Raw genomic sequence first — 41,871 nt, forward strand, 5'->3', positions numbered from 1 at the left:
CGGGGTCCCGCCGTCCAGCGAGACCAGGAACGCCTGGCTGGTACCGCCCTCGCGGTTGCCCAGCACGGCCAGCTGGTCGCTGGAGCGCCAGGTGATATCGGTGACCTCGTCCAGCTCGCGGCCGAGCGTGAGGAACGAACCGACCGACACCCGGCCGTCGCTGTCCGAGACCACCCGGCCCACCTGGAGCGAGGTCTCACCGTCGACCTCCGTCACCACGGCGGCACGGGTGCCGTCGCGCGAGATCTGGAAGTCCAGCAGCGACCGGTCCCGCAGGTCCGAGATGTCCACGCCCACCACCTCGTCGCCGCCGCGCAGCAGCCACAGGTCGGTCGACCCCGGCTCCGGCGCGGGGCCGGAGTCGGCCGGCTCGTCCTCGGCGGGCTCGTCCTCGGCGGCGGACTCCTCCTCCGGGTCCTCCTCGGGCTCACTCGTCTGCTCGGTCACCCACAGGTCGCCGTTGACGTCCCAGGACACCGACGTGAAGGCCCCGTCCGAGAGGACCTCCGTCACCTCGGCTCCAGGGCTGGCCAGGGACGTGACGACATCGTCGCCGCCCACGGGGATGCCCGCGATCGTGGTCTCGTCCACCGAGACGGCGAACCGCTCCAACTGCACGTCGCCCGCGCCCAGCGGGCCCGGCACGCGCTCGGCGTCGCCGATCGTGTCGGCCCCCCAGTCGGCCGCCGACCACAGCTGGCCCTCGTGCGTGAAGTACGCGCGGATCCCGGCGGAGATCGCGCTGGGACTCACGCCCGACCAGAAGTCGCTGGCCGGACGCGGCCGGTCGTTGCTGTCGCTGTCGGCGTTGGGGAAGGGCACCTCGTCGCCGTTGACGACCAGCGTGAACGCCTCGATCTCCGGCAGTTGGCGCAGCGTCCAGGCGATCTGCGCGCCCATCTCGAACTCGTCGACCTGGCCGACTCCGTCAATCCTGACGATCGCCGTCTCGTCGTCGATCTCCACGTCGGCCGCGACCCCCTCGGGGAAGGCCGAGTCGACCGCCGGCGCCAGCCAGTCCGTGGGGCCCTCGACGAGCTTGTCAAGCAGCCGCTCGGCCAGCGCGTCGTTGCTCACGGGCAGGTACACCGGGTCCGGGACCAGGGCGGTGCCCTCCGGGTTGAAGTAGTAGAGGCTGAACGGCCGGTGGGTGCGCTCCACGTCGAGCTTGCTGAGGACCAGTTCATCCGGCATGTCCTGGATGCGCCACTCGCCCTCGGGGTCGCCCTCCTCGCGGGCGAGTTCGAAGGGCACTTCGAGCAGGTGGCCGGGGTCGCTCTGGATGTACTTACCGGTGTCGTCGATGGTGGCCGCCAGTGTGCTGCGCATGTGCACCGTGGCGGTGAGGCCGTCGGCGCTGACCTCCGTGTCGAGGCCGACCGCGTCGAGATCGGCGAAGACCCGCACCGAGCCGTCGGGGGACCACTCGTCTCTCAGCCCCGGGAACATGTAGCTCCGGGCGGCCTTGTGGTCCTCCTCGAAACTGCCCATGTCCTTGAGGAAGCCGTTGACCAGGCCCTCCGGCCCGACGCCTTCCTGCGGTCCGGCCGGCAGCAGGCGCACATACCCGCCGTAGGGGTCACTGGGGGTGTCGCCGCCGTCGCCCGGAACGACCGGCCCGGTCATCGGCACGGTCGCGCAGGCCGCCATCGCGACACAGGCCACAGAGGCGGCGGCGAGGGCGCGCAGGGCGCGGGCCGCCCGGGACGTGCCGACCCCGCGGAACGCGCGGGCGGTGCGGGCGGTGCGGGCCAGAGGTGCGCTCACGCGTCCTCCTCCTGTCGCTCGGCGGTTCCGTTCCCGTTCCTCGCCGCCGGTCCCCCGTTGACGGCCTGCTCGCCCCTGTCGGGCCGCTCGGACTTGTCGGTCTTGTCAGTCTTGTCGCCGAAGGCGTAGTTGCGCCCCAGGGCGATCTCGGGAGGGACCAGCGGCAGCGGGGACCCCCGCAGCTCGGCCCCGGCCCTGCGCGGCAGCGACAGCCGGAACTGCGATCCCTGGCCGGGCTGCCCCCACGCCTGGAGCCAGCCGCCGTGCAGCTGCGCGTCCTCCTTGGCGATGGACAGACCCAGGCCCGTGCCGCCGGTGGTGCGCACGCGCGCGGGGTCGGCCCGCCAGAAGCGGTCGAAGCACAGGTGCTCCTCCCCCTCCTTCAGCCCCACACCGTAGTCGCGCACGGCCACCGCGACCGAGTCCCGGTCGCCCGCGGCCGCCACCACGACGTCGCGGCCCTCGCTGTGCTCGATGGCGTTGACGACCAGGTTGCGCAGGATCCGGTTGATCCGGCGCGCGTCGAACTCGGCCACGCACGGCTCCGTGGGGAGCCGGAGGACGACCTTGATGCCCCGGCGCTCGGCGATCTGCTCGGCGTCGCCCACCGCCTTCATGACGGAGTCGCGCACGTCCACCGAGTCGATGCCCAGGGTCGCCGCTCCCGCGTCGTGGCGGCTGATCTCCAGCAGGTCGGTGAGCAGTTCCTCGAACCGTTCCACCTGGCTCTGCAGCAGCTCCACGGGACGGCGCTGGGTCGGGTCGAGGTCGTCGCGGTCGTCGTAGAGGACGTCGCTGGCCATCTTGATGGTGGTCAGCGGGGTCCGCAGCTCGTGGGAGACGTCGGAGACGAACTGGCGCTGGAGCTTGGACAGCTCCTCCAGCTCCTGGATCTTCTCCTGGAGGTTGCCCGCCATGTCGTTGAACGAGACCGCCAGCCGGGCGAGGTCGTCCTCGCCCTGCACGGTCATGCGCTCGGTGAGGTCGCCCTTGGCGAGCCGCTCGGCGGAGCGCGCGGCCGAGCGGACCGGGCTCACCACCTGCCGGGTGATGACGAACGCGATCAGGCCCAGCAGGATGACCAGCAGCACCCCGACGAGTCCGACCGTGCGCTGCACGAGGTCGAGGATCTCCTGCTCGTGCTGGAGCGGGAAGATGTAGTAGAGCTCGTAGGCGTGCGTGAGCTCGGCGCCCACCACCAGCGCGGGCTCGGCCGAGCCGTCCGCCTCGATCCGGGTGTAGGTGTGGTACTGCTGCTCCGGCTCCTCGGACTGGCGGATCTGATCGATGAGGCGTTCGGGGATGCTCTCCTCGACGCTCTCGGCGTCGACGGTCGCCCAGCCCCGCTCGTCGCTCCCCCACGGCAGGATGACCACGCCGTACAGGCCCGTCTCACCGCTGCGGCTGGTCAGCTCGCTCGCGATGTTGTTCAGGAGCCGGTCGCGGTCCCCGGTCTCGTTCTCCTGTAGCTCGGCCAGGGCGTAGTTGAGCCCGGCCCGGTGGTCGTTGACCGCCGAGTCGATCTTGGCGTCGAGCAGCCCGCCCCGCACCTGGGAGACGAGCACGTAGCCCAGACCGGCGATGACCAGTATGGACAGCACCAGGGTGGTGGAGATGACCCTCAGGTGCAGTGACCGGCGCCAGTTGGTCTGGACGCCGCGGACCAGGGCCCGGGCGGCGCGCTGCGCGAAGAGGTAGGCCCTGGTCAGACCGGAACCGGAGTCGTCGCGGTCCTTTCCGGAGCCGAGCGTGCCTGAGGGCGGGTCGGTCCGCTCCCCTTCGGAGTCGGCCCCCCGGTGCTCCTCGGGTGCGGCTGCTGTCATCGACCTGAACCGTGGGTCAGGCGGTCCCGGCCTTGTAGCCGACACCGCGGACTGTCACGACGACCTCGGGGTGTTCCGGGTCCTTCTCGATCTTGGCGCGCAACCGCTGCACGTGGACGTTGACCAGGCGGGTGTCGGCGGCGTGCCGGTAGCCCCAGACCTGCTCCAGCAGGACCTCGCGGGTGAAGACCTGGCGCGGCTTGCGGGCCAGTGCGACGAGGAGGTCGAACTCCAGCGGGGTGAGGCTGATCTGCTCGCCGTCGCGGCGCACGGCGTGCCCCGCGACGTCGATGGTGATGTCGCCGATCTGCAGGACCTCGGGAGCGGGCTCCTCGGTCCGGCGCAGGCGCACGCGGACGCGCGCCACGAGCTCCTTGGGCTTGAACGGCTTGACGATGTAGTCGTCGGCGCCGGACTCCAGGCCGAGGACGACATCGATGGTGTCGGTCTTGGCGGTCAGCATGACGACGGGCACGCCGGACTCGGCGCGGATCTGTCGGCACACGTCGATACCGTCGGCACCGGGCAGCATCAGGTCCAGGAGTACCAGATCGGGCTTGGTCTCGCGGAAGGCTTCCAGGGCCTTGTCGCCGTCATGCACGAACGAGGGCTCGAACCCCTCGCCCCGCAGAACGATGCCCAGCATCTCGGCGAGGGCGAGGTCATCGTCGACAACCAGTACACGTCCCTTCATCGGCGTATCCGGCACGCAGCGCGACCGCTTCGTGGGCGGGTCCCGCGGTGCCTACTCCTCTCTCCTGGAACTGTCGAGCGTCTTGGTCATCCGGATCCTGCTCCCCGAGGCAGGGAAACCGAACGCGTTCCCCCAACCTTGCCACCTTTGGGCACCGTTGGGAGAGTGGTCGAAGGTGTTCGGCCCCCGTGGAGGCCGATGTCGGCCAACCGCGACGTCGGCGCTGGCCGCACGCGGTTCCGACACGTTCATGGATTCAGCCTGTTGGTAACAGAAAGCATACAAAAGGAATGAAGTGCGTCGGTTGTACCGGTGTGAGCCGCGAACCCGCCAATAACCGAGGGAACCGGCCGGTAGGTTGGATTCCAGCACGCCGAGAATCGCGCGAAGACGCTCGCGCAGCGTAACCGAACCTCACGGAGGGCGGGGCCACATGACCCAGGAGGACGGCCGTCGGGACGAGCCCGGGGCGGCCACCGAGCGCTCGGACGGGGAACGGACGGACGCACCTGGGGCCGCGGACTCCGAGGCCGGCCCCGCGCCGGAACCGTCCTCCCCCGGGGAGGGGGGCACCGGGACGCCCCGTTTCGAGGCGCCCGAGGGCGCGGGACACGGCTTCGCCGCTCCGGGCGCGGGTATGTCCGAGAGCTCGCAGCACGGCTCCGCCACTCCCGGTGCGGGGACTCCGGAGGGCGCTGGGCACGGCTTCGCCGCCCCCGGCGGGCACCCCGCCGAGGGTTCTCAGCAAGGCTTCGCGGCATCTGGCGGATACCCGTCCCAGGGTTCACAGCACGGCTTCGCCGCTCCCGGCTCGGGCACGCCCGAGGGTTCGCAGCACGGCTTCGCGCCCCCCGGCGGAGGCGCGCCGGGATCCGAGCACCACGGCTTCGCCCCGCCCGGCGGCGGACAGCACGCCGCGGCCGGACCCGCGCCCCAGGGCCAGTGGGGCGTCCCCGGGCACGCGGCCCCCGGCGGCTACGGTCCTCCCGGCCAGGGCCTGCCCCCGGGCGCCGGCCACGGCGGCGTGCCGGGCCGGCCTCCCCAGGCGCCCAGGCCCGGCGTCGTCCCGCTGCGGCCGATGACCGTCGGCGACCTGCTCAACGGCGCCTTCAGCCTCATCCGGCACAACCCGAAGACCTTCGTCGGGGTCTCCATCATCGTCATGGCGATCGCCAGCATCGTCAGCTCGATCGGCTTCGGCGGATACATGTCCGACTACGGCCGTGTCGTCGACCAGCTCATGGCCGATCCGAGCGCGGTCGACACCGACGACCCCTTCCCCTTCTCGACGTGGTCGATCGTCGCCCTCTACGGGGGCTCCCTGATCAGCTACGCCGGCACGATCGTGCTCACCGGTCTTCTGACCTGCGCGATCGGCCTCGCCGTCCTGGGCCGCAAGCTCAGCCCGTCGCAGGCGTGGGCCGCCGCCAAGCCCCGTCTGGGCGCGGTCGCCGGACTGGCGCTGCTCCAGCTGGCGATCTTCTTCGGACTGTCGGTCATCGTGATCGGCCTCATCGCGCTCGGCTTCGTCCTCGGCTTCGCGCTCCTGTCCTCGGGGGCGGACGCGGCCGGAGCGGTGGTCATGGTCGTGACCGTGCTGATCGGCCTGCTCGGCGGACTCGTCCTGGCCGCCTGGATCTCCGTGCGCATCTACTTCGCCATGCCGATCGTCGTCCTGGAGCGGCTGAGCCCGACCAGCGCGCTGGCGCGGTCGTGGCGCCTGACGCGGGGCAGCTGGTGGCGCGTGCTCGGGATCCTCCTCCTGACCATGCTGCTGGTCGGCGTGGTCAGTCAGCTTCTGACCACACCGTTCACCCTGCTGTCGGTCGTGCCCGCCTTCGTCTTCCCCGGTGAGGCCTGGGTCCCCGTCGCGGCGGGCGCCGTCATCTACGTCGGCACCGTCCTGATCTCCTCGTTCACCACGCCCTTCACCGTCGGTGTGAGCACGCTGCTCTACATCGACCTGCGGATGCGCCGCGAGGGCCTGGACCTGAAGCTGCACACCGCCTCGCAGGCGGGCCACGAGGTGGGCGCGGAGATCTACCTCCCGGAGAGGCAGGCGTGACACCACACCTCGCAGCCGGCCTGGAGGTCACCCGCGACGAGGGCCGCAGGCGCGCGCTCGACGAGCTCTCCGACCCGGTGTACGGGTCCCAGGAGCCCACGCTCATCGAACGCCTCCGCGCCTGGTTCATGGAGCTGCTGGAGAGCCTGGCCGACCTGGGCGGCGGCGTGCTGTCGGGCCAGTGGTACCTGGTCGCCCTGCTGGTGCTCGTCGCGGTCCTGGTGGTCTGGCTGATCGTCTACCTGCGCCCCTCGCGCAGCCGCGCGCGCGGCGTCCCCGTGCACGAGGGCCGTCCGCTGTCGGCGGCCGACCACCGCTCCGCCGCGGACGCGCACGAGGCCGCGGGCGCGTACGCGGAGGCGGTCGCCGAACGCCTCCGCGCGATCAGCGTGGACCTGGAGGACCGGGCCGTCGTCACGCCCCGCGCGGGCCGCACCGCCACCGAGCTGGCCGCGGAGGCCGCGGTGGTCCTGCCGGACGAGGCGACGGCGCTGCGCGACGGCGCCGCGGTCTTCAACGACGTGGCCTACGGCGACCGCGAGGCCACGGCGGACTCCACGCGCGTGATGCGCGAACTGGACGAGCGGCTGCGGGCCGCCCGGCCCGCACCGGCCGAGGAGGCGCACCCGTGACCGCGACCGTCCCCCCGCCCGCCGCGCCCACCGTGCCCGCCCCTCCCACCGGAGGAGGGGGCCGCCCGCCGTCGGCGATCGCGCGCCTGTGGCGCTCCGTCCGCGTACCGTTCGTGCTGGTCACGGCGCTCGTCGTGGCGGCGGTCCTGTTGTCGCTGGGCAACGAGCAGTTCCCCGAGGGCTACCTGGAGCCGGGGAGCGTCTCCCCGGACGGAGCGCGCGCGCTGGTCCGGATCCTCGAAGAGGACCGCGACGTCGAGGTGGTGCGCTCCTCGGCCGACGCCGAGGAGGCACTGGCCGACGCCGGCGGGGACGTCGTCCTGGTCGTGTTCCTCGACCACCGGCTCCTGCCCGAGGAACTGGACTCCCTGGCGGCGCTGGAGGCCGACACGGTCCTGGTCCAGCCCACGCTGCGGTCCCTGGAGGCCTTCGCGCCGGGCGTCGACGTCACCGGGCGCGCCGATCCGGACGAGGTCCTGGCCCCGCTGTGCACGATGACCGAGGCCGTGGCCGCGGGCGACGCCGAGGTCGGCGGCGAGCTCTACGGCGCCCCCGAGGGCTCCGGTGCCGTGGGCTGCTACCCGGCGGGTTCGGGCGACGCGCTGATCCGCGTCGACGACGGCGCGTCCACGACCACGGTGCTGGGCACGGGGGCGCCGCTCACCAACACCGAGCTCGACGACGAGGGCAACGCCGCGCTGGCGCTGAACCTCATGGCGGCCGAGGACGTGGTGTGGCTGCGCCCCGACCCGCCGCGGCAGGAGGGTTCGGCGACACTGGTCGAGCTCCTCCCGCTCGGGCTGCGCTGGTCGCTGGTCCCGCTCGTGGCCGCGCTGGTCCTTCTCGCGCTGTGGCGGGGACGCCGGATGGGCCCGCTGGTCCCGGAGTCGCTGCCGGTCGCGGTGCAGGCCGCGGAGACCACGCGGGGCCGTGCCGCGCTGTACCGCTCGCGCAAGGCGCGGGACCGCGCCGCGCTGGCGATGCGCACGGGCTTCCTGGACCGAGCGGTCCCCAAGCTCGGCCTGGCCTCCGACGTCGGCGACGAGGCCGTCGTCTCGGCGCTGGCCGCCCGTACCGGCGACGACCCCGCGGTGCTGTCGGCGCTGCTCCACCCCGCCGATCCCGACCCGTTCACGGCCGACGACGGCGCGCTGGTGCGCCTGGCCGACGAGCTGGACGCCCGGACCCGGCGGCTGCGGTGACCCGGGCCCCGCACGCAATCCGTTCCATGAGAGAGGTAGACCCCACGTGAGCGCCTTCACACCCGAGGCACTGCCATCCGCCGAGGCGGCGCGGTCGGCGTTGACCGACCTGCGCCGCGAGGTGGCCAAGGCGGTCGTGGGTCAGGACGAGACGGTGACCGGCCTGGTCGTGGCGCTGCTGTGCCGCGGCCACGTGCTGCTGGAGGGCGTGCCCGGTGTCGCCAAGACACTGCTGGTGCGCACGGTCGCCGCGGCCCTGTCCCTCGACAACAAGCGGGTGCAGTTCACCCCGGACCTGATGCCGGGCGACGTGACGGGCTCGCTCGTCTACGACCAGAACACGGCGAAGTTCGAGTTCCTCAAGGGACCCGTCTTCACCAACCTGCTGCTGGCCGACGAGATCAACCGGACCCCGCCCAAGACGCAGGCGTCGCTGCTGGAGGCCATGGAGGAGCACCAGGTGACGGTGGAGGGGAGCCCGGTGGCGCTGCCCGAGCCGTTCATGGTCGCCGCCACGCAGAACCCGGTCGAGTACGAGGGCACGTACCCGCTGCCGGAGGCGCAGCTGGACCGGTTCCTGCTCAAGGTGACCATCCCGCTGCCCGGGCGCGCCGCCGAGGTGGACATGCTCGGCCGCCACGCCGAGGGGTTCGACCCGGGCGACCTGGCCAGTGCCGGTGTGCGCGCCGTGGCCGGGGCCGCCGAGCTGCAGGCGGCCCGCATGGCGGTCGAGCGGGTGCGGGTGGCCCCCGAGGTGCTCGGATACATCGTCGACCTGTGCCGGGCGACCCGGATGTCGCCGTCGCTGCAGCTGGGCGCCTCGCCCCGCGGTGCCACGGCGCTGCTGCGCACGAGCCGGGCGTGGGCGTGGCTGACCGGGCGTGACTACGTGACGCCGGACGACGTCAAGGCGCTGGCCAAGGGCACGCTGCGGCACCGGATCGCGCTGCGTCCCGAGGCCGAGCTGGAGGGCGCGACCAGCGACGGAATCCTGGACGGTGTGCTCGCCTCCGTCCCGGTGCCCCGCTGATGGTGGTCACCGGCCGCGCCGTGCTCCTGGCCCTCGTGGCGGTGGCGGCCGTGGCGATCTCGGGTGACCTGGGGGCGGTCGTCACGGCGGTGGCGCTGGGCCTGCTGGTGGCGCTGGTCGTGCTGGACGTACTCCTGGCCGCGAGCCCCCGGGCGCTGCGCCTGGCCCGGGAGGGCGACACCTCGCTGCGGCTGGGCGACTCCGCGACCGTGTCCGTGACGCTGGCCAACCCGTCCCGGCGGCGGCTGCGGGGGTCGGTGCGCGACGCCTGGCCTCCGAGCGCGCACGCCGTGCCGCGCTCGCGGGCCCTGGTCGTGGGCGCGGGCGAGCGGCGCCGGGTGACCACGGCGCTGACGCCCACGCGCCGGGGCGACGCCCGCGCCGCGGGGCTGACCGTGCGCAGTGTGGGCCCGCTGGGGCTGGCGGGGCGCCAGAGGACGCTCTCGGCCCCGTGGACGGTGCGGACTCTACCGCCGTTCCACAGTCGCCGGCACCTGCCGGGCAAGCTGTCGCGGCTGAGGGAGCTGGAGGGCCAGCACACGGCGATGGTGCGCGGGCAGGGCAGCGAGTTCGACTCCCTGCGCGACTACGTGCCCGGGGACGACGTCCGGTCCATCGACTGGCGCGCGACCGCCCGGGGCGACGGGGTCGTGGTGCGCACCTGGCGGCCCGAGCGCGACCGGCGCATCCTCATCGTGCTGGACACGGGGCGCACGTCGGCGGGACGCGTGGGCGACACCCCGCGCCTGGACCACGCCATGGACGCCGCTCTGCTGCTCGCCGCGCTGGCGGGCAAGGCGGGCGACCGGGTGGACTTCCTGGCCTACGACCGGCGCACCCGGGCGCAGGTGCGCTCGTCGGGCAAGGGCAGCCAGGTCGGCCGGATCGTGGAGGCGATGGCGCCGCTGGAGGCGGAGCTGGTCGAGTCCGATCCGGCGGGGCTGGTGGGCACGGTCCTGGGCACCCAGGGCCGGACCCGCAAGCTGGTGGTGCTGCTGACCGACCTCAACGCCGCGGCGCTGGAGGAGGGGCTGCTGCCCCGGTTGCCCGCGCTGACCTCCCGTCACCTGCTCATGGTCGCGGCGGTCCGCGACCCGGCGGTGGACGCGATGGCCGAGGAGCGGGGCAGCGCCGACGCGGTGTACCGGGCGGCGTCGGCCGAGCGCACGCTCGACGAGCGCCGCCGGGTGACCGCCGAGCTGCGGCGGCTGGGTGTGGAGGTCGTCGACGCCGACCCCGAGCACATCGCGCCCGCCCTGGCCGACGCCTACATCAACCTCAAGGCCCAGGGACGGCTGTAGGGACGGCTGTAGGGACGGACGGCCCGCCGGGATCACGGTCCCACCGGCGGGCCCGTCAGCTCACAGGGGGCCGAGAACGAGACGGCAGGCATGATCCACCTCGTCCAGTGCGTGGGGTTCGAGTCGCCCTGCGAAGTCCCCCAGGCGGATCTGGCGGTCGACAGAGCGCATCTGGTCGACGAGCACTACGCCACACACGCGCGCGCCGAGCAGGGCAGTATGGGGGCATGGCATCTCCCCCCGACGCTCACGACAACGCCGTCCACGGTGCCGTGTCCGGCCAGCTGGTGCAGGCCAGGGACATCCACGGCGGCGTGACGATCAACGTCCCGTCTCCGCCCCCGGCTCCGGTTCCGCTCTCGGACGTGTCCCTGGACCTGCCCCGCCTTGCGACCGCCGTGCGCGGCCGGGACGAGCTCCTGGACACGCTCGGAGCGGCCATGGCGGTGGGCGCGCCCGTTCCCCACATCCTCACCGGCCCGGGCGGGTTCGGCAAGACGACCGTGGCCGCCGCGCTGGCAGAGCGAGCGCGCGCCGACGGGTGGACGGTGTTCTGGGTGCGGCCGGGGAACGTCGCGGCGAGCATGCTGGAGGCCGCCGTCGAGGCGGGCGGCTCCCGGGCGGAGGCCGAACAAGTCAGGCCCACCCGTCGCCAGGCGGCCCGCTGGGTGTGGCGGCACCTGGACCAGGCGCCCCGGCCATGGCTGCTGGTCATCGACAACGCGGACCGACCGGAGGAGCTGGACCCGGAGAACCGGCCAGGAGACCAGCTGGGCTGGATGCGAGCGAGTCCCGGCGGGTTCGTACTGGTCACCAGCCGTGTGGACGATCCCGCCCAGTGGGCGCCCGCGCACGTCCATCGGATCGGCGAGCTTGGCCGCGAGGCCGCGACCACCGCACTCACCGACCACGCGGGGGCGGTCGACCTCCCCGGAGCGGACGAACTCGCCGACCGCCTGGGCGGAGTCCCATTAGCGGTGTTCCTGGCCGGGCGCATCCTGGCGACGCACCAGGTGCTGTTCCCCGACGCACGGGCGCTCCTGGCCAGACTCGATCAGGACGTGTCAGCACTGGACGCACTGGCCGCGCCCCTCGTCACCGGAGGCGACACCGAGCGCAGGCTCCTGTCCGGTGTCTGGGAACTGTCCCTGCGACTGGTCACCGAACACGATGTGAACGCCGCGCCGCTCCTGCGCCTCCTCTCCGTCCTCGGGTCGGAGGGATCTCCTGTTCCCCTGCGCCGGTTGCCGGTCTCGGATCTGGCCGACAACCCGTTCGACGCACTGGACGAGGTGGCGATGGCCCATGCGCTCAACGCACTGGTCGTCCATGGGCTGGTCACCTTGACGACGAGCCTCGAAGAGCGGGCGTTGCGTCTGCACCCACTCGTGTCAGAGAGCGTGCGCGCCGGCATGACCGACGACGACCTGCCGCTCCTCGATGTGGCCGAGCGGTTGCTCTCCCGTGAGTTCGGCAACGACCCGGCCCTCGAACGCGCCGGGTACACGGTTCTGCACGACCTCAACACTCGCCTGCGGCCTCATCACCCTCAGGCGGCCCTCGACACACTCGTGTCGGTCGCCCACGCCCAGATCCGCCTGGGTCAACGTAACGCGGCGCGGGCGATCCTGCGGACCGCCCTGGAAGGTGCCCGAGACCGCCTGGGAGCCGACCACCCGACCACGTTCCGCGCGCGTCACCTCCTCGCCGAGTCGCGGCTCTACCAGGGTCACATCGATGAGGCCGAGCGGGCTCTGCGCGCTCTCGTCGCCGACAAGGAAGCGGCCCTCGGCTCCGATGCCCCGTCTACGCTGGACACTCGGTATCTCGTCACCCTCGCTGTGGGCCGCCGAGAGGACTGGAATGCCGTGGTCGACGAGTCACGGCGGCTTCTGGCCGATCGCGTGCGCGTGAGTGGCGACGAGCATCCGCAGACACTCTTCGTGAAGGAAGGGCTCGCCTACGCTCTCTTCCGGACCGGGGACGCCGACACCGCTCTACGGGAGATGAGGGCCGTGCGGGCGGCCCGTGTCCGCACGGTGGGAGAGCACCACGAGCGCACACGCCAGGTCGACCTCTACCTGGCCGTCATCGCTCGGGACATGGGGGACCACGCCGCCGCCCGACGCCTCTGCGAGCGCCTGCTCGACCACTGGCTGCCGAAACTCGGACCGGAACACCAGGACACCGTGTTCGTCCGGGAGATCCTCGACGGCCTCCCCTGACGGAGGCGGCTGACGGCCTGGCTCTCAGGCGCGGATCTCACCCACGCACAGCGCGAACGAACGCCCGCCACTCCGCTGTCGCGACGCCCAGCACGAGGCCCGACCGGGCCTGGGAGTCCCTGAGCCGCACGCGGGCCGCCGCGGGTGCGTAGCGGATCTCCACACAGCTGTTCCCCGAGACATGGCTCGCACTGCTCTTCGACCAACTGTCGGGCCGGAGTCCCGCGAAGGCGACCTCCAAGCAATCGCTGATATGGCTGCTATGGCTGCTCTTGAACCAGCGGGGGGCGGGGTCGTCCATGGGGGCGATGATGGCACGGGCGGCCCCTTCCCGTCCGAGATTCAGCCCACCGGGACCGCGGCGGGGGCGTCCCTGATGTCGCCCGTCTCGCCCTCCTGGTGGGCCCTGCGGCCGACCGTGAACACGTAGGCGAGGAACAGCGCCTCGGCGACCACGCCGATGCCGATGCGCAGCCACGTGGTGTGCACCCAGCCCGTGACGAAGCCCTCGATGAGCCCCGAGATGAACAGCACCACCACGAGCCCCAGCACCACCGCGATGGCCGCCCGGGCCTCCTCCCCCAGGGCCCGCATGCGGGTGCGGTCACCCGGCGCGATGATCGTCCAGCCCAGCTTCAGTCCGACACCGCCCGCCACGAACACCGCCGTCAACTCCAGCAGTCCGTGCGGCAGGATCAGCCCGAAGAACTGCTCCCCCCGGCCGTGGCCGATCATCATCCCCGCCGCGAACCCGAGGTTGACCCCGTTCATCGCCAGCACGTACAGGGTCGGCAGCCCGAAGGCCACACCGAAGATGATCGCCTGCGCCGACACCCACGCGTTGTTGGTCCACACCTGGGCGGCGAAGGATCCGGCCGGGTTCTCCACGTAGTAGTTGGCGAAGTCGTGCTCGACGTAGCGGGCCATCTCCTCGGGCGTGCCCACCGCGTACATGACGTCCGGGTTGGTGACCATCCACACGGCCACGGCCGTCGAGAGCAGCACCGTGCCCGCGGACACACCGATCCACCACCAGCGCAACCGGTAGAGCACCGCGGGGAACACGCGTGTGAAGAATCCCGCCGCGTCGCGCCAGGCGGGCGCGTGCGCACCCGTCACCGCGGACCGGGCCCGGGCCACCTGTGTCGACAGCCGGCCCACCAGGGCCGGGTCCTGGCCGGAGGAGCGCACGACCGACAGGTGCGTGGACACCCGCTGGTAGAGGTCGACGAGTTCGTCGATCTCGGCACCCCGCAGCGACCGGCGCCTGCGCACCAGGTCGTCCAGCCGTTCCCACTCCCGTGCGTGCGCCGCGGCGAAGACGTCGATATCCACGCATTGGACCCTACTGGATCGACCCCGGCCCGTGACCGCCGGTGCGAACGGGCCTGATGAGTGCCGGGTAATGTCGGGTGGACGGTTGAAGTCGGCCCTCAAGGGAGCGTGTGCTGGTGTCCTACCCCGGAGGCGGTGAGACCGGGGGCGACGTCTACGGCGTCACCCCTCTGGTCACGGGTGACGCGGTGGTCCTCGATCTGAGGCCCGCCGGCTTCGCCACGCGGGCCGCGGCCATCGCCATCGACGTCCTCGTCCAGTTGATCGCCCTCGCCGTGCTGGGCGTGCTGGTGGCCTGGATGAGTTTCGGCGTGGACGTGGCCGCGACCAGCGCGGTCTCCCTCGCCGGCGTGGTCCTGATCCTCGTGGGGTACCCGACGGCGTTCGAGACCATCTCCCGCGGCCGATCCCTCGGCAAGATGGCCATGGGGCTGCGCGTGGTCGGCACCGACGGCTCGCCGGAACGGTTCCGCCAGGCGCTCGGACGGGCCCTGGCCGGGTTCGTGGAGATCTGGCTGGTCACGGGCGTGATCGCGCTGATCACGTCGATGATCAACCGCGACGGGCGCCGTGTGGGCGACTTCGTGGCCGGGACCATGGTCGTGGAGGAGCGCACCGGGCGCCGCAGGGACGAGCACATCCCGATGCCGCCGCAGCTGGCGGGCTGGGCGGCCGGAGCCGAACTGTCCGGACTGGCCGACGAGACCGCCGCGGCCGCCCGCCAGTACGTGCTGCGCTACCAGGAGCTGGCCGAGCACACCCGGCACGAGATGGGCGCCCGCCTGGCCGACCGGGTCGCGGCCCAGATCAGCCCGCCACCGCCGCCCGGCACCACGCCCCCCTACTTCCTGGCCGCCGTCCTGGCCGAGCGACGGCGCCGCCACACGGACACCGCGCAGCGGCCCCGGTACTGACCCCGGGCCCCGCGGGACCGGGCCGGACCTGACCGAACCCCGGCCGTACCGGACCTGGACCCGGGCTCAGCGCGGCACAGGCACCGGCACTCGCATCGCCGTGCGTCCGCGCTCCCGGTACCGGCGCGGGTCCCGTCCGCGCGGACGGTCCTCAGGGCCGCCAGGAGCTGAGGTAGGCCTCCTGGCCCGCCGTGAGGGCGTCGATGCTCACGCCCAGCTCGGCCAGTTCGAGCCGGGCCACCTCGGTGTCCGTCTCCGCCGGAACGTCCACCACGCCCGGGGCCAGGTCGGCGTGCGAGCGCGCCAGCCACTCCGTGGTCAGGGCCTGCACCGCGAAGGACAGATCCATCACCGCGGCCGGGTGGCCCTCGGCGGCGCCCAGGTTGACCAGGCGTCCCTCCGACAGCAGCAGGACCCGGCGGCCGTCGGCGAACACGTACTCGTCGGCCTGTTCGCGCACGCCCCGGTTCACCGTCACGGCGAGGCCGTCCAGCGCGTCCAGGTCGATCTCCAGGTCGAAGTGCCCGGAGTTGGCCAGGATCGCGCCGTCCTTCATCCGCTTGAGGTGCTCGGCTCCGACCACGTCCCGGTTGCCGGTGACGGTGACGAACACGTCCCCGACCGGGGCCGCCTCCGCCATCGTCGTGACGGTGTAGCCCTGCATCACCGCGTCCAGGGCCTTGACCGGGTCGACCTCGGTGACGACCACCCGCGCGCCCATGCCGCGGGCGCGCTCGGCCAGCCCTCGACCGCAGTACCCGAAGCCCGCGACCACGACGGTGCGGCCCGCCAGCATCGCGTTGGTGGCCCGCAGGATGCCGTCGATGGTCGACTGCCCGGTGCCGTACCGGTTGTCGAACATGCGCTTGGTCGCGGTGTCGTTCACGGCGACCATCGGCAGCCGCAGTTCCCCCTCCGCGCTCATCCGGCGCAGCCGGATGACACCCGTCGTGGTCTGCTCACAGCCGCCGAGGATGCCCTCCAGCAGGTCGGGGCGGTCCGAGTGGACCGTGTTGACCAGGTCGCACCCGTCGTCGAGCAGCAGGTGCGGACGCGTCTCCAGCACGGTGACGAGGTTGCGGTCGTAGGCGACGGGGTCCATCCCGGCCCACGCGTGGACCGACACCCCGTACTCGGACACCAGCGCGGCCGCGGTGTCGTCCTGGGTCGACACCGGGTTCGACGCGGCCAGGGCGAGCTCCGCGCCCCCCGCGCGCAGGGCGCGCAGCAGGTTGGCGGTCTCGGCGGTCACGTGCAGGCACGCGGCGATCCGCAGGCCCTCCAACGGACGTTCGAGGGCGAAGCGCTCGCGCACGCTGCGCAGCACGGGCATGGAGCGCTCGGCCCAGTCCACCCGGCGGACCCCGGCCTCGGCGAGGCCGAGGTCCGCCACCTCGTGTGAGGGCTCAGTCATGTCCACCCGAAGGCTAGTAGCGGTAGTGGTCGGCCTTGTACGGGCCCGCGACGTCCACGCCGATGTAGTCGGCCTGCTCCTTGGTGAGCGTGGTCAGCTTGACGCCCAGGGCGTCCAGGTGCAGCCGCGCGACCTTCTCGTCGAGGATCTTGGGCAGCGTGTACACGGCCACCGGGTACTCGTCGGGCTTGGTGAACAGCTCGATCTGTGCGATGACCTGGTTGGTGAAGCTGTTGGACATCACGAAGCTGGGGTGGCCGGTGGCGTTGCCCAGGTTGAGCAGGCGGCCCTCGGAGAGCACCAGGACGGACGTGCCGTTCTCGAAGGTCCACTCGTGGACCTGCGGCTTGATCTCCTTCTTCTTGACGCCGGGCACCTTCGCCAGGCCGGCCATGTCGATCTCGTTGTCGAAGTGGCCGACGTTGCCGACGATCGCCTGGTGCTTCATCCGGGTGATCTGGTCGGCCATGATGACGTTGAAGTTGCCGGTGGTGGTGATGAAGATGTCACCGGTGTCGATCACGTCCTCCAGGGTGGTGACCTGGAAGCCGTCCATCGCCGCCTGGAGGGCGTTGATCGGGTCGATCTCGGTGACGATCACGCGGGCGCCCTGGCCGCGCAGCGCCTCGGCCGCGCCCTTGCCGACGTCGCCGTAACCGCAGACCACGGCGACCTTGCCGCCGATGAGGACGTCGGTGGCGCGCATGATGCCGTCGGGCAGCGAGTGGCGGATGCCGTACTTGTTGTCGAACTTGCTCTTGGTGACCGAGTCGTTGACGTTGATCGCCGGGAACGGCAGGGTGCCCTCGCGCTGCATCTCGTAGAGGCGGAGCACGCCGGTGGTGGTCTCCTCGGTGACGCCGCGGATGCCGGAGGCGATGCGGGTCCACTTGCCGGAGTCGGCCGCCAGGCTCTTCTGGAGCAGGCCGAGGACGACCGCGAACTCCTCGCTGTCGGCCGTGGAGGGGTCCGGCACGGCGCCGGCCTTCTCGTAGGCGGCACCCTTGACGACGAGCATCGTGGCGTCGCCGCCGTCGTCCAGGATCATGTTGGGGCCCTCGGCGCCGGGCCAGGTGAGCGCCTGCTCGGTGCACCACCAGTACTCCTCCAGCGTCTCCCCCTTCCAGGCGAAGACGGGGACGCCCCTGGGGTCCTCGGGGGTGCCGTCGGGGCCCACCACGACGGCGGCCGCGGCGTGGTCCTGGGTGGAGAAGATGTTGCAGCTGACCCAGCGCACCTCGGCACCCAGGGCGACCAGGGTCTCGATGAGGACGGCGGTCTGAACGGTCATGTGCAGCGAGCCCATGATGCGCGCGCCGCTGAGCGGCTTGCTGTCCCCGTACTCGGCGCGGGTGGCCATGAGCCCGGGCATCTCGTGCTCGGCGAGCCGGATCTCGTCGCGGCCGAACTCGGCCAGGGACAGATCGGCGACCTTGAAGTCGAAAGCCATGCGTTCCTCACTCGTCATCGTGGTTGCGCCATGATTCTAGAGCCGCACGCAGCGCCACGGCACAAAGCTGACAATCAAGTGTCAGCTTTGCCCACCTTGGTCTCCGGTTTCGATTAGTGTCGCCTTCATGGCCGCCCGCGACGACGCCCCGCGCACACCCGACCGCTCCGCCTGGACGGCCGGGCCCGTCCCGATCTCGACGGCCGCCGAGCAGGTCGGGACCAGTGCCCGCATGCTGCGCTACCGCGAGGGACTCGGGCTGCTGCCCCGCACGCAGGAGCAGCCGACGGGCCGCGGCCACCGGCACCGCAGGTTCACCGAGGAGGACCTCCGCACGATCGCCACCGGACTGGAGCTGGAACGCGAGTTCGACATCCCCCCGGCCGCGCTGGCGTTCGCGCTGCGCGTGCTCGCCGAACCCGACGTGCTGGCGCGCGTGCGCGACCACGGCGAGCGCCTGGGACGCCTGGCGGCAGCACCCACCCGCGCCCTGGACTTCGACAAGCAGAAGGCGATGCGGCTCCTCCAGGACCGGCGCCGCTGAGCCGACTCCTGGCGAACCGGATCCCGCTGAGCCGAATCCCGCCGAACCCGCGCGACCGAACTGGCGCGGCCGGGTCGAGAGCTGTCGCACCGGAGCTGGCGACCCGTCACCGCTGAGCCGAGAACGACCGAACCGGATCCCGCTGAGCCGAGTCCTACCAACCGGTGCCCTGCCCGGGCCGACACCACACATCCGACACCACCGGAACCTCCAGCCCCATCGGCCCCACCAGCACGGGTTCCGGGACCCCGACGCCGGAGACGACGCGGGGTTCACACCCGTGCGCGTCCGGTCACGGCCACAGATGGGTCCCCGTGACAGGTTTTGGCGGGGAGCGCACGGGCTACGGAGTCTGACGTGGATACCCTTAGCGGCAGCGCGGCCCCGGACCGTCTCCCGGAACGCGTGCGCGATGACCTCATGGACGTAGACCGGCTCCGGGCGATCTGGGCCCAGCACCGCCAGGGCCAGTCCCGTGACGCGCGCGGAGCCGCGCGGCGGGCGTCCGTGCACCGCCGCGTCCGGCAGATGGGCGGCGGTGACGCCCTGGAGTCGCTGCTGGAGTCCGCCTCCGGCGACCGGATGTCCGGGCGCCCGGTGACCGCCGAGGTCGTCGAGGAGCTCAACCGCGATGCCGCCACCCTGCCCGACGGATGCGCCTCCCGCTCCCCTCGACGCGAGCTGGGACCCGACCAGGCCCGGCGCCTGGCCGAGGCCGCCGCGCTCCCGGCGCACCCGGTGGTGCGGGCCGCCCACACCTACGCCGAGTGCGTGGCCGTGCTGACCGAGCTGGACGAGCCGCGCACGCCCCGCGACCGGTCCCCGTGGGTGCTGCCGTGGGTCCTGGCGTCCCTGGTCCTGCGCCGCGCGGACTTCCCGCCGCTGCTGCCGGATCCCGCCTCGGAACCGGCCCGGCCGGACGACGCCTTCGCCACCCTGGTGAGCCGGTTCGCCCGCCTGGTGACCGGCGCCCTGCGCGACGAGCTGAGCTGGACCCCCGAAGCCGTGCCCCAACCCCGGTCCGCGATTCCGCCGCTGGCCGCGGTGCTGCGCAGACGCCTCCAGGACTACCTCCACACGCGCGCCGAGTCGGTCGCCCTGATCCTGCGCTCCATGGACCCCGGCGCCCGCGCCTCGGTGCGCTCGGGGGGCGCGGACGCCCCGTCCGCGGACGCCGCCGGCGCGGCCGCGGCGGCACCCACCGTGCTCACCCCGGGGGCCGCGCACTGGTGGACGGTGCTGGAACTGGCGGTCGGCGACGCCTCGCTGACCCTGGCCGTGGTGGTCCAGGAGATCGGCCACCCGCGTACCGGTGTGCTCGCGGTGACCGCCAACGCGCGTCTGACCACCGCCGAGGGCGTGCACGACGCCCTGGACATGACCGGCGACGACAGTGTCACCGTGATCCCCACCGACTGCGCGGACGACCGGTGGCCGCAGGTGCGCGATCTCGTGGACGAGGCCCTCTCCCGCTCCATGCAGGCGCTCACCCGCGTCTGAGACGGCCGCGCGGCGGCGCGGCCGCGGACACCTTCGCGGACGTGCCCGCCGTGCGCCGACGCGCCGGGCCCGGACCGAATCCCGGAACAGGGCCGGAGTCGCCCGGGAGCGGGCGGCGGGTGCATCGCCCCGGCTCGATCGGTCAGCCGGTCAGCCGTCGCTGTCGGCGTCGTACCAGCCCGGACGCCGTGCCGCCCCGTCCTCGGGCGCACGGGTGTCGGCGGCGGCCACGCGGCCGTCCAGGAGCAGGCGCGTGGCGCGCCGCACGCGTTCGAGCGCGCGGCCGTCGTCCGGGCGCACGAGGAGCTGGTAGTAGGCCACCGCCGCCATGAGTTCGGCGAGGATCTCCACGTCCGTGCCCGCGGGCAGGCCGCCCCGGTCGACCTCGGCCCGCAGGCGGTCGAGCAGCGGGCGGCGGCGCGGCCGGATGTAGCGCTCCCAGTAGACCCGGCGCAGTTCGGGATCGCTCAGGGTCTGGGTGAGGCGGACGCGGATCAGCCGGTGGGTGCGCGGGTCGTCGCCGACGGACTCGGGGCCGAGCCACGGTTCGAGGTCGGCCGACAGGTCGCCGGTGTCCGGGATGCGCGGCACCTCGCGCACGCTGTCCAGGGCCTCGGCGATGAGTTCCTCGCGCGACTCCCACCGCCGGTAGAGGGTCGCGCGGGCGACCCCGGCCCGTTCGGTGATCGCGGCGACCGTCACCCGTCCCGGGTCCTCGTGTTCGAGCAGGAGTTCCACCGTCGCGTCCAGGAGCGCGCGCCGGGCGGCCTCCTCGCGCGGCCGTCCCGGTCCGCGTGCGGTCTGCGTGGGCATGGGGGTCCTCAGGGGTCTCGTCGTCCCGCCCCGGTGGCGGGACGGGCGCGGAGGGGTCTCGGGTCGTTCGGCCCGGGGCGCGGTGCGCGGCCCCGGGCCGAACCGCAGGACCCTACCGTGCGCGGGTGAGCGTCAGGCGTCCTGGACCAGACGGGCGCGTAGCCGCAGGACGACGTCCTCGGCCAGTCCGGCCGCGCGGAGTCCGCCCAGGGGGCCGCCGTGCCGTTCGGCCATGATCCGCCAGAAGGCGTGCATCGTCTCGGCCCGGGCGCCCATGATCGGCCCCCGCGCGACCGCCGCCTCCGCGAACGCGCCGCCGCTCGCGCCGCCGACGAGGTGGGCGATCCTGCGGGCGATTCCCGGTATGACCGCCTCGGTGCGGGCGTAGTCCCGCACGACGGCTCCCTCCTGCGCCCCGACCGCGCCGAGCAGCAGCGCGGCCAGCACGCCGGTCCGGTCCTTGCCCGCCGCGCAGTGGAAGACCGCGGGTCGGTCGGTGGCCGCCAGCAGGCTCAGGACGAGGGTGAGGGAGGCGGCGGAGGAGTCCGCCATGTCGGCGTAGAGGGCGGCGACCCCCTCCGTGGTGTCCGGCAGTCGGCCGGTTCCGCCCGCCACGAGTTCCTCGCCGAGCGGGACGTGGTGGTAGCTCACGGCGTGCCGGGTCACCGAGCGGTCGGCGAAGGGTCCCCGGCCGACGGCGGCGGCCTCCGCGGTGGAACGCAGGTCGATGACGTGGCCGATGCGGTGCCGCTCGCACGCCGAGCGGACGAAGTCCTCGGTGGCGGTGGCCAGGTCGTCGCTGCGGAAGACCAGGCCGTCGCGGACCCGGCCGCCCGCGGTCGGGATTCCGCCCAGGTCGCGGAAGTTGACCGGGGTGCTCGGTGTGACCGGGCTCGTGGGAAGGGGCAGGACGGGTGGGGTGGGGTCGGTGGTGCTCATGCTGCTCCCGGTGGTGGTGGGGGCTGTGGTGGAAGGCCCGGGCTCTCGGGGCCCGGGCCCTCCCGTCGTCGGGTGTCAGGCGGTCAGGCGGGCGCGGATGAGCGCGCTGAGCCGGTCGATGGCGGTCACGAGCGCGATGATCCCGATGACGATGGCGCACAGGTGGCCGAAGTCGTACAGCCGCAGGGCCGTGGTGAGCTCCAGACCGATCCCGCCCGCTCCGACCAGGCCGAGGATCGTGGCACCGCGCACGTTGCCCTCGAACAGCAGCAGCGTGTACGAGGTGAGCAGAGGGGCGGCCTGGGGCAGCATCGCGAACGTGATGACCTGGCCGGACGAGGCCCCCGCCGCCCGCAGCGCGTTGACCGGACCGGGATCGACCGCCTCGATGGCCTCGGCGTAGACCTTGGCGATGGTGCCGACCGAGCCGAGGATGAGGGCGAGGATCCCGGCGAAGGGCCCCAGCCCGACCGCTGAGACGAACAGCAGCGCGAAGATCAGTTCCGGGATGGAGCGCAGGACGTTGAGCACGAACCTGGCGGCCAGGTAGACCGGACGCGGGGCGATGTTCTCGGCCGCGGCGAAGCTCAGCGCGAGCGAGAGCAGCGCGCCGAACAGCGTGCCCAGCAGCGCCATCTGGAGGGTCTCCACGAGCAGCGCGGCGATGGTGGCGGCCTTGCCGAAGTCCGGCGGCCACAGCCGGGACAGGAAGTCGGCCATGGCGGGAACGCCGTCGAGCAGGGCCGCGGGGCTGAACCCCGACCCGGCGGCCGACCAGGCGATGGCGGCCGCGACGACCACCACGGTCAGCGTGCCCCCGGCTCCCGGCGGCTGCCAGGGCGAGGCCAGGCGGCGCAGTCGGTCCGGGAGCACCGGGGGTCCGGTCGGGGCGGTCATGAGTCCTCCAGAGGGCGCGCGGGGGCGGGTCCGGTGCCGAACTCGGTGTCGGCGCCGTAGATCTCCCGCACGGCCGCCGGGCCCAGGTCGGCCGAGGCCAGGTCGGCCACGACGCGGCCGTCGCGCAGGCCCACCGCGCGATCGGAGTACCGCTGGGCCAGGGCGACCACGTGCAGGCTGACCAGCACGGGGACACCGCGCTCGCGGGCCAGGTCCGAGAGCAGCCCCAGCACCGACCCGGCCAGGCGGGGGTCCAGGGAGGCCACGGGTTCGTCGGCGAGGATCAGCTTCGGGTCCTGCATCAGGGCGCGGGCGATCGCCACCCGCTGCTGCTGTCCGCCGGAGAGCGTGCGTGCCTGCTGGCGGGCCTGGTCGGCGAGCCCGACCCGGTCCAGCAGGGCGAGGGCGCGCACACGCTGCTCCCGTGAGAACACGCCCGCCACGGACGCGGGACCGGCCTGGTGGAGGCCGCCGGAGAGCACGTTGGCCAGGGCGGACAGGCGCGGCACCAGGTGGAAGTGCTGGAAGACGTGGCCGACGTCGGCGCGCAGGGACCGCAGGGCCCGTCCGCGCAGACCGGTGACCTCGCGCCCGGTGACGAGGGCGCCGCCGCGCACCACGGGGGCCATGCCCGTGAGCGCCTTCATGAGCGTGGACTTGCCGGAGCCGCTGTGGCCGAGGAGGGCGACCACCTCGCCGGAGGCCACGTCGAGGTCGACCCCCTCCAGGACGGCGGCGGTGTCGTAGACGACGGTGAGGTCGTGCGCGCTCACCACGGGGGCGGGACCGGCCGCGTCGGGCACGCGGGCGGGTGCGGGCGGGGTTTCGCCGAGTGCGGTGGCCGTGCCGTCGGCGGTCATCGGATGTCCTCCAGGTCGAGGCCGACGGAGGAGGCGACGTCGAGCAGCGGCTCGAAGACCTCCTCGTCCGGGTCGGCGATGGCGGTCTCGCCGCCCATCAGCTCGGCCAGGGACTCGTCGCCGGCCAGCAGTTCGGGCAGCCCCTCGACGATGCCGGCGCGCACCGCGGGGTCGACGTCCTCGGAGAAGACGATGGTCAGGCCGACGGGGATGGGGTCGCTCTCGGCCAGGACGACGACCTCGTCGGGGTCGACCAGCCCGGCCTCGGTGAAGGTCTCCATCAGCATCGCCGCGGTGGCCGCCACGTCGACACCGCCCTGGTCCAGGGCCAGGAGCGCGGAGTCGTGGCCTCCGGCGAAGGTCATCTCGTAGTCGGTCTCGGCCTCCAGACCGGCTTCGTTCAGGAGGGCGCGCGGCATGAAGTGGCCCGTGGTGGATCCGGGGTCGACGAAGGCGACCTGGCGGCCCTCCACGTCCGCGAGCGTCTCGATGCCGCTGTCGGCGCGGGCGAGCAGGACCGAGGCCGGTTCGTCACCGGCCTCCCAGACCAGTCCCACGTCCAGGCCGCCGGCCTCCTGGCCGATGGCCGTGGCGAAGGGGCTGAGCAGGGCCACGTCGACGTGGCCCTGGCGCAGTGCCTCGACCACGCCCATGTAGTCGGCCGGGGACTCGGTGGTGACCTCGCGGCCGGCCGCCTCGGCGATGTGGTCGGCGACGGGTTGGATCTGCGAGAGCTGCTCGGGGTCGTCGGCGCCCGGGGGGAAGGCGAAGACGAGCGCCTCGTCGGAGGACTCGCCCGCGCCGGACGCGCAGGCGGTCGCTCCGAGCAGGGACAGTGCGGCGAGCACGGTGAGGGATCGGGGGAAGCGGTGCATGCCTTCGCTCCTAGTGCGGAGTCAGGAATGTGACGCTTCCCAAGCAATCGTGATTTCGTGAACCGCCGGTATCGATACCACCGGTGCACTAATTGCGGCCAGATGAACGCCGGTCTCCGCGACCCGGCCGCGGAGGGCTCCCCAGTCGCCGCGAAGAGGGCGCGGAGCCCCCCGGTGGACCCGCGGAACGGCCACAGTGGACCCGCGGAACGACCGCGGAGGGATCCCGTCCCAGGCGATTCCTAGGCGATGGAGAGGATGATGATCACGAGGATCAGGATCACGATGGTGATCAGGACCGCCGGGATGACCCAGCTCTGCTGGAGGACGGAGTTCTGCTCGACGGGGCGCGGCACGGGCTGCTGCATCCCCGGGCGGGCGAAGGTCTGGTTGGGGTTCATCCCGGTCGCGAGCGGATTGCCCGCGTGCGGTGCCACGTGCGGCGCGGGCCGCTGCTGGGGGTAGCCCGCGGGGCCTCCGGGTCCGGGAACTCCGGGCATGCCGGGGGTTCCGGGGCGGGGGTTGGAGACCCCCGGGTGGCCGCCGAACCCGTGGCGGGGGTCGGAGCTGACGGGGTGGCCCATCTGGCCGGGCCGCGGGTTCGACATCCCCGGGTGCTGACCCATGCGGGGGTCCGAGGTCATCGGGGGGTGCCCGCCGGTGGCGTGCTGCTGGGGGTGGGGCGGCTGCGGCTGCGGGGGCCCCTGGGGCCGCATCGGCGGCATCTGGCCGCCGGTGATCAGCCCCGTCTGGGCGATCTGCTCACCCTGCTTGAGGGCGTCGTCGGCGGTGGAGTCGTCCGCCGGGCCGTCGTGGCCCAGCAGGCGCATGAGCAGGGTCTGCGCGTTGGGGCGGTTGTCGGGGTTCTTGTCCAGGCAGGCCTCGACGATCGGGCGCAGTGCCTCGTCCATGCCGTCCAGCTCCGGCGGCGCGCTGACGACCCGGTGCACCACCGCGGGCACGGTGTCGGCGCCGAAGGGGGCCTTGCCGGTGGAGGCGAACGCGATGACGCAGCCCCAGGCGAAGATGTCGCACTTGTCGGTGATCCCGCGCCCCTCGATCTGCTCGGGCGCCATGTAGGAGGGCGTGCCGACGATCGAGTTGGTCATGGTGGCCGTGCCGTCGTCGACCCGGGCGATGCCGAAGTCGATCACGCGCGGACCGTCCGGCCCCAGCAGGACGTTGCCCGGCTTGAAGTCGCGGTGGACGATCCCGGCCTTGTGGATGGCCACGAGCGCGGTCGCGGTGGAGACCGCCAGGCGCTGCAGGCGCGAGCCCTTCTGGGTGGCGCCCTTGGCGATGGTCTCCTGCAGGTCCTTGCCCGGCACGAACTCGCTGACCACGTAGGGCGGGTCGCTGTCGAGCTGGGCGTCGATGATCGCGGCGGTGCAGAAGGACGCGACCTTCTGCGCGGCGCGGACCTCCTTCTCGAACCGCTTGCGCAGGTCGGTGTCCTGGGACCACTGGTCGTTGAGGACCTTGACCGCGACCTCCTCGCCGTCGGGGTCCTCGGCGAGGTAGACGATGCCCTGGCCACCCTTGCCGAGGCGACCGGTCACGCTGTATTCACCGAACGATACGGGGTCGCTCGGCTTTAGCGATTCGGGACCGGGCATCTCTGTCCTCCAGGGAGGTCGTCTTGGCGGGGCGCAGCACCAGGGTACGGGTTGTGGGGAATACCGCGACGCGGTCCCTCACGCCCGAAAGGGGCACCTCGCCCCCTGTCGCTCCCGATATGACTGCCGAAACGTCCGTAACGTTCCCTTCGACCTCAACCGATTTTTCGGGCCTCGTCGACCAGCAGGACCGGAATGCCGTCCCGGATGGGGTAGGCGAGGCCGCTCTCGTCACAGACCAGTTCGTCGGTCTCGGGGTCGTGGCGCAGCGGCGCCTGGCTCTGCGGGCAGGCCAGGATCTCCAGCAGCCAGTCGTCGATCTTCGTGCTCATCGTTCTCGTTCCTCGTGTGGTGCCCGGGCCGTCGGGGCCGGGCCGTGGTGCCGGCGGAGCCGGACGGGCGCGGAACCGTCGGTCCGCGCCCATCCCTCCATGATGCCCGGTCAGGCGCGGACGATGGACAGGACCTCGTCGCGCAGCGCGTCCACCCCGGCGTCGTCGGCCGCCTCGACGTTGAGCCGCAGCAGCGGCTCGGTGTTGGAGGCGCGCAGGTTGAACCAGGCCCCGCCGGGCAGGGAGACCGTCAGGCCGTCGAGCTCGTCGATCGTGACGCCCTCGCGGCCCTCGAAGGCCGCGCGCACCGCGGCCATGCGGCCGGGGGCGTCGTCGACCCGGGAGTTGACCTCGCCGGAGGCCGCGTAGCGCGAGTACTCGCGGGTGATCTCGGAGAGCGGGCGGTCGTCCGTCCCCAGGACCCGCAGGACGTGCATCGCGGCGAGCATACCGGTGTCGGCCTTCCAGAAGTCCCGGAAGTAGTAGTGCGCGGAGTGCTCACCGCCGAAGATCGCGCCCGTCTCGGCCATCGTCGCCTTGATGAAGGAGTGGCCGACGCGGGTGCGCACGGGCACACCGCCGCGCTCGCGCACGATGTCGGCGACCGCGGCCGAGGTGATGAGGTTGTGGATGATGGTCGCCCCGGGCTCGCGCTCCAGCTCCTGGGCGGCCACGAGGGCGGTGATGGCCGAGGGCGGCACGGCCTCGCCCCGCTCGTCGATGACGAAGCAGCGGTCGGCGTCGCCGTCGAAGGCCAGGCCGATGTCGGCGCCGGACTCGCGCACCTTGGCCTGGAGGTCGACCAGGTTGTCGGGGTCCAGGGGGTTGGCCGGGTGGTTGGGGAAGGTGCCGTCCAGCTCGAAGTACAGGGGCAGGATCTCCAGCGGCAGGCTGCCGTCCTGCAGGACCGCCGGGACGGTGTGGCCGCCCATGCCGTTGCCCGCGTCCACGGCGACCGTGAGCGGGCGGACCCCGGACAGGTCCACCAGGTCGCGCAGGTAGGCGGCGTAGCCGGGCAGCAGGTCCTTCTCCGTGACCGAGCCCTCGGGGCCGTCGTGCGGCGGGACCCCCTTCTCGGCCAGGCGCCGGATCTCGTCCAGCCCGGTGTCGGCGCTGATGGGCGCCGCGCCGGCCCGGCACATCTTGATGCCGTTGTACTCGGCGGGGTTGTGGCTGGCGGTGAACATGGCGCCGGGCAGGTCCAGCTGCCCCGAGCCGTAGTACAGCAGGTCGGTGGAGCCGAGGCCGGTGAAGACCACGTCCACGCCCTGGGAGGTGACGCCCTCCCCGAAGGCGGTGGCCAGCTCCGGCGATGAGGGGCGCATGTCGTGTGCGACGACGACCGCGGGGCCGCCGACCACGTGCGCGAAGGCCGCTCCGATGGCGCGGGCGATTCCCGCGTCGAAGGTGTCCGGGATCACCCCGCGCACGTCGTACGCCTTGAAGATGCTTCCGAGATCAGCCACGTCTGCTCCGGCCCAGTCGGTTCTGCTCCAGATTCGGTCCCGCGCGCGAAGCGGGTCCACGCGCGCTACAAAACTAGCAAGCGGTCGCCGCGGCCCCTCAGGGGCACCACCGACGGCGACGGCACGGGTCCGGTCAGTCGCGGGGTCCGCGGGGCGCGCCGGACTCGCCGCGGCCGGGGTCGGAGCGGACCACCCGCAGGTGCCCGCGGCGCAGGGTCTCGGAGCCCTCGCCCACGGCGTCGGGCTCCCGGCGGGCCGGCGGGCGAGCGGCCTCGCGCACGGCGTCGGCGAGAGCCTCCAGGTCGTCGCTCCCGGGGCCGCCGCCCGAGGTCTCCACCGGCAGGCGTACGACCTCCCACCCGCGCGGGGCGGTCAACCGCTCCGCGTGCATGGCGCACAGGTCGTAGCAGTGCGGCTCCACGTAGGCGGCGAGCGGGCCGAGGACGGCCGTCGAGTCCGCGTAGACGTACGTGAGCGTGAATACGGCTGGTTGTCTGCACGCGGTACGGGAGCAGCGTCGAACTGGGCTCACAGCCACTGACTGTATGCCCTTACCGAGGGACACGCCAGCTTCGTGCCATGAACTGGGCCGTTTCGGGTCATGTCCACACCATGGCCACGGCCCCGGCCCCGCACCGCGTCGGCCACCCCGCGCCGCCGCCTCCGGCACGCGTCCACGTTCGGCACGCGTGGGACTACGCGCGGGGCCCGGGATGGCTTAGTCTCGGAGTGTGCGACGAGTGCGCCTTTCCAGTGGCCAACCAGACCGAGTGCGGCGCCGGGACCGCCGCGGCCGAGGCATCCGCGGTCCTCTCGTGCCGTCTGACCTGCCGGTATTCCGTAGCCGAGCGCAGGCCTTCGACGACCTTGTCCTGGACGCGGTCGAACGCCTGGAGCGCCTGTGGGCTCGGGAGCTGGCCAACGTGGACTTCCTCGTCGAGGACGTCCCCCCGATCCCGCTGGGCGACCGGCCCCCCGAGGCGATCCCCTTCTCACGGCTGGACACCGACCCCGCGGGCCGCGCCCGCATCGTGGTCTACCGGCGCCCGGTGGAGATCCGCACCAAGGATCCCGAGGAGATGGCCCTCCTGGTCCACGAGACCGTGGTCGAGGAGGTCGCCAACCTCCTGGGGGTGGAGCCGGAGTCCGTCGACCCCGAGAGCTGATCCGCCCCGCCCCGGCACGTTGAGCCGTCGCCCATCCCGGTGAGGGCCTACGGAACCGCTGGGGCTCGATCCGGGCCGAAGCGGGGAGTGAGGGCGCGCACCGGAGGTGCCGGAGGCCCCGTCTGCCAGGCACCCCAGGCCGAACGGTCCCGCTCACCGTGACGACAGGGGGTTGGTCGGGCCGAAGCGGGATGAACCGCGCCGAAGGCGTCCGTTGAGGGTGGTGACGGGCGACGGTGTGGGCACGAGCGGCGGCCCGAAGAAGGCACGGCGAGGGCGCCGACGGGGGTTCCCGAGGAACGACGGCGTGCACCACAAGGGCAGAAGGTTCCCGTTCTCAAGGCGCCCGAGCGCCCGAGCGCCTAGGGCACGATCCCCACCATGCTGTCCCGGACGACCGGCAGTTCCACCCGCACCGGCGCCGGGTGCACCGGCACGACGCTGAGCGCCTCCCCGGAGCGCAGCACGCGGGCGGCGTACACCGGTCCCGCGGACTCCTCCAGCAGCTCCAGGCGGACCGCGTAGGCGTCCTCCGGGTCGGTCCCCGGCGGACGCTCCCAGGCGTCGTCCTCCGAGCCGAACGCGCGCGTGGTGCCCGCGCCGACCGTGATCTTCACCGCGTCGCCCTGGGTCCCGTGGGCTCCGATCGGTGTGGCGATCATCGACACGTCCGCGTCCACCGCGCCCAGGACCAGCTGTGTCTCGACGTCCTCGGGGACGTTGGCCAGGACGGCGGTCGTGTCGTGGGGGAAGGCCAGCGGTTCGACCGCGGCGGAGTAGGCCGTCTCGACGACGTCGCCGTCGGAGTCCTCGATCTCGGCGAGGACCCCCGCGACCACGGGTCGGTCCGACTCCACGACCACGGTCCCGGGCTCGCCGCCCAGTGCCGTCTCCAGCGTGAGCCACGCCGACGCGGACGGGGCCACGTCGATCACGAGCGGGTCCTCCACCGTGCCGGTGGCCTGCTCCGGTTCGCCCTCGTCCTCGCCCTCGTCCGCTTCGGCGTCCTCGTCGGCGGAGCCCTCGGGACCGACCACGTGGACCCGCACCTCGGCGGGCTCGTCACCCGGCGCGGCCACGTACAGCCGACGGGTGCCCTCGCCGCCGAGCGCTCCGGGGATGACGTGCTCCACACCCGGGTCCGTGGTGGGCGGGACCCAGTCGGTGGCGCCGGAGGAGTGCTCGGCCAACAGGGCGGCTCCCACCCGGCCGGTGCTCGTGCGCACGTGGACGCCGATGGCGGCGGTGTTCCGCACGAGTTCGGTCAGGTCGAGTTCGGTGGACTCCCCCGCGGCCAGGGCGATGCCGCGGCTCTCGGAGGAGTAGGAGGGGCCCTCCAGGGTGAACACGTCCACGCTCACCGTGGCGCGCGAGTCCTCGGGGTTGGCGAGGTGGGCGGTGAGGGAGTCCACCGCCACGTCCTCGGGGTCGTTGCCGCCGGGCAGCGCGAACCAGGTGCCGATGGAGGCCTCAAGGCAGCGGACCTCGGTGACCTCGTCGTCGGACACGGTGACCTGCGCGGCGTCGAGTCCGGCGGCCAGGGCGCCCTCGGCGTGGAGGGCGACGGGGTCGGTCTGCGTCCCCGTGTCGGTGTTCCACAGCAGGCCCGGTTCGGTGAGTTCGTCGCCGAGGGTCCGGCCGTCGTCGCCCGCGCCGTCCGGGCCGCCCGCGCCGCCCGCGCCGTCCGGGCCACCCGCGCCGTCGGCCGCCGACTCGTCGGCGTCCTCGTTCCCGTCCTCGTCCGCGCCGTCCTCGGAATCCCCGCCGTCCTCGGAGCCCTCGGTGTCCCCGTCGTCCCCGGCATCCTCCGCGTCCTCGGAGCCCTCGTCGTCCCGCGCGTCCTCGTCGGTGCCGTCCAGGACCGGCGCGGCCCACAGCGAGCCCACGTCGTCGCGGTCCACCCGGGGCGCGAACGCCCGGATCGAGCTCTCCGCGTCATCGGCGTCCTCGTGCGGGGCCGGGCACACTCGGACGGAGTGGTCCGGGCGGATCGTGCCCGGCTCGCTCTCGCCCAGGACCGCGTTGACCGGCCGGATCACGTACGCGATGCCCAGCATCGTCACCATCGCCAACGCGACCAGCCCGAACAGGGCGAAGCGGTTCTCCACGATCAGTCGCACGGGCTACTCCTCCCCCTCGGTGGTGCCGGGACCGCCGCCGGACCGGCCGCGCCCGTCGTCGCGGCGACGGCCCCGCCGCCGGGTGCCCCGGGTCCCGCGCCGCCGCCCGCCCCCGCGGGTGACGGGCAGCGCGCCGGTCGACACTCCCTCGTCCGGGCCGTCCACGCCGTCCACGCCGTCCAGGACCGTCCGTTCGGACGCCCCGGTCTCGGCACGGGCCGCGCCGGACCGGTCCGACCGGTCCGAGCGCCCCGCCCTGTCCGACCTGGCGCGGCCCGCCCGGGGCCGGCCCGTCCGGGTCCGGCGGCGCGACCGCCGCAGCCCTTCGGGGCGGCGGGGCCTGGGGGCGGGCGTGGACTCGATGAGCCGCGCGTCCTCCTCCGTCCGCACCCCAGGCGCGGCCAGGACCGCCACCACCACGACCAGGACGGCCTGGGTGACCAGCCACGCTGTGTGGACGTGGTCGGTGTGCCACACGCGGACCTGGCCGCCGTCCACGGACAGCTCCCAGGCCTGGTTGCCGTGTTCGGTGGCCACCGGGGCCAGTTCGGTGCCGTCGAGGGTGGCGCGCCATCCGCCGTCGGCGGGCTCGCCCAGCGAGAGCAGCCGCCCGGCGCCGCCGGGAGCGGTCTCGGCGGTGAGGTCGCCCGCCTCGCCCCGCACGGTCAGTGCCTCGGCCCCGGCGCCGTCCTCGGACACGACCCGCAGCGCGCCGCCGGGATCGCTCAGCCGCCACAGCGCGTACCGGTCGGACAGGGACTGGCGTTCCAGTCCGGGAGTCCCGTCGAGGGTGTCGACCATGGTGGTGTCGGAGGGCCCCGCGATGTCGGGGCGCGGGTAGAGCACGTACTGGACGCCGTAGTCGGCCAGGGTGAAGAGCTGGTCGCCGCCCTGCCCCACGGCCAGCTCGGCGACGGCCCGGTCCACGGCCGCGCGGGCCTCCGGGGCGGGCGTGACACGCTCCTCGCCCAACCGCGGTTCCCGCCCGCGCACGATCGTGTAGTCCACGCCGCCGTCCCCGTCCGGGGTCACCACCAGGGTGCGCGGCCGGGTGCCGTCCTCGCTGAGCGTCTCCAGGGCGCCCGGGACGACGGGGACGAAGTCCGCGGTGACCGGTCCGTCCACGCCCTCCCACATCCACAGCGCGGCCGCGGTGACCGGGGTGGCCAGGGCCAGCGCGGCGACACCGAGGGCGAACACGCGTCGGCCGCCCCGCCCGAACCAGCGCCGGAGGAGGCCCGCGTCCGCGCCCTCGCCCCTGGCCATGTCGCCGAACGCGCGGGCGGCGCTGGCCGAGGCCAGCAGGACCGCGGTGGCGGCGAACGCCAGGGCCACGCCCGGCCAGACCGCCGCCGGGGGCCCGCCGAAGTGCGGTTCGACCACGATCCGGCTGGTGAGCACGGCGATGAGGATCCCGAACAGGGCCAGGGTCCATCCGGCGGCGACGAGCATCCGGTTGCGGAGCAGCAGCAGGGAGCACAGGGCGGCCGCCAGGAATCCGGCGGTCACCCAGAACGGCGGGGTGCCGGGGCCGCCCGGGGAGAGCATGAGCGGCTCGTACGGGGCCGCCCCCGGGTCCGAGAGCTCGGGCCGGTGCAGACCCGCCTCCAGCAGCCACAGCGAGGGGTGCAGCAGCAGTTCCAGCGACCACGGCATCAGCAGGACGACCGGCAGAGCCAGGCTGAGCAGGATGCTGACGTGGATGCGGCGCCCCAGGTGGGCGAAGGCGACCGCGACGAGCACACCGGTGGCCGCGCACAGCAGCCACACCATCGGGACGAAGGCGGTGGCCACGGCCAGGGTCAGGCCCAATCCCCAGGCGGCCCGCCGGGAGTGCCGCGGCGGCATCGAGACCACCCGCACCAGCAGGAGGCCGAGCACCGGCAGCAGCGCGTGCACGAGCGCGGTGCCCAGTCGGCCCTGGGCGACCGCACCGGTCGCCATGGGCAGCAGGGCGTAGGCTCCGGCCATCCACAGGCGGGCCGGGCGGTAGCGCAGCACCTCGCGGGCCAGGAGGTAGGCGGTCAGTCCGGCCAGCGGCACGCAGCCGAGAAGGACGACGGTCACCGCCAGCCACGGCTTGCCCAGGGTCAGCGTGGACAGCAGGGCGAGCAGCCCGACGTAGGGCGGGACCGGCGCGTCCGAGCCGAGTCCGCTGTCGGGGTACCCGGACAGGTACAGCGACCACAGGTCGCCCGCCGAGCCCACGACCGGCGGCAGGGCCCCGCCCGCGAGGAGGTCGCCGAACAGCAGGGAGCGCCCGGCGACGAGGGTGACGGCCACCAGGCCCGCGACCAGGAGCGGTCCGGGCCGCAGCAGGACGCGGCGGACGAACCCGTTGCGGTCGTCGGGGGTGTCGTCGTCGCCGCCGGGACCGGGCTCGGCGGTCACGGCCTGGTGCCGGCCGGGGGTGTTGCCCACCGGGTCCCCGGACAGGACGCCGGTGACGGCGTCGTGGAACTGGCGGATCGCCACGCCGCGCGCGAGGAACGGCCGGATGGCGCTGTAGGTGCGGCGGCGGTCGCGGCGGCGCCGGAAGCGCGCGCGGGCCAGGCGGAAGGGCCGCAGGTACACCAGGGTGATCGCCGCGGCCTCGTCCAGCGCGTTGGCGGGCTGCTTGATGAGCAGGTACATCAGCACGCGCAGCAGCGAGCCGAAGGAGTTGCGCAGCAGGGCCGCGACCATTCCGCCGAAGGGCAGGTTCGCCAGGAGCACGAACACGGCGTGGCGCCGGTCGACCCTGCGCGGGTGGTTGCGGGTGGCGGTGATGGGCCGGCGCCGGCGCGCCGAGGCCTCGGCGTGGTAGGCGACCGCGTCGGTGACCAGGATCGCACGCAGGCCGGCGCCGCCCACGCGCCAGCAGAAGTCGATGTCGTCGCGGAAGAGCGGCAGGGCCGGGTCGAAGCCGCCGAGCCGGTCCCACACGTCGCGGCGGACGAGCATCCCGGCGCTGGAGACGGCGAGGACCTGCCGGGTGCCGTCGTGCTGTCCGTGGTCGAACTCGCGCTGTTCCAGACCGGTCTCGCGTCGGCCCGCGCCGTCGATGGTGACGCCGGCCTCGATCAGGAGGCGGCGGTCGAACCAGTCGCGGAGCTTGGGCCCCAGGACGGCGGCGCGCGGGTCCTGGTCCGCGGCGGCCAGCAGGTGGTCGAGGGCGTCCGTCTCCGGGGTGAGGTCGTCGTGGACGAGCCAGATCCATTCGGTGGCGTCGTCGTCGAAGCCGCGCACGGGCGTGGTGGAGCGGGGCAGTTCCAGGGCGGCCCGCACGGCGTCGCCGAAGCCGGTGTCGGCGGGCAGGTCGAGGACGGCGTCGGCGGGCAGGTACTCGGCGAGCGTGGCGGGGCTGCCGTCGGTGCTGCCGGTGTCCGCCGCCACGACGCGTTGGACGGGCCGGGTCTGCGCGCGGACCGCCGCCAAGGTCTCCGGAAGCCAGCGGGCGCCGTCGTGGTTGACGACGACCACGGTGACGACGTGTCGGGCGGAATCCTGGTCAAGCACGGCTGTGGTGGGTTCTCTCCGGGAGGCGGGGTGGGCACCGGTGTCCGGGCCCGTGCGGGTGCCGGCCGCGGAGGCCGGCGGTCGGTGGGCGCGTGAGCGCGCCGGAGGCGGCCCGCGGGGGCGAGCCGGGACCTCACGATACGCCACCCCGCACCATTCGGGACCTATTCGGCGCAGCCGCCCCCGCCCCGGCCATATCGGGCTATTTCCCGCGAGTGGTGCGTTCGACGCAATACGAACGTTCTCCGCGAACACCCCGAACATGAAGAACGCGCGCCCGGACTCACAGCCCGAACGCGCGTCTTCGCGTCAGCTCCTACAGCATGTCCGCCAGGAAATCGAAATCCCCTCCGGCGGCTTTCTTCAGCCTTCGGCGCTCACGCTCGGAGAGTCCCCCCCAGATACCGAAGCGCTCATCGTGCTCCAGTGCGTATTCCAGGCACTCCGCACGTACCTCGCACGACTGGCAGACCTTCTTCGCTTCCCGCGTCGAGCCGCCCTTCTCGGGGAAGAACGCCTCCGGGTCGGTCTGCGCGCACAGGGCACGTTCCTGCCAGCCCAGATCTTCATCCGAGCCGTGCGCCAGCGGGATGACCTCGCTCATGCGCACCTCCTGTTGCCCCCCATAGATGTCCCCGGCCCTTTTCGTCCCCCAGGCCGGGTGGAATCCCACCTTGAAATTACACGTGGCCGCGTGACCGATAGTCAAGCGCCCTGCGTGGTAATCCACTGAATATCATGTAACGAAGCGCCAACGTCGGCTCCGCGATGTCCGTTCTGCGGATTACCACGCAATTCACGGCCTTCCAAGGCAGCGGGAGCGTGGGGCCCCGTGCGGGGTCAGCGCCGCTCTTCTCCGCCGTACCAGCTCTGCTGATCCCCGGTACCGCTCTGTCCCTGCTGGTCAGAGCCGTAGCCGGAACCGGAGCCGTACTGGCCTCCGTAGGATCCGGTCCCCTGGCCGGCCGCGTCGGTACCGTTGTTCTCACCGGAGTTAAAGAATGGTTCAACTCCGCCCTCGGCGGGAGTGTCCTGCGCCTGCCCTCGCTGGTCCGCGCCCTGGTACCAGCCGTACTGGATCGCGTCCTGGGCGGCCTGCTCGCCGGAGTTCGGGGCCGCGTCGGCGGCCTGCTGGCCGCTGTCGTAGGACTGCGGCGCGTACTGGGAGGGGTCGTAGGCCGCCGCGTACTCGCCCTGCTGCTGCGCGGCGGCGTCGGTGCCGTACTGCTGGCCGTAGGCCTGCTGGGCGCCGGTCCCGTACTGCTGGCCGTAGGCCGCCTGCTGCTGCGCGGCGGCGTCCGCACCGAACTGCTGACCGTACGCGGCCTGCTGCTGCGCCGCCGCGTCATAGGCCTGCTGCTGGCCGGAGGCGTCCGCGCCGAACTGCTGGCCGTAGGCGTGCTGGGCACCCGTCCCGTACTGCTGACCGTAGGCCGCCTGCTGCTGCGCGGCCGCGTCATAGGCCTGCTGCTGGCCAGAGGCGTCCGCGCCGAACTGCTGACCGTACGCGGCCTGCTGCTGCGCCGCCGCGTCGTAGGCCTGCTGCTGGCCGGAGGCGTCCACACCGAACTGCTGACCGTAGGCGGCCTGCTGCTGCGCGGCGGCGTCATAGCCCTGCTGCTGGCCGTAGGCCTGCTGGGCGCCGGTCCCGTACTGCTGGGCGTAGGCCTGCTGCTGACCGGTCTGCATCGGGTCGGCACCGGTCTGGGCCGGGTCCGCGGCTGCCGCCTGGCCCTGGTAGCCGGTCTGCGCGGGGTCGGCGGCCGGCTGGACGGGGTAGCCGGGCTGGGCGAAGGACTGCTGGGCTCCCGTCGCGGGCGGGTAGGCCTGCTGCGGGTTGTACTGCGGCTGCTGCGGCTGCTGCGGCCGGGGCACCAGCACGGGGTTGTTGAAGACCTTGAGCAGCACGAAGCCGACCAGGCCGAGCACCGCGCCGTGGCTCAGCGTGGAGAACATGGAGGAGAAGCCGTAGCCGGCGTTCTCGACTCCGATGAAGCCCGTGATCAGGCCGATCAGGGCGAACAGCAGTCCGACACCGACCATGATCATCGCGGTCACCACGACCGGGGCCGCGGCGGCGCGCGACTGCTCGTTCGTCACGACCACGGCGACCGCGGCCGACACCAGCAGGACGATCCACACTCCGTAGAAACCGGCACCCGCCCCGCTCATCGCGGACGCGAACGTCCCGGGGTAGCTGGACCCCGCGATCATGCGGATGAGACTCGCCAGCATGGATGCGCCCGCGGCTCCCAGGAGGATCCAGGCCCCCAGCGGGCGCAGGCGGTCTAGTGATTCGGTGTTCAAGGGAGGTTCCCCTCTGCTGCTTCGCCGTCGCGTCGGTGAAAGCTTGGCATATCGTCGGTCGGTCAGATGAATCGACCGGATCCGGACAGAACCTGGGGACACCGGGCACCGGTCGACAGAATGAGATGGCGGCCGGAGCGGCCGGGTTCACGAGGGCCCGGCGCCAGATCGGTCACACCTGCGTCGCGCGCCCACGGCGGGGCAGACGACCCATACACGCCACCAGCCTGCCAGACTTGGACGCATGCGGATAGTCGTACCGGCCGGCGGTATCGGCGGCGCACGTTTCCTACGCGGCCTCAAGGCGGCGCTGGGAACGGACGCTCCTGCCACCGAAGACCAGACCACAGGCAGCAGCATCACCGTCATCGGCAACACGGGTGACGACATCACCCTGTTCGGGCTGAGGATCTGTCCGGATCTGGACACGGTGATGTACACCCTCGGCGGCGGCATCAACGAGGAACAGGGGTGGGGCCGCACCGACGAGTCCTTCACCGTCAAGGAGGAGCTCGCGGCCTACGGGATGCAGCCCACCTGGTTCGGGCTCGGCGACCGGGACACCGCCACCCACATCGTGCGCGCGCAGATGCTCGCGGCGGGCTACCCGCTCTCCGCGGTGACCGAGGCCCTGTGCGACCGCTGGCGACCGGGCGTGCGCCTCCTGCCCATGACCGACGACCAGGTCGAGACGCACGTGGTCGTCGACGACGGCCAGGGCCGCCGCGCCATCCACTTCCAGGAGTGGTGGATCCGCCACCGCGCCGCCCTGCCCGCCGAGCAGATCGTCAGCGTGGGCGCCGAGTCGGCCAAGCCCGCCCCCGGGGTGCTGGCCGCGATCGCCGAGGCGGACGCGGTCATCCTGCCGCCGTCCAACCCGGTCGTCAGCGTCGGCTCCGTCCTCAACGTCCCCGGGATGCGCGAGGCCATGGTCGGCAAGACCGTGGTGGGCGTCTCACCCATCATCGGCGGAGCCCCCGTCCGCGGCATGGCCGACGCCTGCCTGGCCGCGATCGGCGTGGAGACCTCCGCGGGCGCGGTCGCCGAGCACCTGGGCTCGGACCTGCTCGACGGCTGGCTGGTCGACGAGGCCGACGCGGGGACCGCGGTCGAGGGGATCGAGGTCCGCTCGCGCCCGCTGTACATGACGGGCCCGGAGGAGACCGAGGCGATCGCCCGGGCCGCCGTAGACCTGGCAGTCGAGCTGCGGGGGACGGACCGGTGAGCGCCCGCGTCAGCGTCCGCGGACTGGACGGCATCCCCGAGGTCCGCGAGGGCGACGACCTGGTGGCGCTGGTCGCCGACGCCGTGGCCGCCTCCGGCACCCCGCTGGCCGACGGCGACGTGCTCGTGGTCACCTCCAAGATCGTCAGCAAGGCCGAGGGGCGCTCGCGCCGGATGGACCGCGAGGAGGCCGTCGACGCCGAGACCGTGCGCGTGGTGGCCCGCGCGGGCCGCACCCGGATCGTGCAGACCCGCCACGGGCTGGTGATGGCCGCGGCCGGTGTGGACGCCTCCAACGTCGAACCCGGCACGGTGCTGCTGCTGCCGGAGGACTCCGACGCCTCCGCCCGCGCTCTGCGCGCGGGGCTGCGCGAGCGCCTGGGCGTGCGCGTGGGCGTCATCGTGTCCGACACCTTCGGCCGCCCCTGGCGGGTGGGCCAGACCGACGTGGCCATCGGAGCCGCCGGGGTCGTCCCCGTCCAGGACCTGCGCGGCACCGCCGACGCGCACGGCAACGTGATGGAGGCCACGGTCAACGCGGTCGCCGACGAGATCGCCGGCGCGGGGGAACTGGTCAAGGGCAAGACGAGCGCGGTCCCGGTCGCGGTCGTCAGCGGGCTCGGCGACCTGGTCACCGAGGAGGACGGCCCGGGGGCGGCGGCCCTCGTGCGCCCGGCCGACGCGGACCTGTTCCGGTACGGCTCGCGCGACGTGGTCCCGGCCCGACGCACCGTGCGCTCGTTCACCGACGAGCCGGTCGACCCGGCCGCCGTGCGCCGCGCGGTGGCCACGGCCGTCACGGCGCCCGCGCCGCACCACACCACGCCGTGGCGGTTCGTGCTCGTGGAGTCGGCGCACACGCGCAAGCGGCTGTTGGACGCGATGCTCCAGGCGTGGGTGGCCGACCTGCGGGCCGACGGTTTCTCCGAGGAGGCCATCGCCCGCCGCACCCGGCGCGGCGACGTGCTCCGGGAGGCGCCCTACCTGGTGGTGCCGTTCCTCGTCGCGGACGGCGCCCACCCCTACCCCGACGAGCGCCGGGCCGCGGCCGAGCAGTCGATGTTCCTCGTGGCGATGGGCGCCGGGGTGCAGAACCTGCTGGTGGGGCTGGCCATGGAGGGCCTGGGGTCGGCCTGGATCTCCTCGACGATGTTCTGCGCCGACGTCGTGCGCGAGGTGCTGGACGTCCCGGCCGAGTGGCGGCCCATGGGATCGGTGGCGGTCGGGCACGCGGCCGAGCCGCCCCGGGACCGGCCGCCGCGGGACCCCGAGGACTTCGTCACCGTCCGCTGAGGGGGTAGGGGCGCTTCACGCCGGAAGGGATCGGGTGGGGGTCGGGGCGCTTCACGCCGGAAGGGATCGGGGCGCCTCACGCCGGAAGGGTTCGGGGCGCATCACGCCGGGTCCTTCGTCGTCGCTACTGCCTTGCTCGTTCCTCGCTGGCGGCAGAGACTCCTCCTGCAGGCACCGGCGCGCCCCTCACCCCCCTGCTTTCTTTGGGCCTCCGCTCGTTCCTCGCTTTGGCCCGACCAACCCCCCAGTGGTCCCCAAGAGCGCATCGCTCACGTCCAACCCCCCAGTGGTTCCCGAGAGCACATCGCTCACCTCCAACCCCAAGTAGTACCGGTGAGCGGAACCGCTCACCTCCAACCCCCAGTGGTGCCGGTGAGCGGAACCGCTGACCTTCAACCCCCTCGGGGGAAGACCCGGGAGCGCATCAGCCCCGACCAACCCCCCGTGGTCCCCGAGAGCGCATCGCTCACGTCCACCCCCGTGGTTCCCGTAGCCCCGCGTGTGCCCACCCAACCCCCAGTGGTCCCCAAGAGCACATCGCTCACCTCCAACCCCCAGTAGTGCCGGTGAGCGGAACCGCTCACGCCCACCCCCCAGTGGTGCCGGTGGCCCAGCGTGTGCACGCCCAACCCCCTGTGCCTCATGGCCAGCGGGTGGAAGCCGCGCGACCCGGCCCCCCTCAACCCCAAGGGGTGAGACGTGAGCCGTCCAACCGAGGGAACCCGCAGTGCGGACCTGCACGAACAGGCCTACGTCAGCCCCAGGGGGTGAGAGGTGGCCGTTCAGACTGCGGGGCCACAGGGGGTGTCGCGAGGGGCGCGCCAGTGTTCTGCAGGAGGAGACGGGGCCGCCGGAACGAGCAAGGCAAGTCGACGACGAAGAACGCTGGCTACTCGGCGCCCCGAGCACGGGCCAAAGCGAGGAACGAGCGGAGGCCCCCGGAGACACAGCGCGGAGGCCCCCAGCAAACACACCCCCGAGGAAAAGGGCAACTTTCTTTACCATTTCCGTTGACGGGGCCGGAACACAACTCTAAGGTTTCCTAACAATTAGCGTGGCCTCCGCGCCTCCCCACAACGACGCATCGTCTCCCCGCTCGATGACAGGAGCACGCCCCCCATGCACGAACACCGTCGTACCCCCCGCCGACGCGGCACCGTCGCCGCCCTGATCGGCGCGGGCGCCCTCCTGGCCTCCGCGCTGGTCGCCGGCGCCGGACAGTTCACCCCCTCCCCCACAGAGGTCGAGCCCGTGGCCGACACCGAGACCGCCCAGCAGTCCGCCCCCTGGCTGACCGGCTACTGGCACAACTTCGACAACGGCTCCAACGTCCTCACCCTCGGCGAGGTCCCCAGCGAGTACAACCTGGTCGCCGTCTCCTTCGCCGACAACCACCCCTCGCTCGACGGCGGCATCACGTTCAACCTCGCCAGCGCGGAGCTGGACGGCTACACCGACCAGGCGTTCCGCGACGACATCGCGGCCGTGCAGGCCGAGGGGCGCAAGGTCATCCTCTCGGTCGGCGGCGAACTCGGGCACGTGTCCGTCACCAACGCCACGCAGGCCCGCAACTTCGCCGACACCGCGTTCGCGCTGATGCAGGACTACGGCTTCGACGGCATCGACATCGACCTCGAACACGGCATCGACGCCCAGTACATGAGCAGTGCCCTGCGCGACCTGAGCTCCCAGGCCGGCTCCGACCTGATCCTGACGATGGCGCCGCAGACCATCGACTTCCAGAGCCCGGACCGCGAGTACCCCAAGCTCGCCATGGAGATCTCGGACATCCTGACCATCGTCAACATGCAGTACTACAACTCCGGCACGATGCTGGGCTGCGACGACCAGGTCTACAGCCAGGGCACCGCCGACTTCGTCGCCGCGCTGGCCTGCATCCAGCTGGAGATGGGGCTGAGCCCGGACCAGGTCGGTCTGGGGCTGCCCGCGACCCCCTCCGCGGCCGGCGGCGGGCACATGGCGCCGACCGAGATCGTGCGGGCGCTCGACTGCCTGGAGAGCGGGACCAACTGCGGATCCTTCTCCCCCGAGACCCCCTACGGCCCCATCGGCGGCGTGATGACCTGGTCCGTGAACTGGGACTCCACCAACGGCTACGCCTTCGCCGAGACGATCTCCGCCCGCCTGGGCAGCGGCCCCGGAGAGCCCACGGACGAGCCGACCGATGAGCCCACCGAGGACCCCGTCGACTGCGACGCCCCCGCCTGGGCCTCCGGCTCCGTCTACACCGCCGGTGACACGGTCTCCCACGAGGGCACCGTGTACCGCGCCAAGTGGTGGACGCGCGGCGAGGAGCCCGGCACCACCGGCCAGTGGGGCGTCTGGGAGACCGTCGGCGCCTGCTGACGCCCGGCCGAGCCCCCTTCCCGGCGGCCCGTCACCGCACTCCCGACCGTGACGGGCCGCCACTCCCCCAGGGGCGGGGCGCCGCGACCCTGCGCCCCGCCCTCCCCACCCCGCCCTTCGCCTCCACCCTCGCCGCCGCTCCCCCGTCCCCCACCGACGGGCGCCCCGGCGGGTCCCGCGCGCGTCCCGCGCCGGGGAGGAC

Annotated in this window: 34 protein-coding genes (1 of these 34 cut by a window edge); 13 read left to right on the top strand and 21 right to left on the bottom strand. The window is 73.0% G+C overall.

What is annotated here, in order from left to right; genetic code table 11:
• The 3 genes in view from ADL05_RS04505 to mtrA are tightly spaced (at most 16 nt apart) and all read right to left on the bottom strand, a layout consistent with a single transcriptional unit that may run on beyond the window.
• Positions 1-1,755 carry the 5' portion of an LpqB family beta-propeller domain-containing protein gene (locus ADL05_RS04505; RefSeq protein ID WP_053615622.1) on the bottom strand. Its footprint begins 162 nt before the window's first position, so only the first 1,755 of its 1,917 coding nucleotides appear in the window; the start codon lies at positions 1,753-1,755; its stop codon lies off the left edge, out of view.
• Between the two features lie 8 nt (positions 1,756-1,763).
• The gene (gene mtrB, locus ADL05_RS04510) at positions 1,764-3,590 is read right to left on the bottom strand and encodes an MtrAB system histidine kinase MtrB (RefSeq protein ID WP_053615569.1); all 1,827 of its coding nucleotides are present in this window, start codon (positions 3,588-3,590) and stop codon (positions 1,764-1,766) included.
• A gap of 16 nt (positions 3,591-3,606) precedes the next feature.
• Positions 3,607-4,284: an MtrAB system response regulator MtrA gene (mtrA, locus tag ADL05_RS04515; RefSeq protein WP_053615570.1), complete on the bottom strand. Its 678-nt coding sequence runs from the start codon at positions 4,282-4,284 to the stop codon at positions 3,607-3,609.
• 433 nt (positions 4,285-4,717) lie between these two features.
• On the opposite strand from mtrA, the gene ADL05_RS31530 reads away from it, so the two are divergent.
• The 5 genes from ADL05_RS31530 to ADL05_RS04540 are packed head-to-tail and all read left to right on the top strand — an operon-like array spanning position 4,718 to position 10,514.
• Positions 4,718-6,349 (top strand): glycerophosphoryl diester phosphodiesterase membrane domain-containing protein, encoded by a 1,632-nt coding sequence (locus tag ADL05_RS31530; RefSeq protein WP_231640591.1) that lies wholly within the window; start codon positions 4,718-4,720, stop codon positions 6,347-6,349.
• Positions 6,346-6,981 carry a DUF4129 domain-containing protein gene (locus tag ADL05_RS04525; protein WP_053615571.1) on the top strand — a complete coding sequence of 212 codons (636 nt, stop codon included), beginning with the start codon at positions 6,346-6,348 and terminating at the stop codon, positions 6,979-6,981. The genes ADL05_RS31530 and ADL05_RS04525 overlap by 4 nt, the downstream gene beginning before the upstream one ends.
• Positions 6,978-8,183 (top strand): DUF4350 domain-containing protein, encoded by a 1,206-nt coding sequence (locus tag ADL05_RS04530; protein ID WP_082376094.1) that lies wholly within the window; start codon positions 6,978-6,980, stop codon positions 8,181-8,183. Before ADL05_RS04525 ends, ADL05_RS04530 begins: the two co-directional genes overlap by 4 nt.
• A 46-nt stretch (positions 8,184-8,229) precedes the next feature.
• A complete protein-coding gene (locus tag ADL05_RS04535) occupies positions 8,230-9,213 on the top strand; it encodes a MoxR family ATPase (RefSeq protein ID WP_053615572.1) in 984 nt (327 codons plus the stop codon).
• On the top strand, positions 9,213-10,514 hold the full coding sequence (locus ADL05_RS04540) for a DUF58 domain-containing protein (protein ID WP_053615573.1): 1,302 nt from the start codon (positions 9,213-9,215) through the stop codon (positions 10,512-10,514). Before ADL05_RS04535 ends, ADL05_RS04540 begins: the two co-directional genes overlap by 1 nt.
• 60 nt (positions 10,515-10,574) lie before the next feature.
• On the opposite strand, the gene ADL05_RS32365 is transcribed toward ADL05_RS04540, so the two are convergent.
• Positions 10,575-10,748, bottom strand: coding sequence for a type II toxin-antitoxin system PemK/MazF family toxin (locus tag ADL05_RS32365; RefSeq protein WP_369800886.1), 174 nt, complete (start codon positions 10,746-10,748; stop codon positions 10,575-10,577).
• On the opposite strand from ADL05_RS32365, the gene ADL05_RS04545 reads away from it, so the two are divergent.
• Positions 10,742-12,739 (top strand): tetratricopeptide repeat protein, encoded by a 1,998-nt coding sequence (locus tag ADL05_RS04545; RefSeq protein ID WP_053615574.1) that lies wholly within the window; start codon positions 10,742-10,744, stop codon positions 12,737-12,739. The genes ADL05_RS32365 and ADL05_RS04545 overlap by 7 nt on opposite strands.
• Before the next feature lie 37 nt (positions 12,740-12,776).
• On the opposite strand, the gene ADL05_RS04550 is transcribed toward ADL05_RS04545, so the two are convergent.
• A complete protein-coding gene (locus ADL05_RS04550; protein WP_053615575.1) occupies positions 12,777-13,040 on the bottom strand; it encodes a DUF397 domain-containing protein in 264 nt (87 codons plus the stop codon).
• A 41-nt stretch (positions 13,041-13,081) separates the two neighbouring features.
• Positions 13,082-14,074, bottom strand: coding sequence for a stage II sporulation protein M (locus ADL05_RS04555; RefSeq protein WP_053615576.1), 993 nt, complete (start codon positions 14,072-14,074; stop codon positions 13,082-13,084).
• Between the two features lie 110 nt (positions 14,075-14,184).
• Between ADL05_RS04555 and ADL05_RS04560 the strand changes: the two genes are divergently transcribed.
• Positions 14,185-14,988: an RDD family protein gene (locus ADL05_RS04560; protein WP_053615577.1), complete on the top strand. Its 804-nt coding sequence runs from the start codon at positions 14,185-14,187 to the stop codon at positions 14,986-14,988.
• A gap of 151 nt (positions 14,989-15,139) precedes the next feature.
• Here the strand turns inward: ADL05_RS04560 and ahcY (ADL05_RS04565) are convergent, their stop codons facing one another.
• A complete protein-coding gene (gene ahcY / locus ADL05_RS04565) occupies positions 15,140-16,402 on the bottom strand; it encodes an adenosylhomocysteinase (RefSeq protein WP_053615578.1) in 1,263 nt (420 codons plus the stop codon).
• 13 nt (positions 16,403-16,415) lie between these two features.
• A complete protein-coding gene (gene ahcY, locus ADL05_RS04570) occupies positions 16,416-17,852 on the bottom strand; it encodes an adenosylhomocysteinase (protein WP_053615579.1) in 1,437 nt (478 codons plus the stop codon).
• A 127-nt stretch (positions 17,853-17,979) separates the two neighbouring features.
• On the opposite strand from ahcY (ADL05_RS04570), the gene ADL05_RS04575 reads away from it, so the two are divergent.
• Positions 17,980-18,396: a MerR family transcriptional regulator gene (locus ADL05_RS04575; RefSeq protein WP_053615580.1), complete on the top strand. Its 417-nt coding sequence runs from the start codon at positions 17,980-17,982 to the stop codon at positions 18,394-18,396.
• A 357-nt stretch (positions 18,397-18,753) separates the two neighbouring features.
• Positions 18,754-19,896 (top strand): hypothetical protein, encoded by a 1,143-nt coding sequence (locus tag ADL05_RS04580; protein WP_053615581.1) that lies wholly within the window; start codon positions 18,754-18,756, stop codon positions 19,894-19,896.
• A gap of 150 nt (positions 19,897-20,046) precedes the next feature.
• Here the strand turns inward: ADL05_RS04580 and ADL05_RS04585 are convergent, their stop codons facing one another.
• The 9 genes from ADL05_RS04585 to ADL05_RS04620 all read right to left on the bottom strand — a co-directional run bounded on the left by ADL05_RS04585 (position 20,047) and on the right by ADL05_RS04620 (position 28,226).
• Positions 20,047-20,709: a TetR/AcrR family transcriptional regulator gene (locus ADL05_RS04585; RefSeq protein ID WP_053615582.1), complete on the bottom strand. Its 663-nt coding sequence runs from the start codon at positions 20,707-20,709 to the stop codon at positions 20,047-20,049.
• Positions 20,710-20,841: 132 nt separating this feature from the next.
• Positions 20,842-21,648 (bottom strand): tyrosine-protein phosphatase, encoded by an 807-nt coding sequence (locus tag ADL05_RS04590; protein ID WP_053615583.1) that lies wholly within the window; start codon positions 21,646-21,648, stop codon positions 20,842-20,844.
• Positions 21,649-21,723: 75 nt separating this feature from the next.
• Positions 21,724-22,545 carry a phosphonate ABC transporter, permease protein PhnE gene (gene phnE, locus ADL05_RS04595; RefSeq protein WP_053615584.1) on the bottom strand — a complete coding sequence of 274 codons (822 nt, stop codon included), beginning with the start codon at positions 22,543-22,545 and terminating at the stop codon, positions 21,724-21,726.
• Positions 22,542-23,405 (bottom strand): phosphonate ABC transporter ATP-binding protein, encoded by an 864-nt coding sequence (locus ADL05_RS04600; protein ID WP_082376096.1) that lies wholly within the window; start codon positions 23,403-23,405, stop codon positions 22,542-22,544. Before ADL05_RS04600 ends, phnE begins: the two co-directional genes overlap by 4 nt.
• Positions 23,402-24,280, bottom strand: a complete 879-nt coding sequence (locus ADL05_RS04605) for a phosphate/phosphite/phosphonate ABC transporter substrate-binding protein (RefSeq protein ID WP_053615585.1) — start codon at positions 24,278-24,280, stop codon at positions 23,402-23,404. The genes ADL05_RS04600 and ADL05_RS04605 overlap by 4 nt, the downstream gene beginning before the upstream one ends.
• 242 nt (positions 24,281-24,522) lie before the next feature.
• Positions 24,523-25,896 carry a serine/threonine-protein kinase gene (locus tag ADL05_RS04610; protein ID WP_053615586.1) on the bottom strand — a complete coding sequence of 458 codons (1,374 nt, stop codon included), beginning with the start codon at positions 25,894-25,896 and terminating at the stop codon, positions 24,523-24,525.
• Between the two features lie 155 nt (positions 25,897-26,051).
• Positions 26,052-26,228 carry a Trm112 family protein gene (locus tag ADL05_RS29345; protein ID WP_082376097.1) on the bottom strand — a complete coding sequence of 59 codons (177 nt, stop codon included), beginning with the start codon at positions 26,226-26,228 and terminating at the stop codon, positions 26,052-26,054.
• Positions 26,229-26,338: 110 nt separating this feature from the next.
• Entirely contained in the window at positions 26,339-27,694 is a 1,356-nt protein-coding gene (locus tag ADL05_RS04615; RefSeq protein WP_053615587.1) for a phosphomannomutase/phosphoglucomutase, read from the bottom strand.
• Between the two features lie 133 nt (positions 27,695-27,827).
• On the bottom strand, positions 27,828-28,226 hold the full coding sequence (locus tag ADL05_RS04620; RefSeq protein WP_053615626.1) for a DUF3499 domain-containing protein: 399 nt from the start codon (positions 28,224-28,226) through the stop codon (positions 27,828-27,830).
• A gap of 238 nt (positions 28,227-28,464) precedes the next feature.
• Here ADL05_RS04620 and ADL05_RS04625 point away from each other — a divergent pair, with 238 nt between their 5' ends.
• The gene (locus ADL05_RS04625) at positions 28,465-28,860 is read left to right on the top strand and encodes a metallopeptidase family protein (RefSeq protein WP_053615588.1); all 396 of its coding nucleotides are present in this window, start codon (positions 28,465-28,467) and stop codon (positions 28,858-28,860) included.
• Positions 28,861-29,222: 362 nt separating this feature from the next.
• Here the strand turns inward: ADL05_RS04625 and ADL05_RS04630 are convergent, their stop codons facing one another.
• The 4 genes from ADL05_RS04630 to ADL05_RS04645 all read right to left on the bottom strand — a co-directional run bounded on the left by ADL05_RS04630 (position 29,223) and on the right by ADL05_RS04645 (position 36,785).
• Entirely contained in the window at positions 29,223-30,980 is a 1,758-nt protein-coding gene (locus tag ADL05_RS04630) for a DUF5719 family protein (protein WP_053615589.1), read from the bottom strand.
• Between the two features lie 3 nt (positions 30,981-30,983).
• Complete coding sequence (locus tag ADL05_RS04635) at positions 30,984-34,478, bottom strand: glycosyltransferase family 2 protein (protein WP_053615590.1); 3,495 nt, start codon at positions 34,476-34,478, stop codon at positions 30,984-30,986.
• A gap of 316 nt (positions 34,479-34,794) precedes the next feature.
• A complete protein-coding gene (locus tag ADL05_RS04640; RefSeq protein WP_014908913.1) occupies positions 34,795-35,082 on the bottom strand; it encodes a WhiB family transcriptional regulator in 288 nt (95 codons plus the stop codon).
• 236 nt (positions 35,083-35,318) lie between these two features.
• On the bottom strand, positions 35,319-36,785 hold the full coding sequence (locus tag ADL05_RS04645) for a hypothetical protein (RefSeq protein ID WP_053615591.1): 1,467 nt from the start codon (positions 36,783-36,785) through the stop codon (positions 35,319-35,321).
• 244 nt (positions 36,786-37,029) lie between these two features.
• Between ADL05_RS04645 and cofD the strand changes: the two genes are divergently transcribed.
• From cofD to ADL05_RS04665, 3 genes are all read left to right on the top strand, one after another.
• Complete coding sequence (gene cofD, locus ADL05_RS04650; RefSeq protein WP_053615592.1) at positions 37,030-38,010, top strand: 2-phospho-L-lactate transferase; 981 nt, start codon at positions 37,030-37,032, stop codon at positions 38,008-38,010.
• The gene (locus ADL05_RS04655) at positions 38,007-39,302 is read left to right on the top strand and encodes a coenzyme F420-0:L-glutamate ligase (protein WP_053615593.1); all 1,296 of its coding nucleotides are present in this window, start codon (positions 38,007-38,009) and stop codon (positions 39,300-39,302) included. The genes cofD and ADL05_RS04655 overlap by 4 nt, the downstream gene beginning before the upstream one ends.
• Before the next feature lie 1,119 nt (positions 39,303-40,421).
• Positions 40,422-41,669 carry a glycosyl hydrolase family 18 protein gene (locus ADL05_RS04665; RefSeq protein ID WP_053615595.1) on the top strand — a complete coding sequence of 416 codons (1,248 nt, stop codon included), beginning with the start codon at positions 40,422-40,424 and terminating at the stop codon, positions 41,667-41,669.
• Positions 41,670-41,871 lie beyond the last annotated feature (202 nt).

It is taken from the genome of Nocardiopsis sp. NRRL B-16309, from assembly GCF_001279585.1.
Classification (GTDB): Bacteria; Actinomycetota; Actinomycetes; order Streptosporangiales; family Streptosporangiaceae; genus Nocardiopsis.

Bases quoted from the DNA above. Each gene is read 5' to 3' on its own strand.
- mtrB (WP_053615569.1), bottom strand. From the start codon at position 3,590: ATGACAGCAGCCGCACCCGAGGAGCACCGGGGGGCCGACTCCGAAGGG.
- mtrA (WP_053615570.1), bottom strand. From the start codon at position 4,284: ATGAAGGGACGTGTACTGGTTGTCGACGATGACCTCGCCCTCGCCGAG.
- ADL05_RS31530 (WP_231640591.1), top strand. From the start codon at position 4,718: ATGACCCAGGAGGACGGCCGTCGGGACGAGCCCGGGGCGGCCACCGAG.
- ADL05_RS04540 (WP_053615573.1), top strand. From the start codon at position 9,213: ATGGTGGTCACCGGCCGCGCCGTGCTCCTGGCCCTCGTGGCGGTGGCG.
- ADL05_RS04545 (WP_053615574.1), top strand. From the start codon at position 10,742: ATGGCATCTCCCCCCGACGCTCACGACAACGCCGTCCACGGTGCCGTG.
- ADL05_RS32365 (WP_369800886.1), bottom strand. From the start codon at position 10,748: ATGCCATGCCCCCATACTGCCCTGCTCGGCGCGCGCGTGTGTGGCGTA.
- ADL05_RS04550 (WP_053615575.1), bottom strand. From the start codon at position 13,040: ATGGACGACCCCGCCCCCCGCTGGTTCAAGAGCAGCCATAGCAGCCAT.
- ahcY (WP_053615578.1), bottom strand. From the start codon at position 16,402: ATGACTGAGCCCTCACACGAGGTGGCGGACCTCGGCCTCGCCGAGGCC.
- ahcY (WP_053615579.1), bottom strand. From the start codon at position 17,852: ATGGCTTTCGACTTCAAGGTCGCCGATCTGTCCCTGGCCGAGTTCGGC.
- ADL05_RS04575 (WP_053615580.1), top strand. From the start codon at position 17,980: ATGGCCGCCCGCGACGACGCCCCGCGCACACCCGACCGCTCCGCCTGG.
- ADL05_RS04585 (WP_053615582.1), bottom strand. From the start codon at position 20,709: ATGCCCACGCAGACCGCACGCGGACCGGGACGGCCGCGCGAGGAGGCC.
- ADL05_RS04590 (WP_053615583.1), bottom strand. From the start codon at position 21,648: ATGAGCACCACCGACCCCACCCCACCCGTCCTGCCCCTTCCCACGAGC.
- phnE (WP_053615584.1), bottom strand. From the start codon at position 22,545: ATGACCGCCCCGACCGGACCCCCGGTGCTCCCGGACCGACTGCGCCGC.
- ADL05_RS04600 (WP_082376096.1), bottom strand. From the start codon at position 23,405: ATGACCGCCGACGGCACGGCCACCGCACTCGGCGAAACCCCGCCCGCA.
- ADL05_RS04605 (WP_053615585.1), bottom strand. From the start codon at position 24,280: ATGCACCGCTTCCCCCGATCCCTCACCGTGCTCGCCGCACTGTCCCTG.
- ADL05_RS04610 (WP_053615586.1), bottom strand. From the start codon at position 25,896: ATGCCCGGTCCCGAATCGCTAAAGCCGAGCGACCCCGTATCGTTCGGT.
- ADL05_RS29345 (WP_082376097.1), bottom strand. From the start codon at position 26,228: ATGAGCACGAAGATCGACGACTGGCTGCTGGAGATCCTGGCCTGCCCG.
- ADL05_RS04640 (WP_014908913.1), bottom strand. From the start codon at position 35,082: ATGAGCGAGGTCATCCCGCTGGCGCACGGCTCGGATGAAGATCTGGGC.
- cofD (WP_053615592.1), top strand. From the start codon at position 37,030: ATGCGGATAGTCGTACCGGCCGGCGGTATCGGCGGCGCACGTTTCCTA.
- ADL05_RS04665 (WP_053615595.1), top strand. From the start codon at position 40,422: ATGCACGAACACCGTCGTACCCCCCGCCGACGCGGCACCGTCGCCGCC.